Annotated in this window: 52 protein-coding genes, 1 riboswitch and 1 other annotated feature (2 of these 54 cut by a window edge); of the genes, 25 read left to right on the top strand and 27 right to left on the bottom strand. The window is 33.6% G+C overall.

Translation table 11 applies throughout. The features are described from left to right. Window positions 1-463, bottom strand: partial view of a glutamate synthase-related protein gene (locus tag FYJ71_RS00475; protein ID WP_154536895.1) — the start only. The gene continues 968 nt to the left of window position 1, outside the view; only the first 463 of its 1,431 coding nucleotides appear in the window; it begins with the start codon at window positions 461-463; the stop codon falls past the left edge of the window. A gap of 507 nt (window positions 464-970) precedes the next feature. Between FYJ71_RS00475 and FYJ71_RS00470 the strand changes: the two genes are divergently transcribed. Then, entirely contained in the window at window positions 971-1,348 is a 378-nt protein-coding gene (locus FYJ71_RS00470) for a hypothetical protein (protein ID WP_154536894.1), read from the top strand. A 145-nt stretch (window positions 1,349-1,493) separates the two neighbouring features. On the opposite strand, the gene bcp is transcribed toward FYJ71_RS00470, so the two are convergent. The 4 genes from bcp to FYJ71_RS00450 all read right to left on the bottom strand — a co-directional run bounded on the left by bcp (window position 1,494) and on the right by FYJ71_RS00450 (window position 4,398). Continuing rightward, window positions 1,494-1,961, bottom strand: coding sequence for a thioredoxin-dependent thiol peroxidase (bcp, locus tag FYJ71_RS00465; RefSeq protein WP_154536893.1), 468 nt, complete (start codon window positions 1,959-1,961; stop codon window positions 1,494-1,496). A gap of 92 nt (window positions 1,962-2,053) precedes the next feature. After that, entirely contained in the window at window positions 2,054-3,226 is a 1,173-nt protein-coding gene (locus tag FYJ71_RS00460) for a M50 family metallopeptidase (protein WP_154536892.1), read from the bottom strand. A gap of 197 nt (window positions 3,227-3,423) precedes the next feature. After that, window positions 3,424-3,675: a hypothetical protein gene (locus tag FYJ71_RS00455; RefSeq protein WP_154536891.1), complete on the bottom strand. Its 252-nt coding sequence runs from the start codon at window positions 3,673-3,675 to the stop codon at window positions 3,424-3,426. Window positions 3,676-3,684: 9 nt separating this feature from the next. Next, on the bottom strand, window positions 3,685-4,398 hold the full coding sequence (locus FYJ71_RS00450) for a YebC/PmpR family DNA-binding transcriptional regulator (RefSeq protein ID WP_091994925.1): 714 nt from the start codon (window positions 4,396-4,398) through the stop codon (window positions 3,685-3,687). 378 nt (window positions 4,399-4,776) lie between these two features. Between FYJ71_RS00450 and FYJ71_RS00445 the strand changes: the two genes are divergently transcribed. The 9 genes from FYJ71_RS00445 to FYJ71_RS00405 all read left to right on the top strand — a co-directional run bounded on the left by FYJ71_RS00445 (window position 4,777) and on the right by FYJ71_RS00405 (window position 13,213). Next, window positions 4,777-6,273: a 2-isopropylmalate synthase gene (locus tag FYJ71_RS00445; RefSeq protein ID WP_154536890.1), complete on the top strand. Its 1,497-nt coding sequence runs from the start codon at window positions 4,777-4,779 to the stop codon at window positions 6,271-6,273. Window positions 6,274-6,283: 10 nt separating this feature from the next. After that, a complete protein-coding gene (gene leuB / locus FYJ71_RS00440) occupies window positions 6,284-7,342 on the top strand; it encodes a 3-isopropylmalate dehydrogenase (protein ID WP_154536889.1) in 1,059 nt (352 codons plus the stop codon). A 3-nt stretch (window positions 7,343-7,345) separates the two neighbouring features. Beyond that, window positions 7,346-8,746 (top strand): 3-isopropylmalate dehydratase large subunit, encoded by a 1,401-nt coding sequence (leuC, locus tag FYJ71_RS00435; protein ID WP_154536888.1) that lies wholly within the window; start codon window positions 7,346-7,348, stop codon window positions 8,744-8,746. Beyond that, on the top strand, window positions 8,747-9,322 hold the full coding sequence (gene leuD, locus FYJ71_RS00430; RefSeq protein ID WP_154536887.1) for a 3-isopropylmalate dehydratase small subunit: 576 nt from the start codon (window positions 8,747-8,749) through the stop codon (window positions 9,320-9,322). A gap of 75 nt (window positions 9,323-9,397) precedes the next feature. Then, window positions 9,398-9,505, top strand: a riboswitch (TPP riboswitch). Window positions 9,506-9,561: 56 nt separating this feature from the next. Beyond that, window positions 9,562-9,756: a sulfur carrier protein ThiS gene (gene thiS, locus FYJ71_RS00425; RefSeq protein WP_154536886.1), complete on the top strand. Its 195-nt coding sequence runs from the start codon at window positions 9,562-9,564 to the stop codon at window positions 9,754-9,756. Beyond that, window positions 9,757-10,392, top strand: coding sequence for a thiamine biosynthesis protein ThiF (thiF, locus tag FYJ71_RS00420; RefSeq protein ID WP_154536885.1), 636 nt, complete (start codon window positions 9,757-9,759; stop codon window positions 10,390-10,392). Between the two features lie 63 nt (window positions 10,393-10,455). After that, window positions 10,456-11,226, top strand: a complete 771-nt coding sequence (locus tag FYJ71_RS00415) for a thiazole synthase (protein ID WP_154536884.1) — start codon at window positions 10,456-10,458, stop codon at window positions 11,224-11,226. A gap of 12 nt (window positions 11,227-11,238) precedes the next feature. Further along, on the top strand, window positions 11,239-12,504 hold the full coding sequence (gene thiH / locus FYJ71_RS00410; protein ID WP_154536883.1) for a 2-iminoacetate synthase ThiH: 1,266 nt from the start codon (window positions 11,239-11,241) through the stop codon (window positions 12,502-12,504). Between the two features lie 85 nt (window positions 12,505-12,589). Next, window positions 12,590-13,213: a thiamine phosphate synthase gene (locus FYJ71_RS00405; protein ID WP_154536882.1), complete on the top strand. Its 624-nt coding sequence runs from the start codon at window positions 12,590-12,592 to the stop codon at window positions 13,211-13,213. Window positions 13,214-13,387: 174 nt separating this feature from the next. On the opposite strand, the gene nadE is transcribed toward FYJ71_RS00405, so the two are convergent. From nadE to FYJ71_RS00375, 6 genes are all read right to left on the bottom strand, one after another. Beyond that, window positions 13,388-14,143 carry an NAD(+) synthase gene (gene nadE, locus FYJ71_RS00400; protein WP_154536881.1) on the bottom strand — a complete coding sequence of 252 codons (756 nt, stop codon included), beginning with the start codon at window positions 14,141-14,143 and terminating at the stop codon, window positions 13,388-13,390. Between the two features lie 12 nt (window positions 14,144-14,155). Beyond that, window positions 14,156-14,797, bottom strand: a complete 642-nt coding sequence (locus tag FYJ71_RS00395) for a YigZ family protein (RefSeq protein WP_154536880.1) — start codon at window positions 14,795-14,797, stop codon at window positions 14,156-14,158. Window positions 14,798-15,106: 309 nt separating this feature from the next. Continuing rightward, entirely contained in the window at window positions 15,107-16,180 is a 1,074-nt protein-coding gene (locus FYJ71_RS00390) for a CPBP family intramembrane glutamic endopeptidase (protein ID WP_154536879.1), read from the bottom strand. 60 nt (window positions 16,181-16,240) lie between these two features. Then, complete coding sequence (locus tag FYJ71_RS00385) at window positions 16,241-16,456, bottom strand: hypothetical protein (protein ID WP_091994506.1); 216 nt, start codon at window positions 16,454-16,456, stop codon at window positions 16,241-16,243. Next, entirely contained in the window at window positions 16,456-17,466 is a 1,011-nt protein-coding gene (locus FYJ71_RS00380) for an SPFH domain-containing protein (protein ID WP_154536878.1), read from the bottom strand. The genes FYJ71_RS00385 and FYJ71_RS00380 overlap by 1 nt, the downstream gene beginning before the upstream one ends. A 112-nt stretch (window positions 17,467-17,578) precedes the next feature. After that, window positions 17,579-19,612 carry a cell wall-binding repeat-containing protein gene (locus FYJ71_RS00375; RefSeq protein ID WP_195836864.1) on the bottom strand — a complete coding sequence of 678 codons (2,034 nt, stop codon included), beginning with the start codon at window positions 19,610-19,612 and terminating at the stop codon, window positions 17,579-17,581. Window positions 19,613-19,923: 311 nt separating this feature from the next. Between FYJ71_RS00375 and FYJ71_RS00370 the strand changes: the two genes are divergently transcribed. Together FYJ71_RS00370 and FYJ71_RS00365 are read left to right on the top strand one after the other, a co-directional pair. Continuing rightward, the gene (locus tag FYJ71_RS00370) at window positions 19,924-20,601 is read left to right on the top strand and encodes a HEAT repeat domain-containing protein (RefSeq protein ID WP_154536876.1); all 678 of its coding nucleotides are present in this window, start codon (window positions 19,924-19,926) and stop codon (window positions 20,599-20,601) included. A 52-nt stretch (window positions 20,602-20,653) separates the two neighbouring features. Next, complete coding sequence (locus tag FYJ71_RS00365) at window positions 20,654-21,070, top strand: NUDIX domain-containing protein (RefSeq protein ID WP_154536875.1); 417 nt, start codon at window positions 20,654-20,656, stop codon at window positions 21,068-21,070. A 218-nt stretch (window positions 21,071-21,288) separates the two neighbouring features. Here FYJ71_RS00365 and rpsD read toward each other — a convergent pair whose 3' ends face one another. From rpsD to FYJ71_RS00350, 3 genes are all read right to left on the bottom strand, one after another. Further along, window positions 21,289-21,894: a 30S ribosomal protein S4 gene (rpsD, locus tag FYJ71_RS00360; RefSeq protein WP_091994514.1), complete on the bottom strand. Its 606-nt coding sequence runs from the start codon at window positions 21,892-21,894 to the stop codon at window positions 21,289-21,291. A gap of 236 nt (window positions 21,895-22,130) precedes the next feature. Then, window positions 22,131-23,666, bottom strand: coding sequence for a cardiolipin synthase (gene cls, locus FYJ71_RS00355; protein ID WP_320641311.1), 1,536 nt, complete (start codon window positions 23,664-23,666; stop codon window positions 22,131-22,133). Between the two features lie 3 nt (window positions 23,667-23,669). After that, complete coding sequence (locus FYJ71_RS00350) at window positions 23,670-23,957, bottom strand: cysteine-rich small domain-containing protein (protein ID WP_154536874.1); 288 nt, start codon at window positions 23,955-23,957, stop codon at window positions 23,670-23,672. Between the two features lie 297 nt (window positions 23,958-24,254). Here FYJ71_RS00350 and hflX (FYJ71_RS00345) point away from each other — a divergent pair, with 297 nt between their 5' ends. Together hflX (FYJ71_RS00345) and hflX (FYJ71_RS00340) are read left to right on the top strand one after the other, a co-directional pair. Beyond that, on the top strand, window positions 24,255-25,562 hold the full coding sequence (hflX, locus tag FYJ71_RS00345) for a GTPase HflX (RefSeq protein WP_331467978.1): 1,308 nt from the start codon (window positions 24,255-24,257) through the stop codon (window positions 25,560-25,562). 13 nt (window positions 25,563-25,575) lie between these two features. Beyond that, entirely contained in the window at window positions 25,576-26,871 is a 1,296-nt protein-coding gene (hflX, locus tag FYJ71_RS00340; RefSeq protein WP_154536873.1) for a GTPase HflX, read from the top strand. A gap of 135 nt (window positions 26,872-27,006) precedes the next feature. Here the strand turns inward: hflX (FYJ71_RS00340) and FYJ71_RS00335 are convergent, their stop codons facing one another. Then, window positions 27,007-28,275, bottom strand: coding sequence for a D-alanyl-D-alanine carboxypeptidase family protein (locus FYJ71_RS00335; RefSeq protein ID WP_154536872.1), 1,269 nt, complete (start codon window positions 28,273-28,275; stop codon window positions 27,007-27,009). Between the two features lie 220 nt (window positions 28,276-28,495). Here FYJ71_RS00335 and FYJ71_RS00330 point away from each other — a divergent pair, with 220 nt between their 5' ends. Then, window positions 28,496-29,029, top strand: a complete 534-nt coding sequence (locus FYJ71_RS00330; protein ID WP_195836863.1) for a DUF4364 family protein — start codon at window positions 28,496-28,498, stop codon at window positions 29,027-29,029. Between the two features lie 66 nt (window positions 29,030-29,095). Here FYJ71_RS00330 and FYJ71_RS00325 read toward each other — a convergent pair whose 3' ends face one another. Continuing rightward, entirely contained in the window at window positions 29,096-29,713 is a 618-nt protein-coding gene (locus FYJ71_RS00325; RefSeq protein ID WP_154536870.1) for a hypothetical protein, read from the bottom strand. 197 nt (window positions 29,714-29,910) lie between these two features. Next, window positions 29,911-31,248, bottom strand: a complete 1,338-nt coding sequence (locus FYJ71_RS00320; RefSeq protein WP_154536869.1) for a bifunctional folylpolyglutamate synthase/dihydrofolate synthase — start codon at window positions 31,246-31,248, stop codon at window positions 29,911-29,913. A gap of 407 nt (window positions 31,249-31,655) precedes the next feature. Between FYJ71_RS00320 and FYJ71_RS00315 the strand changes: the two genes are divergently transcribed. The 4 genes from FYJ71_RS00315 (at window position 31,656) to FYJ71_RS00300 (ending at window position 35,713) form a co-directional block, all read left to right on the top strand. Further along, window positions 31,656-32,282 (top strand): GntR family transcriptional regulator, encoded by a 627-nt coding sequence (locus tag FYJ71_RS00315; RefSeq protein ID WP_154536868.1) that lies wholly within the window; start codon window positions 31,656-31,658, stop codon window positions 32,280-32,282. A 40-nt stretch (window positions 32,283-32,322) separates the two neighbouring features. Beyond that, complete coding sequence (locus FYJ71_RS00310; RefSeq protein WP_154536867.1) at window positions 32,323-33,753, top strand: aminoacyl-histidine dipeptidase; 1,431 nt, start codon at window positions 32,323-32,325, stop codon at window positions 33,751-33,753. Window positions 33,754-33,957: 204 nt separating this feature from the next. Beyond that, window positions 33,958-35,100, top strand: coding sequence for a pyridoxal-phosphate-dependent aminotransferase family protein (locus FYJ71_RS00305; protein WP_154536866.1), 1,143 nt, complete (start codon window positions 33,958-33,960; stop codon window positions 35,098-35,100). A 73-nt stretch (window positions 35,101-35,173) separates the two neighbouring features. Then, entirely contained in the window at window positions 35,174-35,713 is a 540-nt protein-coding gene (locus FYJ71_RS00300) for an ECF transporter S component (protein WP_154536865.1), read from the top strand. Between the two features lie 128 nt (window positions 35,714-35,841). On the opposite strand, the gene FYJ71_RS00295 is transcribed toward FYJ71_RS00300, so the two are convergent. Together FYJ71_RS00295 and FYJ71_RS00290 are read right to left on the bottom strand one after the other, a co-directional pair. After that, window positions 35,842-36,747: a CPBP family intramembrane glutamic endopeptidase gene (locus FYJ71_RS00295; protein ID WP_154536864.1), complete on the bottom strand. Its 906-nt coding sequence runs from the start codon at window positions 36,745-36,747 to the stop codon at window positions 35,842-35,844. 311 nt (window positions 36,748-37,058) lie between these two features. Next, window positions 37,059-39,710, bottom strand: a complete 2,652-nt coding sequence (locus FYJ71_RS00290) for a valine--tRNA ligase (RefSeq protein WP_154536863.1) — start codon at window positions 39,708-39,710, stop codon at window positions 37,059-37,061. A gap of 115 nt (window positions 39,711-39,825) precedes the next feature. Beyond that, window positions 39,826-40,053: a binding site (T-box leader), on the bottom strand. A gap of 339 nt (window positions 40,054-40,392) precedes the next feature. Here FYJ71_RS00290 and FYJ71_RS00285 point away from each other — a divergent pair. Then, window positions 40,393-41,940, top strand: coding sequence for a 4Fe-4S dicluster domain-containing protein (locus tag FYJ71_RS00285; RefSeq protein WP_154536862.1), 1,548 nt, complete (start codon window positions 40,393-40,395; stop codon window positions 41,938-41,940). A 148-nt stretch (window positions 41,941-42,088) separates the two neighbouring features. On the opposite strand, the gene FYJ71_RS00280 is transcribed toward FYJ71_RS00285, so the two are convergent. Then, window positions 42,089-43,639 (bottom strand): ABC-F family ATP-binding cassette domain-containing protein, encoded by a 1,551-nt coding sequence (locus FYJ71_RS00280; protein WP_154536861.1) that lies wholly within the window; start codon window positions 43,637-43,639, stop codon window positions 42,089-42,091. Window positions 43,640-43,780: 141 nt separating this feature from the next. On the opposite strand from FYJ71_RS00280, the gene FYJ71_RS00275 reads away from it, so the two are divergent. Continuing rightward, the gene (locus FYJ71_RS00275; protein ID WP_154536860.1) at window positions 43,781-46,591 is read left to right on the top strand and encodes a transglycosylase domain-containing protein; all 2,811 of its coding nucleotides are present in this window, start codon (window positions 43,781-43,783) and stop codon (window positions 46,589-46,591) included. 54 nt (window positions 46,592-46,645) lie between these two features. Here the strand turns inward: FYJ71_RS00275 and FYJ71_RS00270 are convergent, their stop codons facing one another. From FYJ71_RS00270 to FYJ71_RS00245, 6 genes are all read right to left on the bottom strand, one after another. Then, window positions 46,646-47,062, bottom strand: coding sequence for a hypothetical protein (locus FYJ71_RS00270; RefSeq protein WP_154536859.1), 417 nt, complete (start codon window positions 47,060-47,062; stop codon window positions 46,646-46,648). Next, window positions 47,037-48,101 (bottom strand): sulfurtransferase, encoded by a 1,065-nt coding sequence (locus tag FYJ71_RS00265; protein ID WP_154536858.1) that lies wholly within the window; start codon window positions 48,099-48,101, stop codon window positions 47,037-47,039. The genes FYJ71_RS00270 and FYJ71_RS00265 overlap by 26 nt, the downstream gene beginning before the upstream one ends. Window positions 48,102-48,271: 170 nt before the next feature. Then, window positions 48,272-49,909, bottom strand: coding sequence for a DEAD/DEAH box helicase (locus FYJ71_RS00260; protein ID WP_154536857.1), 1,638 nt, complete (start codon window positions 49,907-49,909; stop codon window positions 48,272-48,274). A gap of 232 nt (window positions 49,910-50,141) precedes the next feature. Continuing rightward, on the bottom strand, window positions 50,142-51,017 hold the full coding sequence (locus tag FYJ71_RS00255) for a patatin-like phospholipase family protein (protein WP_154536856.1): 876 nt from the start codon (window positions 51,015-51,017) through the stop codon (window positions 50,142-50,144). A 118-nt stretch (window positions 51,018-51,135) separates the two neighbouring features. Beyond that, window positions 51,136-52,329: a tRNA uracil 4-sulfurtransferase ThiI gene (gene thiI / locus FYJ71_RS00250; RefSeq protein ID WP_154536855.1), complete on the bottom strand. Its 1,194-nt coding sequence runs from the start codon at window positions 52,327-52,329 to the stop codon at window positions 51,136-51,138. A 7-nt stretch (window positions 52,330-52,336) separates the two neighbouring features. Then, entirely contained in the window at window positions 52,337-53,500 is a 1,164-nt protein-coding gene (locus FYJ71_RS00245; RefSeq protein WP_154536854.1) for a cysteine desulfurase family protein, read from the bottom strand. 190 nt (window positions 53,501-53,690) lie between these two features. Here FYJ71_RS00245 and FYJ71_RS00240 point away from each other — a divergent pair, with 190 nt between their 5' ends. The 4 genes from FYJ71_RS00240 to trhA all read left to right on the top strand — a co-directional run bounded on the left by FYJ71_RS00240 (window position 53,691) and on the right by trhA (window position 57,530). Continuing rightward, window positions 53,691-54,641 carry an AEC family transporter gene (locus tag FYJ71_RS00240; protein ID WP_154536853.1) on the top strand — a complete coding sequence of 317 codons (951 nt, stop codon included), beginning with the start codon at window positions 53,691-53,693 and terminating at the stop codon, window positions 54,639-54,641. Window positions 54,642-54,687: 46 nt separating this feature from the next. Then, entirely contained in the window at window positions 54,688-55,197 is a 510-nt protein-coding gene (locus FYJ71_RS00235; RefSeq protein ID WP_154536852.1) for a PH domain-containing protein, read from the top strand. Beyond that, window positions 55,190-56,743: a PH domain-containing protein gene (locus FYJ71_RS00230; RefSeq protein WP_154536851.1), complete on the top strand. Its 1,554-nt coding sequence runs from the start codon at window positions 55,190-55,192 to the stop codon at window positions 56,741-56,743. The genes FYJ71_RS00235 and FYJ71_RS00230 overlap by 8 nt, the downstream gene beginning before the upstream one ends. 139 nt (window positions 56,744-56,882) lie before the next feature. Continuing rightward, window positions 56,883-57,530, top strand: coding sequence for a PAQR family membrane homeostasis protein TrhA (gene trhA, locus FYJ71_RS00225; RefSeq protein ID WP_154536850.1), 648 nt, complete (start codon window positions 56,883-56,885; stop codon window positions 57,528-57,530). A gap of 61 nt (window positions 57,531-57,591) precedes the next feature. Here trhA and FYJ71_RS00220 read toward each other — a convergent pair whose 3' ends face one another. Next, on the bottom strand, window positions 57,592-57,671 hold the final stretch of the coding sequence (locus FYJ71_RS00220; RefSeq protein ID WP_154536849.1) for a hypothetical protein. It continues 754 nt past the right edge of the window; 80 of the gene's 834 nt are visible here — the last part of the coding sequence; the start codon falls outside the window, past its right edge; it ends in the stop codon at window positions 57,592-57,594.

Here is a 57,671-nt window from a genome sequence, read left to right as displayed (position 1 = left end):
ATGCACCAAATGACATATGAGAAATATACACTGGAGTCTCTATTACCATTGGTTTTTTTGCATTTTTACCTATCACTGTTTTTGTTTCAACAAAATCCTCGTCATTCATTGGTGGTGGGTTTAACTGCGCACCCATAAATAGTATGTCATCCCAGCTTGGCAGCTTCATTTGAGTCCCCATCGCACCATCGATCGATTTTCCAGAAATAGCCATCTGATGAATTTCTGCCATATATCTGTCATTTTTATCAACTCTGACGTACTTAGGATCATATGATAACTCATGATCATACGAGTAAACATTTTCCTGAATATCAGATGCTTCCATATTGGATTCTTCCACAAGCTCAAATTTGGAAATATCCTGCTTACAGACTGGACATTTATCTAGGTCCGATAATTTTTTACCTTCTTTTTCCTCGTCAAAAACCATATTGCAAACTCTACATTTATATATTGCCATAAAATTACCTCCCATACCAAATATAGATTATTATCTAATTATATATTAATTTTTAATATTCTGATATATCTTAGTATATCATTTCATAAGTCTAAAGTATGCATATACACAAACAAGCAATAAAGCAATGATTTTTATAGCGATATTAATCATATTATTTATCTTCTTTTCTTTCGGAATAATCTTATTAACAATTAATATCACAATATTAAGAAATATTACTATTAAAAAGAGTTCTTTTAAAAATGCTTTATCCATATGCATTCACCCCTTATCTAATATTTAAAACTATTTAAGTCCGATAAAACCAGTGGTAGTATCTACATATTTATCTTAATTAAAAGTATATCATATGTTCCTTATAAAATATATGAGTATGTAATAAATTACCGAATAAATGTAATAACTTACCATCTTGACCAATTGTGATATTTCAAATAAAATTAATTAGTAGGGGGAAATCGATTCTTACAATAAGTATTTTAGATTTTTTATGAGGGGGATAATATGAGGAATGGTAAAATATTCATATCAGTGACTACATTTTTGTATCTATTTTTAAACATACTGATTAACTATGTGGCGTTTAACAAATTGGTACTTATACTTATAATAATATCAAATATAGTCATTTCTTGTTTTTTTACAGTTGAGTATTTGGGTTATAAAAAAAGAATTTTCACATTTATAGTTTCTATGTTGATAATAATAGGAATTCATTTCCTATCCGCATTTTTATTTGAATCTGGTATGACTTTTGCTGCTAGAAAACCGATTGATGATGGAAGGTACTCTTTAATCAAACTATATTCATATATTGGATTTTTTATTGTGCAAAATACATTAAACTATCTTTTATATGCTCAAAAAACTGATACAAATTAACAAAAAAACTAAAATACCCTCTAGTAATAGACTATTTTTCTAATACTAGAGGGTTATATTTTTATATTTCAGTGATGTAAAAAAAGTGGATAATAAAAAATTTCCAGCTGTATCAATCTACCCCGATAGTTGATATCTTAAAAATCTACTTCAAAAAGTCACCGTTCAATATATCTTCTGCATTGGTTGAAGCCTTTAGCCTTTTTCCATCCATAATATCTACTATAGTTCCTTCTTCATCTATCAAAAACGTAGTTCTAACTACTCCAAGGAAAGTTTTTCCGTACATCTTTTTCTCTTTCCAAATACCGTATTTTTGGATAACTTCTATATCTGGGTCTGACAATAAAATAAATGGCAGCTCATGCTTAGCCGCAAAATTAGTATGCGACTTCAAACCATCCTTGCTAATTCCTATTACTACTGCCCCTTTCTCCACAAAATGCGGATAGTTGTCTCTAAAATTGCAAGCCTGTTTTGTGCATCCAGGAGTATTGTCCTTTGGATAAAAATACAATACTACCTTTTTACCTCTAAAATCAGAAAGACTTACCTTATTTCCATCCTTGTCTTCCAATGTAAAGTCTATTGCTTTATCTCCTATATTCATCATTTTCCTCCTTTTAATAATCAATGAATTTTTATAAATAATTTTATTGTATCAATACATATCATATTTTTGTATTAATATGTACTTACAATAACTTAATATATGTCATTATGCTCTCGGATATTATTAATAGATGTTTCTTCATATTTATTTTTTGCAATTTCTAAAAGCTCAGTTTCCGATTTTATTTCTCCTGCATAAGGATATTTGCTCTTTATTTTATTAAAATTAGAAATAGCAAGCTTTGCCTTCTCTATATTCTCATTATAAAGTAGTTCAACTGCATAGTTAAATCTTGGCGTTGAGATATTGTTTTTTAATGCCTTCATCATTTTCTTCAAATCTTTATCATATAACTCTTTCACCAGCTCCATTGAAGGATTTTCCGATATCAGCTCCAAGTAAATCCTGTCAGCTTTAATTACTTCTCTATGAACATTTATGATATTGAAATCTGATTCCAGCAAATAATCAATTTTTTCTTTTGCTTCATCAAACCTTTGTTCATCCATCAATTTTCCACAATACAATACTGCATTCGCAGCACCCATAACATTATTCAGCTCACTATCTGATGGCATTTCAATCAATTCATTCGGTATATCTCTAACTCTCTTATCCAACGTCAAATACTCCATCAGCTTTAACTGCATAAAAAAACATTTTCTCGATTTCTTATTCCTAATCATCGTCATTATATTGTATCCATCATTTGATATACCAAAATTTAGAGGGAATAAATTTATTATAGCAAAAAACACTCCCAAAAAAATTGTTTCACTCAAAAATATCGTTAAAAGTACGTGCATATTCGGAAATAAATTCAAAAATAATAACGATATTGCTGCAGCAAATAAATTAATTAAACCTCCACCCAAATTATACAGAACAAAAGGCATATCGTCATCTAGTCTTTCAGGAGACATTATGCATTGACCAGCCGTTCCCGGAAAAGAAAAACTAGCCAACTTATATCCATTTTCCTTTCTAATAAGCGTAATATTTCCTACTCTAAACGAAAGAAATTTATATCCTGTAAACAAACCAAATATCCTATGACCTAGCTCATGAATAATAATCTGCGAATAAACCACTATTATCGTAACTATTGCAAATATTGCAATATCTAATCCGAAACTATTTGTCAGGCTTGTTGAAGCTATCATTTTTCCCAAGTATTTTCCTGCAAATAAGCCTACAAACCCTCCTATTAACATAAGTATCAGTGTAGCAAAAGCTGAATTTTTCTTTTTCCTATTTCTCCCCATAAAACACCTCTTTTAGAACAATATTTTTACATTAATTTTAAGTATTATAAAAAAGAATTAAGAACAGTACCTATATATCAAAATAGCTATTATTCTTAATTCCATATTCATATATTACTTTATAGATTAACCAAATTGCTAGATTGACCTTCTAGACTTCCCCTATATACATTCCATTCAGCCTTTTCTGAATCTTATTAGTCTTCACTTTCCAAATAAAATTCTTCGTACAAAGCCTCACACATCTCAACTGCAGATGCTTCTGGAATATACGGCGCTCTATATGTTTTTATATAAAGTATTACAGTATCGCTCACTTTATAAACATCAACCTCGATTACTTTTTCTCCATTTTCCTCTAACTCCCTATAGTTAAAGAAAAATGTACCTATTTCGTAACCCTCTACGGATTTTTTTCTAACTTCAAATTCAACTCCGATATTTTCCATATTGTTCACCTAAAATTCCCAATTGTGATGAACATTTTGAACATCGTCGTCTGCTTCCAGTACATCTAGAAGTTTTTCCATAGACTTTATCTGACCCTCTTCCTCCAAAACAGAAGTAGTTTGTGGTATTAGCTTCACATCTGCAAATATAAACTTGTATCCCTTTTCTTCCAATCCGTCTCTAACTGTATTAAAGTCTTCTGGAGCAGTAATTATCTCAAAACCGTCTTCATCTGGAATAAAATCCTCTGCTCCTAATTCCAATGAATCTTCCATCAATTTATCTTCCTCAGCATCTTCATTTGAGATAAATATCTGACCCTTTCTATCAAACATAAAAGATACACAGCCTTGAGTTCCCAAATTACCATTATTTTTATCAAAGTAATATCTAACATTTCCAGCTGTTCTGTTCTTATTATCAGTCAATGTTTCCACGATTACAGCCACTCCACCTGGTCCGTAGCCTTCATATACAATCGGCTCGAAGTTATCTCCTTCGCCACCACCAATACCTTTTTTTATTGCTCTGTCAATATTGTCATTCGGCATATTGTCTGCTTTTGCCTTAACAATTGCAGTTTTCAGTGCTGCATTATACTCTGGATCTCCTCCACCTTGTCTGGCAGCAACAGAAATCGCCCTTGCGTGTTTTGTAAACACATTTGATCTCGCAGCATCTTGTTTTCCTTTTCTAGCTTCTATATTATGAATACGTCCCATAAAATAACACTCCTTAATACTATTTTTTATTAAATAACCTATATATAATTATAATCACTTGATTTGATTTTTTCCCATACTATTTTAACATATTGACAATAATAAGTAAATATGTGTAATTTACCATTAAAACGAAAAGCTTGTCTCAAACACATGATACCTTTTTAATATTCTAAAAATTCCATCTATTTATCCGTATATAAAATGGACAAATAAAATTATTGAAATAATTTTCTGATTTTTCCTAATTTTCTATTGACTTTATTTTAATAACATGTTACTATACTTTTCATACCTCATTAATAATATGTTTTTTCGTTATATTATTATGTAGTTCATGGTTTTTGTATTAAATATATGCACAAAGGAGGATTAAATATGAAAACAATTAAAATTTTTGACACAACGCTAAGAGATGGAGAACAAACGCCAAAAGTTAGTATGAATATAGATGATAAAGTGAAAATAGCAAAACAGCTCGAAAAGTTAGGAGTAGATATCATCGAAGCTGGATTTGCATTTGCTTCTGAGGGAGACTTCGAAGCAGTCAAAAAAGTGGCTGAATCAGTTACAAAACCAATAGTGTGTTCTTTGGCAAGAGCAAAAAAATCTGATATTGAAAGAGCTGCTGAGGCCTTAAAAAATGCCAAGCATCCAAGAATTCACACTTTTATAGCAACAAGTGACATACATCTTGAAAACAAACTAAACATGACCCAAGATGAATGCTTGAATCACGCTGTTGAAATGGTAAAATATGCAAAAACATTTATAGATGATATTCAGTTTTCTGCTGAAGACGCTACTCGTACTGATAAGGAATTTTTGGTACGAATTTTTTCTGCCGTAATTGAGGCTGGCGCAACAGTAATCAACATACCTGATACCGTCGGTTTTTCCCAACCTCATGAGTATTTTGAGTTGATCGAGTACATAAAAGAAAACACGAAGGGTATTGAAAACGTCGATATTTCCCTACATTGTCATGATGATTTGGGATTGGCAGTATCGAACGCATTGACTGGAGTTTTTGCAGGGGCTACACAAGTTGAATGTACTATTAATGGATTGGGGGAAAGAGCTGGTAATTCAGCACTTGAAGAAGTCGTTATGGCAATTGATTCAAGAAGCGATTACTACAATGCCAAAACAAATATTGTAACTGAAGAAATCTACCCGACATCGAAATTAGTTTCTTCAATTTCGAATGTAGATATATCTCCAACAAAATCAATAATAGGAACAAACTGCTTTTTGCACGAATCCGGAATACATCAAGATGGTGTAATAAAAAATAGGGCAACATACGAAATTATGGACCCATCAAGAATTGGTATTCCTCAGCACGATAATCTTGTATTGGGAAAACATTCTGGAAGGCACGCATTTAAAAAATTCCTTGAGTCAAACAAAATTAACGTTCCTGAAGAAAATATTAATGATTATTTTAAAAAGTTTAAAAAATTAACAGATACTAAGAAATATGTAACAGTTGAAGATATTATAAATATTGTGAACGAAATAGAAGTAAACAATGACAACTATCATTTAAAAAGCTATCATGCCAATAACGTTGACAATAAGAATGTTGTTACAGTTACATTGACTAGAAATGGACAAGACTATGTTGAAAGCGCTGAAGGAAATGGTCCTGTAGACGCATCGTACAAGGCTATAAATAAAATTATTAATAAGACAATAACGTTGTTAGATTTTAATGTTTCTGCAATTTCTGACAAGAGCGATGCAAAGGGCGAGGCAAAGGTTAAAATGAAATATGACAACAAATCTATAAGCACTTATGGATTGTCAAATGACATAATTCAGGCATCAATAGAAGCATATGTACAAGGCATCAATAAGCTAGGTTTATAAGGAGTGTATTATGAAAAAAATAATTTGTCTACCGGGAGATGGAATTGGTCCAGAAATCATAAAATCTGCAGTAGATGTATTGGAATTTGTTGGAAAAAAATATGATTTTGATTATGAAATAGAGTACTTTCCCTTTGGAGGAAGTGCTATTGATGAAATGGGGCATCCATTCCCAGAAGAATTGAAAACAAAAATATCAAATTGTGACGCTGTGCTACTTGGCGCCGTCGGTGGTCCTAAATGGGATAATGAAAAAGTAAGACCGGAGCAAGGACTTCTCCAACTGAGAAAGCATCTTGAGGTATTCGCAAATGTGAGACCACTTTCTGTAAACAAGTCGCTTAGTACCCACTCTCCAATAAAAGAAGAAATAATAAGTGGTACGGATTTAGTAATAGTTAGAGAGCTGACTGGTGGCGCATACTTTGGAGAACCAAGACGCCTTTTAGAAGAATCAGCCCTAGACAGTATAACATATACAAAAAATGAAATCGAAAAAATAGTCAGATACGCTTTTGAGTTGGCAAAGACTAGAAACAATAAGCTTACTTCAGTCGATAAGGCAAATGTTCTAGCAACTTCAAAGCTTTGGAGAAAAATTGTAATTGAAATATCTAATGAATATCCTGAGGTAGAAGTCGATCATATGTACGTCGATGCCATGTCTATGGCACTGATAACAAACCCAAATAGATTCGATGTCATAGTTACAGAGAACCTATTTGGAGATATTCTTAGCGATGAAGCGAGTGTATTAGGTGGATCACTTGGTGTACTCGCATCCGCCAGCTTTAGTTTAGATGGTCCAAATCTGTACGAACCTGCTCATGGCTCTGCACCTGATATCGCAAACAAAAATATTGCAAACCCAATCGCAACAATACTATCTCTGTCAATGATGATAAGACATTCTTTCGGACTTGATTACATTGCCAAAGATATTGAAAATTGTGTAGATGAAATGATCTCTGACGGTCTTGTTACTTGTGACCTAAAAAAAGAAAATTACTTAACTACAACGGAATTTACGGAAAAACTTATCGAGAAATTAGGCTATGAAAAGAGGTAAAAAATGAGTAATACTTTATATGATAAATTATGGAAAAAACACGTAATAGCTGGTGATGCTGGCGAATTGCAGCTATTATACATAGATATGCACTATATCCATGAGGTAACTTCTCCACAGGCATTTTATGGGCTTGAAACATCAAATAGAACGGTAAGATGCCCCCAGAGAACTTTCGCAACTATGGATCACAACACCCCTACAATAAAGGAAGATAGATTTAATGTAACTGATGAATTATCTAAAATTCAGCTTACCACACTTGAAGATAATTGCAATAAATATGGAATTGATTTGGCAAATATGTTTGATGATAGAAATGGAATTGTCCATGTAATAGGACCAGAGTTAGGAATTACTCAGCCTGGCATGACAATTGTTTGTGGTGACTCACATACTGCAACACATGGTGCTTTTGGCGCACTAGCCTTCGGTATCGGAACATCTGAAGTAGAACACGTCTTTGCTACACAGACTCTTTGGCAAAAAAAATTAAAAAACTTGGGCATTAAGGTTACAGGAGAATTGTCACATAGAGTTTATGCAAAGGATATAATTCTATATATACTTTCAAAGTATGGTGTTTCAGTAGGAAGTGGATATGCAATTGAATTTTTTGGAGAAACTATCGAAAAAATGTCGATGGATGAGAGAATGACTCTTTGTAATATGTCGATCGAGGCTGGTGCAAAAGTTGGTTTGGTAAAACCTGACGAAGTAACATTCGAATATGTAAAAGAACAACTTAAAAAGAATAATAAAGATATTTCCACTGCTAGAATATCAGATTGGTGCTCACTTTATACAGACGATGAATCAGCATTTGACAAGATTATTCATATTGATGCAACAAAAATAAAACCTCAGATAACATGGGGTACAAATCCTGGTATGGGAATAGCAATAGATGAAAATCTACCCCATATTATAGATGACAACTATAAAAAGGCATATGACTATATGGGACTTGCACCAAATGACAAAATAACAAAAATACCTATTAAACACGTATTTATAGGATCTTGTACAAATTCCAGATATTCTGATTTGGAAATAGTGGCAGAAATAGTCAAGGGCAAAAAAGTAAATGAAAATGTGTCAGCAGTAATAGTTCCCGGATCTAAAATGGCAATGAAAGAGGCTGAAGCAAACGGATTGGACAAAATATTTTTAGATGCCGGCTTTGAGTGGAGAGAACCTGGATGTTCCTCATGTCTAGGAATGAATCCAGACCTGATTCCTGAATATGAGCATTGTGCGTCGACTTCCAACAGAAATTTTGAAGGCAGACAAGGAAAAAACTCCAGAACTCACCTTGCAAGTCCAGCAATGGCTGCAGCTGCTGCAATAGTCGGTCATTTTGTCGATATTAGAAATGAAAACTGGCATGAGGAGGCAAAATAAATGAAAAAGTTCACAACCTATACAGGTACTACCGTTCCAATCATGAACGACAACATAGACACAGATATAATAATACCAAAGAATTATTTAAAAAGTGTTTCGAAAACTGGCTTTGGAGATTACGCTTTTGATCCATGGAGATATAATGAAGACAGAACTATAAACACCGACTTCAGCATCAACAAAGACCAATATAAAAATGCTACAATACTGATAACTGGCGATAATTTTGGATGTGGTTCAAGTAGAGAACATGCAGCTTGGGCTTTGCAGGACTACGGATTTCATGTAATAATCGCAGGCGGATACTCTGATATTTTCTATAATAATTGGCTAAATAACGGACATTTGCCAATTATTCTGTCAGAAGAATATAGAAAAGAATTATCAAGCCTTTCTCCAGAAATCGAGGTAACTATTGATCTGGAAAACCAAATCATAAAATATAATGGTAAATCAGTTCCTTTTAAAATTTCCGATATGTGGAAAGAAAGACTGATAAATGGGCAAGACAGCATTGATGTTACACTAAAAAATATTGATAAAATTGAAGAATATGAAAAAAAATTCTTTTAATATCACTCCATTCTATCCAATGAATTAACTATTGGTATTGAATTGTGTCGACAATTAATGTATAATGGACATGACAAATAAATACAGGGGAGCTTGTGCTTGCAGGCTGAGAGGAAGTAATCCAACTTCGACCCTTTACCTGATGCGGATAATGCCGCCGTAGGAAGTCATACTATTGAGATTTAATAATACGGGGAATTTCCAAATTGGAGATTCCCTTTTTTGTTGGGAGGTAGAACATGGTAAAAATCAACGGAATAGAAATGGAAGCTTCCGGTCAAACTATTTCTGAGTACCTTTCTTCAACTGAATACAATCCAAAGCGAATAGCCATTGAAAGAAACGGAGAAATAGTAATTAAATCAATGTATGGAGAAATCGTTTTACAGGATGGCGATAGTTTGGAAATCGTAAATTTTGTTGGAGGTGGTTAAATGATTCCATCTAGATCAGATTGGACAAAAGCTCTTGAAATAAGGCATGGAAAATCATTAAACGAAAAATTTTCAAAATCGACGGTCGCAATATGTGGACTTGGCGGTCTAGGCTCTAATATCGCAATTTCACTTGCAAGAGCTGGCATTGGAAAATTGATTCTAATAGACTTCGATATTGTAGATATAACAAATCTTCACAGACAACAGTACAAAGCCAATCAGGTTGGAGAGCAAAAAACGACTGCACTTTCTAATAACCTGCGTGAAATAGCACCATATATATCATTGGAAATAAAAAACACAAAAATTGATGAGGATAATCTAGAAGAGCTCTTGCTTGGTGCCGACATAGTATGTGAAGCCGTTGATGTTGCAGAAACAAAAGCGATGATAGCAAATGAGGTACTCACTCATATGCCGGATAAATATTTGGTTGCAGCTTCTGGGATGGCAGGTATTGGAAGTCCAAACGAAATCATCACAAGAAAAATCACAAAGAAATTATATATTTCTGGCGATGGAGTCAGTGATGTCAAAAATTCCATTGGGCTTGTATCACCAAGAGTTATGATATGTGCCGCACATCAAGCTCTCACAGTTTTAAGAATAATTGCCGAAGAATTTGATTTGTAGGCATATATAGCCAAAGTACAAGAAAATATTCGATTTATTTTATATGAAAGAAGGTATCAATTTATGAAAGAAGACAAGTTAGTAATAGGTGGGCACGAGTTTAACTCAAGATTCATTCTAGGCTCTGGAAAATATTCTATGAAATTAATAGAATCAGCCATAAGAGATGCCTGTGCTGAAATGATAACATTGGCAGTTAGACGTGCAAATTCAAAGGAACAAGAAAATATACTGGATTATATACCGAAAAATATCACGCTTCTTCCCAACACTTCTGGAGCTAGAAATGCAGATGAAGCCGTCAGAATTGCTAGATTAGCAAGAGAACTCGGATGTGGAGATTTCGTAAAGGTCGAAATAATGAGAGATACAAAATATCTACTTCCAGATAATTATGAAACAGCAAAGGCGACAGAGATACTTGCAAGGGAAGGCTTTGTGGTAATGCCGTATATGTACCCTGATTTAAATTCTGCCCGAGATATGCTAAATGCCGGAGCAGCTTCAATAATGCCATTGGCATCCCCTATTGGTTCAAACAAAGGACTTTCAACAAGAGAGTTCATTCAAATTTTAATTGATGAAATCGATCTTCCAATAATAGTTGACGCTGGTATTGGAAAGCCATCACAGGCCTGTGAAGCAATGGAAATGGGAGCTGCAGCAATCATGGCAAACACAGCACTGGCTACTGCCGGAAACCTACCACTGATGGCTTCGGCATTTAAGCAAGCTATAGAAGCAGGAAGAATGGCATATTTATCAGGACTGGGAAGAGTATTATCTCGTGGTAGTTCGTCATCGGATCCTCTGACAGGGTTTCTTAGAGATTAGGGGGGTTTAAAAATGGAAAATAATTATTTTATCGATTCAGAAAAGCTTTCAAAATCAGCTTTAGAAAAAAAGCATAAACTGGAATCTGATCCTTCTAGTAGAAGAAATCATATGGAGTACCTAGACGATATGGAAATTATTGAATCGGATATTTGTAAAAATGTCATCAATCACATGGAAAACTATGACTACAGTAAGTATACTGCAAAGGATGTAAGAATTGCACTTGATAGCAATACCTGTACTATTGAAAATTTCAAAGCCCTAATATCACCGGCTGCAGAACCATTTATCGAGAAGATGGCTCATAAAGCAAAGCTTGAAACTAGCAAGCATTTCGGCAACACCGTTTATTTATTTACACCTTTGTATATCGCTAATTATTGTGAAAATTACTGCGTATACTGCGGATTCAACTGCTACAATCAGATCAAAAGAATGAAGCTTGATCTAAATCAAATCGAACACGAGATGCAGATCATTTCTCAATCTGGAATGGAAGAAATATTGATATTAACTGGAGAAAGTCGTTCACACAGTGATGTAGTATACATTGGAGAAGCCTGCAAGCTAGCCAGAAAATACTTTAAAATGGTAGGTCTTGAAATATATCCTGTAAACACCGACGAATATAAATATCTACACGAATGCGGTGCTGACTATGTTACAGTATTCCAAGAGACATATGATGATAAAAACTATGAAAAGCTTCACCTTTTCGGACACAAAAGAGTTTGGCCTTATAGGTTCGATTCACAGGAACGAGCACTTATGGGAGGTATGAGAGGTGTTGGTTTTTCTGCTCTTCTTGGATTGTCAGATTTCAGAAAGGATGCATTGGCGACTGCCCTACACGTTTATTATCTCCAGAGAAAATATCCCCATGCCGAAATGTCACTTTCATGCCCTAGGCTTAGACCGATCATCAATAATGACAAAATAAATCCTCTGGACGTTGGAGAAAGACAATTATGCCAAATTATCTGTGCATATAGAATTTTTCTGCCTTTCGTCGGAATAACAGTATCATCAAGAGAAAGTGCAGAATTTAGAGATGGAATAGTAAAAATTGCCGCCACAAAAGTATCTGCCGGAGTTTCAACTGGAATAGGAGATCATGAATCTAAATATAGCAATAATAAAGAAAATACTTGCAACGAACAAGAATGTGGAGATGAGCAATTTGAAATAAACGATTCAAGAAGCTTTGAATCCATGTATAATGATATGTCAGAAAAAGGTCTCCAGCCTGTATTGAATGACTATGTTTATGTATAAAAATATGAAATATATAATATACAGGGTGTTAAGTATTTATAAATAGTCATAAGGTTAAATATCTATAAGCATTAGGGGGCATCAAATGATAAAAGAGATTTTCAACAATACAACTAATAATAAATCTGACGAAAAGCTAAAATTTAATTATGAAATAATTTGTGTAACAAACAGAAAGCTATGTGGTAATGATTTTTTGACGCAAATTGAAAAAATAGCATCCAAAAAGCCATCTGCCATAATTCTTCGAGAAAAAGATCTTACCAAAGAAGAATATAAAATGCTTGCAATTGATGTAATGAAAATATGTAAAAAAAATGAAGTCAGATGTATACTCCATTCATTTATAGATATTGCAATTGAAATAAATAGCAACGCAATACACCTACCACTACATATATTAAAAAAACTATCAATCGAAGGCAAAGATAAATTTTCAATTATTGGAGCCTCCTGTCATAGTGTTGAAGAAGCCCTAGAAGCTCAAAAGCTAGGGTGTACATATATAATTGCAGGCCATATTTTTGATACTGATTGCAAAAAAGGACTACCCGGAAAAGGCTTGAAGTTTTTGAGTGAAATTTGTGACACTATAGATATACCAGTTTATGCAATAGGTGGAATAACACATGAAAATACAAATCAGATACTAAAAACAGGAGCAGATGGTGTATGTATGATGAGTGAGTTTATGAAAAATTTACCATAAACACAAAATGCTATATATCCGTAATTTTCAATAAATAAAATATGCTACAGCTCATATCAATATATTATAGTGCCCCCAAAAAGTTGGATTTAAAAATCAACTTTAAGGAAGTCCATTCAGTCATAGATTTGATGCTGTAGCATAAATTTTTTAAATACAAATTTCAGACTATATCTAAAATACTGGCGGCTTTGGCGCTGGAACTCTCTTATGTTCACTAATTCTATTTAGTCTGTCGATTATCTCCAAGTCTTTTTTAGGAACTTCATCTCTTCTTCCTTCAACAACCATGTCTATATAGTTGTAGGTAGTTCCCATTTCATTTTCATCGGTCTGACCTTCCCATAGTCCCGCAGAAGGAGCCTTTTTAATTACATCTTCATGTACTCCAAGCTCTTTTGCCCATTCATATACCTCCGCCTTTGTAAGATTGGCAATCGGTAAAAAATCTACACCACCATCTCCATATTTTGTAAAGTAACCCGTTAATATTTCAGCGGCATTGTCAGTACCGGCAACCAAATAACCTTGATTGTTGGCAACAGCATACACAGTCGACATTCTAACTCTTGCTCTCAAATTTGCATCAGTTATCTTCTCGTTCCCCTCTATGAATAGCCCCTTTTCCTTCAATTGCCCACACACAGCATCAAGAATAATTCCTTGTGGCTCATCCAAAGTCAATTCGATATGTTCGATTCCACAGCCTTCAATAACCTTTAGAGCATCTAACCTATCTTGAGGATTTGACTTAATATTCATTATTACGCCCAAAGAATTATCTGGAAATGCCATCTTTAGCAAATATGCCACTACAGCTGAGTCAATACCTCCTGATACACCAACTACAGCCCCCTTACAATTGGCTTCCCTTACCTTTTCTCTTATCCAATCAACAGTTTTTTCGATTTTTTCTCTTCTAGTCAACATATCTACTCTCCTTTAAATAATTCTTCCATCTACAACAGACAAGTAAAACTCATCCCCAAATGATACCTTCGCATTTGCATTTGTCAATTCTAATATCATTTTATTTAAGCCCTCTGTTTTTTCCGATTCACAGAAAACATTAATCTTTACCTTATCAGCATACTCTATCTCTTTCACAAAATAATTATTATTAGATAACTCATTTTGTATTTTACCCAATAACGTATATTCAATCTCTATTTCAACGCTTACAAAAGGTCTTTTTTCAACGATTTTAGCAGCATCCAAACCAAGTTTTGCACCTTTTGTATATGCCCTTACAAGCCCTCCTGCACCTAGTTTAATACCACCAAAATATCTAGTAACAACAACTACTACATTTCGTAAATCTTCCTTTTTTATCAACTCCAAAGTCGGTATTCCCGCAGTACCCTGAGGCTCGCCATCGTCACTATATCGTTGAATATTCATGTTTTGACCGATTGTATATGCCCAAACATTGTGCGTAGCATCTTTATATTTTTGCTTTATTTCTTCCACAAACATCCTCGCTTCTTCCTCTGTTTGAACTGGCTTCGCATGACCGATAAACTTTGATTTTTCCACAATATACTCGTCACTGCCATAAGAATGTAGCGTTCTAAAAAAATCCATAAACCGCTCCTTTCAGTCTATTCTCTGAGATTTATTATACCACAAACATATACTTTTTTATACCAACCTAAATAACAAAAACGCCACATAACATAATTAATAAAATCACAAAAATTGACATAACAATAATTACTACCATAAATGTCGCTTTATGATATTTTATTGTCGTCAATTGTTCTTCATATTAATATTTTTTATGATATGGATAATATAAAAATAAGAATAGATAAATTTTGCTCAATCACTTTTGTTTATACAAAAATATCGACCTCAGTTATGATTTCTGAGGTCGATACACTTATTTTTAAATTAACTATTAAATCTTTCGTATATTGTTGGCATCCTGAAGTTTTCATTTCTCACATATTTACTAAATACAAACCAAAGCTGAGTCAAAACAACTACTACTATAGTGGCAATTATTCTCTCTACGTCATATGACTGATTTTCTATTGAGTTTGAAAAAACACCTACAAGACTATTATTTAGAAAATGCATAATTACTACAGACCATATTGATTTGGTGTATCCATATGCAAATGAAAATAATACAGACATTCCAATGCAAAAAATAATCTGAATACAAACACTAAACATCCAAGTCTTACCATCCGAGTAAAACAATATATTAAGTGGAAGATGCCATAGTCCCCAAATTACGCCTAAAAGGATTACCCCTTTTACCATCCCAAATTTTTTCTGTAATACTGGTTGAAGATAGTATCTCCATCCGTACTCCTCACCAAAGAATGGCATATATACTAGGAAAAATGATGGTATTAACGATAATAAAGCAAATATTTTGCCAACACCAAATTCTGATATGATTTCTTTAATAGAATTTTTTTCTATTAAGAATGCTATCAAAAATCTAGAAAAAAACAGTGTTATAAATATCAAAGAGACAATCAATACTTTTTTTCTTGAATCTAATGAAATCCCTGCTTTTTCTTTCAGATGTTTATCCATCACCCAAATATATGATATTCCAACTATAGATGACAATATCATCACTATATTTGTAATAAACGATATACTCTCTCCTACAAATGGATACAATATTGCAGTTATACATAGTATTACAACACATATTATATATAAAATCATAAAACTGAACATATTGCTATCTTTTTTTATATATTTATTTTTGAATAATATATACATAACTGCAAATGCTGGTATAAACATCTGTAAAGATGGATATATACTTGTATCTAGCCCTTTTTCTTTTGCAAGATAAAGTGGTATTGCCATTATAAATGGTATTAAAAATGATATTAACATAAAAAGCATTAAATCATTGTTTTCGGTATTTTTTGATTTTTCCTTAATATCATTACTATTATCCTCAATATTAACTCCATTCAACATACTATCCTTCATAACCCCCTCTGAAATAACCACATTATTCAACAATGTTATTTCATTTCATTTAATAAATAGCTATAAATCACTTTCTTCTAAATTTATTTCCATTTCTTCATCAATTTCTTCTGACACATATTTTCCGTCTTTTTTTCTTTGCTTTACACACAAGGTCAATAGATATTCAATTTGACCATTTATAGATCTAAAATCATCCTCTGCCCATGATGATAGCTGGCTATAAAGCTTGGAAGAAATTCTTAGTGGAACCTGTTTTTTTGTATCCTTTTCCATTAGTAAAGACTTCCTGAATTTACAATTGGTTGTGCATCTTTATTGCCGCAAAGAACAACCAATAAGTTAGATACCATTGCAGCTTTTCGCTCTTCGTCAAGCTCTACTTTGCCTCCTTCACTAAGCTTATCAATTGCCATTTCAACCATACTTACAGCACCGTCAACTATCATTTTTCTAGCATCTATTATTGCAGAAGCTTGCTGTCTTTGTAGCATAACAGCTGCTATTTCCTGTGCATATGCCAAATAAGTTATTCTAGCTTCAATTATTTCTATACCTGCTTGATTTACTTTGTTTTGTATCTCGTCTTTAATTCTCTTTGCCACTATTTCACTTGAGCCTCTCAATGAACCTTCATCTGGCTCTCCATCACCCGTAGTGTCAACATTAGATGCCACGTCATACGGATAAATTCTAACGATATTCCTCAATGCAACATCACATTGAAGTGATAGGAACTCCATGTAGTTATCTACTTCAAATACCGCCTTTGCAGTATCTGTCACTTTCCAAACGACTGCTATTCCTATTTCTACCGGATTTCCCAAACAGTCATTTATCTTTTGCCTATTATTGTTTAATGTCATATGCTTTAAGGATATCTTTTTGCTTGACGGAGAACTGACTTCAACGCCTTCAATACTCACGTCTGATTTTTTTCTCTTCACATCGCCACTTTGTCTCAAGGATGTAGATGCAGCAGGATTAACCGAAACAGAAAATGGATTTACAAAATATATTCCCTCTTTTCTAATTGTACCAGTATACTTACCAAAAAGAGTCATTACCAATGCCTCTTGAGGTTTTATGACCTTGATTCCTGCAAAGCAAATCAATATAACTACCATAAGGCAGATCAGTAAAAAAATAAATATCGCTTTAGTAGCACCGAAAATACTTTCAGAGCCAATAACCTTTATGAATAATCCAAAGTCTGCTACCAATGCCAAAATAAGTAAAAATAACATTCCCAGTCCATTCATAGCCTTTAGTTCTTTTTCTTGCATAATAAAACACCTCCATTAATTATATTTGCTCAAAAATAAAGACAAAAAATATAAACTATCTATTTGATATCATTATGATATCATACAGATAGTTTATAGTCAATAGAATATTCTATCTGATTTTTGAAAAATCCTTTACCAAAAATACATTCTCTAGAAATGTTCTATTATTCTTATCCAAAATCGATGTAGGTGATATTTCATTTTTAAATACACCTATATTCTTTCCATTTTCTTTTCTATATCCATACTGGTGTACCATATATGTCCTTCCATTTTCGTCGACACCTAAATACAGCATTGTATGTCCAGATAAATACATTGCCGAAAAGCCTGGTTTTTGCTTCTTCAACAAATTATTTTTTGCATTATAGCCACCGGAAATGCTGAAATTTACAGTACTTCCAATAATATCTTTAGATTGTGTAGAGGTATCTCTAGAAATTATCACGCCGAAGCTCCTATATACATCTCTTATAAATCCAGAGCAGTCTCTGGCACTATTGCTATGTCCCCAGCCATACTTTTCACCGTTGAATTTCAGCATTTGCTTTATTACATTACTTTGAGTAAACGGCAAATAGCGTTCTGTCGCATCATTTTTATTTATCTCAATATTTCTAACCCTGTACCCATCTCCGGATATTGGCATAGACACAATGTAGTTTTCTCCACTTTTTTGCAATAATGGCAATTTCGTCCCCATATCCAAAAGATATCCTTGACTATCTCTGATTTGTCTGGAGATAACAGTTACAAAGCTTTGATTTTGTAATTCAATTAGCTTATTCTTCGGAACCTTCATTATATCTTTTGTCGGAATCCAACCACGATAATCTACAGAGGTTATATATGCCCACGATTTGTCGGAATTATATTTATTTATCGCAATAGGCTCCCAAGGGAAAAGTCCTGACAGTGATGAATAATCGTCAAAGGTGTTTGGATCGACATAGTTTCTACCCATAGGCTTTTCTTTTATAATTGTTCTCCTAGCAATCACACCAAACTCAGAAGCACGCTCTCCATATATATTATATAAATAGCTTGAACGCTGAATATTCAACTGATTAATTCGCTCTATCTCATCCACTGAATACAGCACAGTATTATCGTATTTATTGTAGTAATCCCAATATTCATAGGTATTTCTATTCGTCGGCTTTAATTTACTTCTAGGTGTATTCATATCCTTATCTCCAATTGACGAATCTGAATTGCCATCGCTTGATGTCACCGAAAATAACTTACTAGAAACAGAGCTTTCTCCACCAACGACAAATATTCGCTCTTTATTTTTTAGATATTCCCTTATGTCCGAATCTAAATTTTTGTTATTTGTCAAAATTATGGAGCTACTGTGTCCAAACGAAAGAGTTCCAGATGCTAAAGCATCTATCAGAGTTCTTCCGTTCGAAATAATGGTGCTTGTATATCCAGTTTCCTTGGCAATATTTAACGATGTTCTATATCTGTCACTACCACTTATTCTTCTCGAAGCCTTTATCATATTGAATGTATTGCCAGAAATCGAGCTTTCTCCTCCCACTACGATCTTATTTTGGCTAGAATTAACCAGCTTTGAAGGTATATTTCTATCATCTATCAATATAATAGGCATTGTGTTTCTAGCCAAAGCAGTGGAAGACACAGAATCTGCTGGATTTGCTGCCACGATATAAGAGCTAACCTCTGTATTTTTCTCTATTTCATCCGCAATTAACACAGATGTTTCGTACCTACTCGCACCGCCAATCCTTTGAACTTGAAGGCCTTCTCCTTTTAAATCATCTTCTATATTCTTACTCACAGAGCTATAACCACCCAGTATTATGACCTTTTCAGGCTTTATCAAGTCGATTTCTCTCTTTGTATTATCATCCAAATTATTTTCTCTAGTCAATAATATTACACCCTCGCAGGAATTTGCCAAAACTGTTCCCGGCAATGCATCTATAAATTTCTTTGAATTTACAAGGATCACAGCCTTTTTATTTTCAATTTTTCTAGAGATATTTATGGCAGTCAAATATCTATTGCCACCTGATATCCTTTCAAAATTAATACCATCTGCCTTTACTTCTATTCCAGCTATAGCTAGAATAGACAACGATATTGTCATTGCTTTTATTATTCGTTTTTTCATATTACACCTCATTTCAAAATAATATTTATTTGAATCCCTCTTGCTATCAGGCATCACTACCTGTACATACAATTATATCATAATCGTAATCGATAGTTCCCTATCAATTGGAGCGATTATTGTTACCAGCATTAAGCTTACCATAAAAATGGGTAAGAATTTTTTAAAATTTTATCTTGAAAACGTTGTTTAAAGTTTTCTATGATGATATAATAAAGGAAAGAAAATAGTTTTCTAAATTTTTAAAAAGTTATATTGAATAAAAGAATTTGTTATTCGATAGATAAAATTTACTATTAGGAGGAATAGAATTGGTAATAAGATGGGAAAATGTCGACGACCTAGAGGATTACTTTATTACTTATCTTCTTTATGCAGATTCTTTTACAGTTCCACAAATATCCAGAATAAGAAATATGACAGAAGAATCTGTCAATAATGACCTTATATTGGCAAAGACACGTTTGAGAGAAATTAGAAAATCCTCCGATACACAGAAAAGTGATGTCATTGAAAAGTATTTGTCATTATCAAAAGAGGAAAGATTGGATTTTATAAGAAAAGTGCCAAAAAACGAATTGGAGTCATTTAAAATGAAGATATATAAATCCATTCTAAAAACTGATAACGCTGAAGACTTGATGGTATTGGTATGGACTGTTGGAGAACTAAAGGATGATAGATTTCTTAACATTATCTATCCACTTCTTGAAAAGAGTCATTCTAATTTAAGGCGTATAGCTTACTCTGCATTAGGAAAAATTGGTAATTCTGATAGTTGTAGGTATATTGAGATGGGATTGTCAGATTCCAATCCACAAATCAGACAGTACTGTGCAAAGTATCTTGGAAAAATTGGAACAAAAAACAGTTTGAGAATTTTAGAAAATGTAATCAAAAATAAGTCTGATTTTGAAAAAGAGTACGTGCTACGTGCTTGCGATGAATCAATTATAAAATTGAGGCAGAAATTCACAATCAGCAAATAAACTGCGTAGGTGCGTGGTATAGTAATATTACTAGAAAATGGAGGGATTCAAGATGATAGTTAGACGTTGTTCTGGTGGAGTTGTTTTTTATGCAAATAAGGTATTGTTGGTTAAAAATGACAAGGGTGAGTGGACGTTGCCAAAGGGAAAGATAGTTGGCGAAGGTCTGCCTCATGAAAGTGCTGTTCATAGAGTAAAGCTGGAAACGGGAGTAGACCCTAAGATATTGGATATCGCAGGAGACACCATTTATGAATTCTTCTCAAGAAGTAGAAATCAAAGAGTTTGTAACGCTATAATGTGGTATGTTATGGAAGCTGAAAATATTGAGACTGAAATTTCTAAAGAATTTTTAGAAGGTGGCTTCTATAAGGTTTCAGATGCGTTAGAAATGCTTACACATAGTAAGGAAAAATCATTGGTTGATGTATCATATAAGAAATATAAAAACTATAAAAAAGAAAAATAACAATATAAAACAAAATAACAATAATAAATAAGCTACAGTTACCATCATAAGCTACCGTTATCATCATCGTTTATGGACACTGTAGTTTATTTTTGTATATAAAAAACAGTCTCTGCTTATATCTATTTGTGATTTCACAAAAACATCACAAGAACTTATTATTTCAATAAAAAATGCAGTAGACGCCATAATGGCGAATACTGCAAAATATTTTTATCTTATAGTGATGACTTAGAGTAGAATTCGACTACTAGTGCGTCATTGATTTCAATTGGCACTTCATCTCTCTCTGGCATTCTTGAAAGAACTGCTGAGAAATTAGCTTGATCCTTAGTTAAATAAGGATATTCGCTTAGTGAAGCAGCCTCAAAGTTAGCCTTGAATAGAGGATTAGTTCTATATTTTTCTCTTAGTGATATTTCATCTCCAACACTTACAATGAATGAAGGTATATCAACTTTTCTTCCATTTACATGGATGTTTCCATGACCTACCATCTGTCTTGCCTGTCTGATTGAGTTAGCTAGACCCATTCTATATACCAGGTTATCTAGTCTACATTCCAAAGTCTTTATAACTGCATTACCAGTTGTTTCCTTAGAATTCTGAGCCTTCTTCATGTAAATTCTCATCTGCTTTTCAGAAATTCCGTAGTAAGCTCTTAATCTCTGCTTTTCTAGTAACTGCTGTCCATATGGTGAAAGCTTCTTGTCGCTTCTAGCAGTTCCCTTTCCAGCTCTGTTCATTGCTTTTGGATGACCACAAACGTTAAGTCCTAGTCTTCTTGACAATTTGAACTTAGGTCCTTTTGTAATTGATGACATAATTTTTTCTCCTTTTTAAAATAATAATTTGGATGCACACTTTGTGCATTGTCCACAAAAATGGATGTGTAAACATATTATTTCAGCCGCTAAGACGAGCTGTCTTAAATATATTTGCTACATTGTCCATTTAAAGGCTATGCCTCTATGCTGTAATTCACAACATTAATACTATACCATTTTTCACGGTAGTTGTAAATACTTTTAGTTAATTATGTGTTTTGATTGCATAATTTCTACAACAATGGTGAGAATAACCTCAAAATACACTGCCTAATTCTCAGTACAGTCGATCTATCTGATGAGTAATTATGCGTAACCTCCTCACTTTGCTCAAAAACATTCTCAAAATCCTTTTTCATTTCCAAAATCACAGGGTTGTCAGCAATGAAAACACCATTTTCAAAATGTAGATACAGACTTCTATAGTCCAAATTTATTGTTCCAATAATTGCGTATTTATCATCGACAATGTGTTGCTTTGCATGCATAAATCCTGGAGTATACTCAAAAATTCTTACACCTTCTCTCGCCAGTGCAGCGTAATATGATCTAGTTGTGCTGTATATTATTTTTTTGTCCGGAATACCAGGTGTAATAATCCTTACATCCACACCTCTTTTGGCAGCCATTGTCAATTCATCATTTAATAAATCATCAATTATCAAGTACGGAGTCATAATATACAGGTAGTCATTGGCACTCTTTGCCAAATTAATATATGCATTTCTCGATACTTTTTCCTCATATAGTGGATTTTCTGAGAATGGCTGAATAATTCCCTCTTCACCCTCAAAATAATCTGCTTGATTCAACAGCCTATCAATATGCTCTTTTTTATTTATGTCAAATCTAATAGAGTTCCACATTTCCAAAAACATTATTGTAAAATTATCTACTGCCTTACCTTCTATTCTCACTCCAGTATCTTTCCAATATCCATATGGATTTACAATATTAAAATACTCGTCGGCAATATTATATCCACCAGTATATGCAATCTTGCCGTCTATGACAGTTATTTTTCTATGATCTCTATTATTCATAAATATGTTTAAAATAGGTATTACCGGATTGAAAACTCTACAATTAATCCCCTTCTTTTTGAGCTTTTTCGTAAATGAAGTATTTACAAAGCCAATGCTTCCCATATCGTCATATAGTATTCTGACATCGACACCTTCTTTGACCTTTTGTACCAAAATATCTTCAATCTCTCTAAATGACTCGGAATCTTCAATTGCGTGATACTCCATAAATATGAAATTTTTCGCATTTTTCATATCTTCCTTCTGAGCAGCTATCCCTTCATATGCCTCACTAAAATACCTAATTTTATTTCCCTTATATGGAGGCATTTTTCCATGCTTGCTTATATAATAGGACTGTCCAAAACCAACCTTATCCCTTTCTCTAAGCTCGTTTAAAACTGTTCTGTCGGATATTAATATACTGTCAAATATTCCATAAATCGATTTATACCTTCTTTTTGTAAAAAAACGTGAAAATCTACTTCCAAATAATGTATAAAAAATAACACCAGCCAATGGCAAAACTAAAAGAAAAAACATCCAAGGCATCTTAATATTTGCATTTGTGTGTTTTCCATATACCTTAAGAGCTAGGACAACTGATAGAAACTGTGTTATTACAGTCACTAGCTGATAATAACTGCTAAGTCTGTAAAACATAAAATAAATCCATGATACTTGAACAACTAAGGCTATCCCAGCCACCGTAGCTCTTCTAATTCCATTACGTCTATCTTCCACTTATTACTCATCCCCCATTCTTTCAACTATTTTTGTAACTTCAACAATTTCTCTAAATTTTGAAATAATATACTCGTAGTTATCTTTTCTATGTGGTAATAAACAGTTTGTACAGTCCTTCACTCCAGATTCACTAACAGAAAAGTTTCCACCACAGTTCTTACCCAGTGCATAAAGAGGACAATAGCAGAATAGACAATTAAAGTCTTCTTTTTTCAAACCACTTCCTTCCAGTTTATGACATGGAAAAAATTCACATTCAACATGACTAAAAAATTTATATTTTTTCATATGATATTCCTTTATTTAGATTCAATCTAAATCAAATCCTTTCCTGTAATCGTATTCAACTATATCAATAGTATAAATTCTTTTCGTAACTTTTTAATTTGTTTTTCAGTACATATATTATACACCAAACAAATCAACTTTTGTTTAAATTACTGTTTATTTTATCAATTATATGGCTATATATCAATAAAATTATGGTATAATTATGGTAAATTTATCAACATCATCTAAGAATGGATACTCTTGGTAAATTTTTTAAACTCAAAAACAGGAGGATACTACATAGTATATAATAATATGAACGATTTAAGTATAAATAATGAAGACATGATAAACCAGAGAGAGAAAGCCCTCTGCGTAGGTCTTAATCTCACGTCAAACAGCCTGCGAAAATCAGAAATAGATATTGAGGATTCTATGAAGGAGCTTATAGAACTAGTCAAGGCTGCTGGTGGCGAGGTTGTCGGTGATTTAGTTCAAAACAGACATACAATTGATGCTGCCACATATCTGGGAAGCGGAAAAATAGAAGAAATAAAAAACTACGCCGAAAGTCTAGATGCTACAATGGTAGTTTTTAATGACGAACTGTCTGGTGCTCAAATAAGGAATATTGAAAACATTGTTGGAAAAAAAATAATCGACAGAACAACTTTGATATTGGATATTTTCGCCCAAAGAGCACACAGTAAAGAGGGAAAACTACAAGTAGAGCTGGCACAGTTGAAATATAGATTGCCTAGACTATACGGCATGGGTGGACATATGAGTAGAACCGGAGCGGGTATTGGTACAAGAGGTCCGGGTGAACAAAAATTAGAAAAAGATAAAAGACATATTCTAAATAGGGCTGCAAGCATTAGGGAAGAATTAAGAGAGGTCTCAAAAAATAGAGAAACTCAAAGAGTTCAAAGAGCAAAGAATAATATTCCAATAGTGGCTCTAGTCGGATATACAAATGCCGGAAAATCGACATTACTCAACGAAATAATAAAAAAACACCCAGAATACGAGAAGGAAAAGAACGTATTTGTGAAAGATATGCTATTTGCAACTCTTGACGTATCTTTGAGAAAAGCTGTTCTTCCAAACAAAAAGGAATTTCTAATAGTAGATACTGTTGGTTTTGTGAGTAAGCTTCCACATGATTTAATTGAAGCATTTAAGGCTACATTAGAAGAGGTAAAATATGCCGACTTAATTCTTCATGTTATCGATGCCACTAACAAAAGCTCAGATATTCAAAAGTTGACTACAGAAAGTGTGTTAAAAGACTTGGGTGCCAATGACAAAGAAACTATAACAGTCTACAATAAAATAGATCAGTTGGAATTGGATATTTATCCGAAAAACCAAAAAGATATCGTCTATATTTCTGCAAAAAATGGCATAAACATAGACAAGCTGATGAATCTAATTCAAGAGTCGATTATGGAGAAAACATACAATGTAAATCTGCTGTTGCCTTTTGAAAGAGGTGATATCTTCAGCTCAATCAAGGACAAATACGTATTAGATAAGTTTGAATATACTGCTGAGGGTATTGATCTAATAGTATCCTTGGATGAAATGGACTACAATAACTATAAAAAATATATAAAATAATTAGGAGGCCCCTATGGAAAAATTAATCATTTCGCAAAAAGATTTAAGCAAATTCGATGAAATTGGTATAACTATCGCCGTAGCTGAGGACATAATAATCCATGCTACATCAGTTGAAGAATCGATGGTGGAATTGAAGGAACTTGTTCAAGCAGCCGGAGGAGATGTAAGAGCTGAATTGATACTTCACCAAAAAATCGATCCCGACTACTATTTGGATAAGGAAACTTTGGACTATGTAATCAGACAGTTAAAGGATTTAGATGCAAATATGCTCGTATTTATAGACGAATTAACTGGAACACAGATCAAAAATATCGAGGAATTATCAGGTGTAAAGGTTGTAGATAGAACGATGCTTCTATTAGACATACTTGCAAATAGAGCCAATAGAAGAGAGGGAAAACTTGAAATAGAAAAAGCACAGCTTTCATATAGACTAGATAAGCTAGAAGGTTTTCAAGGAATATATAAATATGGCTCTGGAATGTGCGTAAATAACCCTTTTGGAAGCAGAATTCTTACTGATGAGGAATCTATAAATGAAAAAATTCAGTCAATCAAAATTGATTTGAGTGTCATTGTAAAAAACAGATTTGTCCAGAGATCAAAAAAACTAGGCAAAAATCTTCCGCTCGTTGCATTTACTGGATATACAAATTCAGGAAAATCTGCTATTATCAATGAACTAATGAAATTGGATTCAGATTATACAAAAGAAAGTGAAATAGTGGTAAAGGACAAGATGTTGTCAACAATGGACGTTTCCTTGAGGAAATCTGTTCTACCAAATGGACAAGACTTTTTGATTGTCGACACAATAGGATTTGTAAGCGATGTTCCAAAACCAATGCTAACTGCCTTTAGATCGACTTTTGAAGAAATAAGCTATGCCGATCTTATCATCAATGTTTTCGATGCAAGCTCTAATGGACAAGATATCCAGAAAAATATCATGGATTACACTTTTGAAAAAATTGGAGTAACAAACAAGAAAAAAATCTCCGTTTACAATAAGGCGGATAAGCTTGATGCAATTCCGGAAAGCACAGATGAAAAAATATACATTTCAGCAAAAAGTGGTTACAATATGGATAAATTGCTAGATGTTATTCAGTCAAATTTATTCCAAAAATCTTACGAAGAGATTCTCTTGTTACCATATTCAAAATATGAAACTTTCAATGAAATAAGATCTAATAGAGTAATTGAAATGGAAGACTTTGAAATGACGGATAATGGAATAAAGCTTAGACTTGTTATGAATCAGTCAGAGCTTGATAAATATAAAGAATTTATAACTAAATAATAGTTACACCCAAAATGTGAATTTAACTTAAAAAGCTCGCACATTCCGACAATTACTGTATTCTCCAAAACAAACTATAAATATACTAGTCTTGGAAACAAACACGTCACAAGGAATGTTGCGAGCTTTCAATTTTTAAAATAATTTAAAAACTGGATATTCACCATTGCTATCTATGCCAAATAAAGTCGAATATATTGCAGAAAATGAAATTTTCAGCTTGTCAAAATAAGGCAGTTTTTCAAGTGGCTTTTCCGTATATATATTATTCTCGGAAATGATGTTGTCATATTTATCTTTTATAACAATTTTTCCAATCGGACTGTCGTTATTATCCATCAATTTAACAGTGTTGTACCTAATGCTATGCTTTATTTTTTCAGTATCTTTTTTCATTACTTTTATTTCATTTCTTGAAGAAACATCGATATCGAAAATTGACAACCCTGCTATATTCGTATTCGAAATTTTCGAATTTTCACTATACAAAATCTTTGTTTTGTAGTGTTTTGCAATGTAAGTCAACGCATTAAATGTCGTGCTTTTTCTAGCGTCTTTACTTGGTGCGCCAAGTGATACACCTACCAACCTATTTTTAGAATCATTGCCATTTCCCTTATCAGTAATCATCGAATATGCAAGACAATACCCAGCACTATCTGTGAAGCCTGTCTTTAATCCATCTACACTGCTTATCATCGGAATCAAAGGATTGGTATTTTCTTTATTTATTTTTTTTGCAACACCAGTAAAATAAGATCTATTGGTTATTTTAATTAATTTATTTGGATATTTTTTATATATCCAAAAAGATAATTTCAATACATCTCTTGCCGTTGTTTTATTCTCAACAGACATTATCCTACCATCATAGTTTATCTGCTCAGGAAGTCCGTTTGGATTGTAAAATTTTGTATTTGTCATTCCCAACTCGACAGCCTTTTTATTCATTAATTTCGCAAAATTTTCATAGCTTCCACCTATATGTCTTGCAATTGCAAGAGCAGCATCGTTGGCTGAAATAAGCATCATGCCCTCCATAAGCTCTCTCAGAGTTACCTTATCACCTACAACCAATTCCATGTGAGTACCATATCGGTTTACATCCGATTGCGCAATTGTAACTACGTCATCCTCTGAAGCTTTTTTTGAATCTATTGCATCAAATGCTACTAGCAATGTCATTACCTTTGAAATACTTGCCATCGACTGTACATTATCAGCATTTTTTTCATATATAATCCTACCAGTATCTATATCTGAAATTATTGCAGATCTTGAAAACGAGTCGTTATATCTAGTAGATTCAGCATATGAAGCCATTGCAAATTGACATGATAACGCCAATGACATCACAGAAGCTATTACCATCTTCCTAAAGAATATAATCCTATTTTGATTCACATCCAAACACCTCTCAATTTAATATCAAATATATCTTACAATATAAAATTCAATAATACAATATAAAATAAGTAACAATTACAATAATTTCAACAGCATCAAAAGTAACAATTTGAAAAGAATATTGATAATTTTTGAAGTTGTTACTTTTGTTGTTTGACATAAAGTGTCTCTTAACTTAAAATTATATTATATGATTATGATTTTAGGAGGGTACGCCATGTTTGATAAGAATTTTGATGAACTAATAACGGAAAAACTCACAATACTATATACATTAAAGAAAATAAAAAAAGATATGACAGATGCTCAACTCGCAAATGTAATCCTTAGTACCGAAATACTGGATTATTTTACGCTTATGTCACTCCTACAAAATATGGTAGAAACAAAAATAGTAACAACCTATAAAAAAAATGGCACTATTTTATATTCGGTAACGCAAAATGGACTCGAAGTGTTGACATCATTTATTGATAGAATACCCGACTATTTTATAAAAAAAATAGACAAGTATATAGATGAAAATTACGATGAAATTTTCGCAGAGAAGGTTTTGCTTAAGGCAGACTATGGTAAAAACGATGATTTTAGCTACACTGTTGTAGCTTCAGTTACAAAGGGTTCCTTGGAGATTTTTAAAACTAGTTTTTTAGTTGAAAATGAAGAAGACGCAAAAAGAATTGCTAGTAAATGGACAAAATCCGGAAATGAAGAATATCTAAAAATTTTGGATATATTCGGTCTTATATAACACAAAAGGAGAATACAGCAACATACCACATATGGCATGTATCACTGTACTCTCCTTTTTTAGAAGCTACCTTCTAGCTAAAGATATCACATTTTCTTCTATAACAACAAATTCAATATCAGTTTTTTCCAATATTCCTTTGATAAATGCCCTTCTTAGCTCTGTATAGTATTTATGGAAATCTAAATCCCAATATGTCCAGTACTTCATCGTAGTAGGTCTCGTTCTCGTCCACACAACTTCATCGTACGTGTCATCCACTATTTTATTGAACTCTTCAGATTTTCCACCGTCCAACAATAGGTTTCTAATCACCCAGTATATCTCGATGACGGGTTTACCTTCATATTCCGGATTAACCTCTGCTCCCATTTTATAGAATGCGTCTTTCAAGTGCATCATCTGGCTTTCATCAGCATCGATTATTTTCTTTACAGAGTAGGCAAATCTATTTTCTATTATCGCCAAATTTTTTTCAAGCCACTTTACGTCGTCTTCATATTTATCTACAATATTGTCGACATCATCTATCTCAATTTGACCACAAGTATCATTTATATCTTTTCCCAAATCGTCATAAAGTCCATACTCATCAGATATCTCAACACTAGCTTGAACAAACCTTTCCTGTTGTAACATTCTAATATATGTTTTTTTCAAATTTTCCCTTTTTTGATTGTCCATTCAATTCACCTCTTATACTTAATTATCACAATACGTTTTCCCAAAGTAGACGTATTGCAAGTGATACAATAAAGCTAGTAGTTTTATTATATCACTTTTTATTAATATTTAACAATCTTTTTTATTAATTATTAAAAATGATTTTAATTTTTTTATTTATTCAGTTACAAATTACTTCAGATATAAATAACCATTCATCATACACTTTTTTTTGCCATTTTATTTGCCATCCTTATTTTTCCTATCAAGTATAATGAACCCGCACTCACTATGGCAAATTTGCCTTTCTTATTACTATTTTTAATCTTATTAACATTTTCTATGGCAAACCTTATTGCCTTCTCAGGGTCTTCAATACAAACAATATCTTCTGAATACACACCTACTCTAATCGATAAATCCTCAACTAACATAGATCTTGAACTATCAGGCAATGTCACGACAACCCTATCGAATTTCGGTACTAGCGCCTTTACTATTCCGTCGACATCCTTGTCTTCCAGTACGCCTATAACAAGAGTCTTGTCATAACCATCGAGTAATCTATCAATTTCATTTGACAACATTTTTGCTGAGTCAAGGTTATGGGCACCATCGACTATTTGAAGAGGCTTTTCAGAAATAATCTCAAACCTTCCCGCCCATTTTGTATTCAATATCCCGTTTCTTATATTTTCCTCAGAAATTTTTACAAGCCTGGAATTATTCATTAGAAAAAACGCAATATTGCAAGCCAAAATACAATTCTTAATCTGATGCTCTCCTAAAAGCCTTATTTTGTAGCATTTTCGCTCATTACCCAGATAATCGCTGAATGAAAATACCTGATTGTTTAGGTTATATTTCTCTACCACTACATCTGAGAAATCAGACACAATTAGTTTATTTTCCTTTTCATTGCAGATATCTCCAATAACTTTCTTCACATTCTCGCATTGGTCGTATAAAAATGTAACACCACTTTGCTTTACGATTCCAGCCTTTTCATATGCTATTTTTTCTATCGTATCTCCCAATACCTGTGTATGATCCATGCTAATCGATGTAATAACGCTCACGAGTGATTTTTCAATCACATTTGTAGCATCATATCTTCCACCCAGACCTACTTCTAAGACAACCACATCTACATTTTTCATGCAAAAATAGCAAAATGCAATGGCAGTGACAATTTCAAATTCAGTTGGATGTGGTAGTCCATCATCGATCATACTGTCACACACAAACTTTACTTTTGTAGTAACCTCTGCCAAATCATCATCCGGTATATTATCAAAATTTATCCTTATTCTTTCATTGAATACCTCCAAAAACGGTGATGTATATAGACCTGTACAGTATCCACTTTCTTGCAAAATTTTGGCGATAAAAGCTGCTGTCGAACCTTTACCGTTAGTCCCAGCAATATGGATAAATTCCAGTCGTCGTTGGGGATTCCCAAGCCTATTCAAAAGCTCTGATATGCTTTCCAACCCTAGAACCATGCCAAATTTATTTGAGCTATGTATATAACATACTGACTCTTCATAATTCATAACTTATTCTCCCTTTTATTCTTAAATCTCTATTACCCTCTCAAATGCTTGATCATATTTTCAAACAAAGCTATACTACTTTATTTTTTAATAAATCTATACAAAAAAAATATCTCACACCATAAATTTAATAACCAATATAAAAAAATACTAAATCTTATATTCTATCATACCATAAATAATGAAATATTTGAAATTTTTTGTAAAAAGATTTTCTAAATTGTACTCGATGTTTTTTAATAAAATAAAACATTTAATAAAAATTAATAATTCTGAGTTTTTAAAAGATTTTTTTGTATATTCAAAACTATAACGGTTGTTTTTTACTAACATACATTATATAATATATTTATTGAATAAGTTTCTCATAAACTACAAATAAATTATAAAAATGAGGGGTGTTTATTATGAAAAAAATTGATATATACGAAGAACTTAAGTCGAGAATTGTAAAAAATGAGTACAAACCCGGACATGTGCTAAACGAAATAGAGATATCAAAAGAATTCGATATAAGTAGAACTCCAGTCAGAAATGCATTCCAAAGACTTGAATTGGATATGTTGCTGAACATCGTTCCAAGATATGGAGTTCAAGTTGCATTTATTGATTTCACAACTATGAAATCCTTATTTGAGCTGACTTCTGTTTTAGATCCTCTTGCTACAAGAAATGCTGTGAACTATATTACAAAGGAACAGCTAAATAGATTGAAGGAAATAACTGCAGAACTTGATAGATTATCTTTAAACGACGACTATCAGAAAGCTATAGATTATGATGAAGAGTTTCACTCTATAATATTGGAAGCTTGTAATAACCCTTGGCTGACTTCAACGCTGAAATCACTTCATCTACATACTGAAAGATTGTGGCACTACTGTAAGGAGTACTTTACAGATATGACAATATTTACTAGAACGTTTAAATTGATTATTGAAGCAATCGAAGAAAATGACGAAATAAAAGCTGAAAAATACTCTAGAGAACATATCAACGATTTCGTATCAAGAGTAAAAGAGGCTTTATTTTAATAAAATTTTCATTTATAATTTTTTGTGGAGGTTTAGTATAATGAATAATTTAAGCAATCTTGAACCAAAGGAAGTATTCAAATGGTTCTATGAAATCAATCAACATCCAAGAAGTTCTGGAAACGAAAAAGAAATCAGTGATTTTTTAGTTGATTTCGCAAAGGAAAGAAATCTTGAAGTCTATCAGGATGAAATCCTAAACGTAATAATCAAGAAGCCTGGAACACCAGGATATGAAAATTCTGAAACAGTCATTATCCAGGGACATATGGATATGGTTTGCGTAAAAACTGATGACTCATGCCACAACTTCGACATCGATCCTATTGAAATGATCGTTGATGGAGATATTCTTAGAGCCAACAAAACAACTTTGGGCGGAGATGACGGAATAGCAGTAGCTTACGGATTGGCTATATTGGATGCGGACGACATTCCACACCCACCAATAGAATTATTGGTTACAACTAATGAAGAAACTGGTATGGATGGTGCAATGGCATTGACTAGCGAACATCTTACAGGAACAAGACTATTGAACCTTGATACTGAAGAGGAAGGATGCTTTTTGGTAAGCTGTTCTGGTGGCTCAAACATCGACTCTATTTTTGAGGTTGAAAGAGAAAGCACAAGATCAAAAGCTTACGAGCTTGTTGTATCTGGATTAAAGGGTGGGCATTCAGGTGCTGAAATCCATATGCAAAGAGGTAACTCAATAAAGCTTGCTGCGAGAATTCTTCACTCCATCAAAAAGGATATCGTTTTGGCATCTATTGATGGCGGAATTAAACATAATGCTGTACCTAGCTTCACAAAAGCCGTATTCACTTGCGATAACTATGCTGAATTAAAAGATTCAGTAGAAAAATTAATAGACGACATCAAAGAGGAATATAGAGTTGAGGAACCTGGTTTAAATATTTCAATTCAGGATTCAAATACAACAGAAACATACACAAAAGACTTGAGCAGTAGACTTATCAACTTCTTGATGGTATTGCCAGATGGAGTTCAATATATGAGCAAGGACATCGACGGTCTGGTTCAGACATCACTTAACAACGCTATAATTGGTGAGAAAGATGGAAAGCTTGTACTTGTCACATCAGTTCGCTCTGCTTCTACAAGCTCCTTGAGAGAAATATTAAACAGAATCGCATCACTTTGTGAGGCATTTGGTGCAAATAGCAAGGAATATGCCTCTTACCCAGCTTGGCAATATGAAGCCGAATCAAAATTGAGAGATATAAGCGTCGAAACTTACGAAGAATTGTTTGGCAAAGCTCCAGAGATATCTTCTATTCACGCCGGATTAGAATGTGGATTATTGAAAGGTATACTTCCAGATACAGAGATGATTAGTTTCGGGCCAGATATCAAAGACGCACATACACCACTAGAACATATGAGTATATCATCTGTTGAAAGAATGTGGAAATTCACTAAGAAATTATTGGAAAATCTTAAATAGCAAAGGCTATAATCAATAACAAATAATTTATTATTATGATTTATCAGAGCGATTCTCTACAATCGTTCTAAACCATAATTTTACCATTGTAACGATACATTTTGGATATTTTTCCCAAATGTATCGTTTTTCTTTTAATTAAATACTTTTGCAAGTATAATATAATACGTAAGAAATAATATTGTGTCAAACGGAGGTATTATAATGTATAAATATAATTATTCACCTGGGCCTACATATGTTAGAGAAAATGTAAGAGCTGCAAGATCATTGGAAACTACAAATCCAGATATTGATAGAGATTTTGTTAAGTATTATAAGGATACCTGCGATATTATTAATAAAATCATAGATTCCAATAACAATACCTATATGCTATCTGGGGAAGCTATTTTAGGTCTTGAGGCAGCCTGTGCATCTCTCACGGAATCTGGAGACAGAATTCTTGTCATCGACAACGGACTCTACGGAAATGGATTTAAGGATTTTGTTTCAATGTATGGTGGTCTACCAGTAATGTTTAAGCAAGACTACAAAAGAGGTGTTTCATGCGAGGAGCTGGAGGAATTTCTAAAAAGAGATTCTGACTTTAAATATGCCACAATAGTTCATTGTGATACACCGACGGGAGTTTTAAACGATATTCACAAAATATGTCCACTGTTAAAAAAATATGGAATAATGAGTGTTGTCGATTCTGTTTCAGGCATGGTCGGAGAGTTTTTATCCGTAAATAAATCAGGCGCTGATATTGTGATTGGCGGATCTCAAAAAGCAATTTCTGCCCAACCTGGCATAACAATCGTCTCTGTCAGCGACATGGCATCAGAAAGCATGAGAAAAAGAGAAAAGCCCATTATAGGCTTTTATGCCAATCTTAGAATTTGGGAGAACTACTTGTCCGAGCAGTATTTTCCATACACCCTACCTTCAAGCGATATAATTTCTCTTAGAGTTGCACTTGAGAATATTGTAAGCGAGGGAATAGATAATGTGCTAGACAGACATAAAAAAATAGCGACTTGCGTTAGAAGTTCAATTGAAAAATCTGGATTAAGACTGTTCTTGGAATCTGATTTCTCAAATACTGTCACAGCAATAGAGCTACCTGATAATATTAGAGCAACGGATATCACCAGATTTATATATGAAAAGCATGGCGTAATAATAGCCACATCTCTGGCAGAATATAAAGACAAAATCATCAGAATTGGACATATGGGAGAAAATGCAACCTTTGATAGAACCTCATATATCTTATCATTATTGGACGAAGCATTTGCACACTATGGTGTTCATTTGGACGAAACTCTATTTGACGGATTTGTAAAAAACTATAAAAAATAAATTTCAGTGATTATTTGTCATAATAGACTTAGAAAATATAACTACAACTATATTATACGAGGAGGCGTTTCAGTTGATTGAAAGTAATGCAGTAAAACAAAGTAACTCGAAGTTTACAACTAAGGATTTGGTCGAATGTGCCTTATTGACAGCCCTTGTGTTTATTGCCACAAGGTTTATCAATATCACTCTTCCGATTTCTATGAAGGGTGGTCTAATACATCTTGGCACAGGTATGTTATTTATTTCTGCCATTGTTTTTGGAGAGAAGAAGGGTGCTATTTCAGGTGCTTTCGGTATGGCAATTTTCGATATTTTATCAGGCTGGGCGGTTTGGGCCCCATTTACATTTGTTATAAGAGGTATTATGGGATATATGTTGGGAAAAATATCTCACATAAACGGAAAAAATGGAAATAGCATAATCACAAATATAATTGCGATGCTAATTTCAACGATTTGGATGATAATTGGATACTACTTCACAGAAGTTATTCTTTATGGAAACTGGATTACACCATTTACATCAATGCCGGGAGATCTCGCTCAGGGAATTGTCGGTGCAATAATCGCCCTTCCAATCATAAAGGGCTTAAAAAGAGTATATAAATAATAAAACAAAAAAGGCTCAAAAAATTCATCTAGTATGAATATACGAGCCTTTTTTACATAAATATATAATCCCTTTTTTAACTAAATATACTTTTTATATCTTTTTTAAATATGCTTTTTATATCTTTTTTACACCTTTTTTTGATATCTGTTCCACATAAACATTACTAGCAATGTAATCGCAACATTTAATCCTATTACCACTAGCGTTCCAGTCAAATCTCCACCACTAGAATCCGAGCTCGCATTAAAATCTACTCCTATATTCGAAAAATCTGTCAATAAATTTAAAAACAGATTGTTCGCTGAATGAAGTACTATGCTCGCCTCTATCCCACCAGTGTAATAAACCAACGCAAACATAAGCAAGCTTGTAGCAAATAAGTCCAATGTAGCTGGAAAACTATTAGGATTATGCATCAATGCAAATATTATTGAGATTAAAACACAAAGCAGAATCCAAGCCCATTTGTTTGATTTTATAACAGTTGAAAATATCTGTAGGCTACCTGCTCTAAAAACAAACTCCTCTCCTGCCGATTGTAAAAAAGACATCACCACTGTCATCAAAACAGCTCCTATTGTAAAATTCGAAAATACTAACTCAGATTGCATTTCTAGAGCTGATTGGCCTATTATCAATATTCCAGATATTGGAACAACCACCACCAAACACCTGATGAACCATCCCCATCTAAAACCAGGCTTTATAGAAATAAGCAGCTTAGGTGAAACCTTATACACGATACAGTACACTGACATGATTGAAGGAACAAACATAAAAATCAACCAGTCGGTAAGTCTTGACTCATAAATCGGATTCACGTCTGTGGCTCCTGACATAAAATTGGTCATAAATAAATCGAACAACATAGAACTAGCCTCGCGAAGGAAATAGTAAATCCCTACAAATAGAAAGCACGCCAATATTAACCTAGACCATGAGTCGATTGGATTACCCAGTGCTCTCAAAAAAATATTTCCATGTGTACATTTACTACATTCTAATTTGACTTCATCATTCTTATTTTTCATATAACTCCCCCTTTATTATTTTGAAAACATCTTCATTTGAATTATACAGGTTTTATTTTCTTAATTCAATGACTTTAACTTATTCTTAAGACAAATTTTAGAATATTTAAAGAATTTCAATACAATAAACAGGCAGTATTTCAAATTTTTTTAATAAAATAAAAAAGTCACAATATATTATAGCAGCATCCAAAAATCATATCAGTAGCCTGACCGACTTAAAACTTGAAAACTTACATATATATAATGTGACTTTTTGTATTATTGTATTATTTGTAAATTAATCTCACAAGAGTGAACATAAATCACTTTTATAATTTTGACAATCTCTCTTCAATTGTTTTTAATATTTCTTCATATTTTTCTTTTTTTGCTTTTTCTTCTTCTATTAGTTTTTCAGGCGCTTTACCCATAAATCCAGGATTACTTAGCTTACCTTCGACTCTCTTTATTTCAGAAATCGCCTTTTCTTTTTCCTTAGTTAATCTTTCTCTCTCTTTTTCAAAATCAACCAATTCATCAAGAGGGATAAATATCTCCACACCATCAATAACTATCGCTACTGCATCTTCAGGTATACCATCCTTACTATCTCTTATCTCTACATCTGAAGCAAATGCCAGTGCCTTAAAGTAATCCTGACCATCTTCCATTGCAGATTTTTTATCTAAAGAAGGAACAATAATTATCTTTGCTTTCTTTGAAGGTGGAACGTCCATTTCTGTCCTTACATTTCTAACATTTCTAATGGCTTCCATTATCAGATTCATTTTTTCTTCTTCGATTTCCATATTGTCGTCTTTACTGTATCTAGGGTATTCAGCAGTTATTATTAATCCATCAACAGTTGGAAGATAAGAGTATATTTCTTCTGTAATAAACGGAATAAATGGATGCAACAGCTTCAATACCTTTTCAAGCACATATGTCAATGTATAAAGTGCTGCTCTCTTGGCATCTCTATCTTCGCCATACAGTCTTGGTTTAACAATTTCAATATACCAATCGCAGTATTCAGACCACGTAAACTCGTATGCCTTTTGAAGCGCAATACCCAGTTCGAATTTATCCATATTGTCAGTTACTTCTCCAACTATTCTATTGGCTCTGGAGATTATCCATTTATCAGCCAAAGTTAGATCCTTTGAAACTGCATTTCTATCAAAATTTTCTAGTAGAGTCTCGTCTTCCAAATTCATAAATACAAATCTAGATGCATTCCACAATTTATTGTTGAAGTTACGAGCGAACTCAACTCTTTCCATATAGAATCTCATATCGTTACCAGGTGAATTTCCTGTTGCAAGAGTAAATCTCAAAGCATCCGCTCCGAATTCATCTATTATATCAAGAGGATTTATACCATTTCCAAGTGATTTCGACATCTTTCTACCTTGCGAATCTCTAACCAATCCATGAACCAATACATGATCAAATGGCTTTTCATTCATGCAGAACATACCACTAAACGCCATTCTAACAACCCAGAAAAAGATTATGTCATATCCAGTAACAAGCACTGAGGTTGGATAGTAGTAATCCAATTCTGGAGTTTTTTCAGGCCAACCTAATACTTCAAAAGGCCATAATCCTGATGAAAACCAAGTATCAAGAACATCATCATCCTGCTTGAAATTTGAAGAATTACACTTTGGACAAGATGTAGGTGCATCTTCTGAAACCACTACTTCCCCACAGTCTTGACAATAGTATGCCGGAATTTGGTGTCCCCACCACAGCTGCCTAGATACGCACCAGTCTCTGATATTCTCTAACCACTGAAGATAAGTCTTGTCAAATTTTTCAGGTACAAATTTTAGATCTTGATTCTTTAGTATTTCTATCGCTGGCTTCGAAAGCTCATCCATCTTTACAAACCATTGTAGAGATAGTCTAGGCTCTATTACAGTATGACATCTATAGCAAGTTCCAACAGCGTGGTCATGCTTTTCAACCTTCAACAGATATCCGGCTTCATCAAGGTCATTTACCAGCGCTTTTCTACATTCATATCTATCCATACCTTCATATTTTCCAGAAAGCTCGTTCATAGTCGCATTGTCATGCATTACGTTGATTTCTTCAAGTCCATGTCTTTTACCTACTTCAAAATCATTTGGATCATGAGCCGGAGTCATTTTTACTGCTCCAGTTCCAAATTCTTTGTCTACATATTCATCTGCAACTATTGGAAGCTCTCTTCCTACCAATGGCAATATTGCAACCTTTCCAACAAGATGTGCATATCTCTCGTCATCTGGATGAACAGCAATACCAGAGTCCCCCAACATTGTTTCAGGTCTAGTAGTCGCTATTTCAAGATACTCATCACTATCCTTTATTGGATATTTGATATGCCAGAAAAAACCTTCCATATCTTCATGTTCTACTTCGGCATCCGAAAGTGTCGTCAAGCAGTCTGGACACCAGTTTATTATTCTGTTTCCCCTATATATGTGACCTTCTTCATACAATTTAACGAAAAACTTCGTAACGGCTTTATTGCATCCAGCATCCATTGTAAATCTTTCCTTGTCCCAATCACAAGATGCACCAAGCTTCTTCACCTGATTTACTATTTTTCCACCGAATTCATCCTTCCATTCCCATGCCTTTTTCAAAAATTCTTCTCTACCAACCTCATACTTTGTTTTTCCTGTTTCCTGTTTAATTCTGTCTACAACCTTTACTTCTGTGGCTATTGATGCGTGATCCGTTCCTGGAATCCATAGTGACTCAGAGCCGTCCATTCTCTTCCATCTGATAAGTATATCTTGAAGCGTATCGTCAAGTGCATGTCCCATATGTAATTGTCCTGTAATATTTGGTGGTGGCATCACTATCGTAAACGGCTTTTTATCCTTATTGACACTCGATTTAAAGCATCCTTTTTCTTCCCAATCTCTATAAATCCTTTCTTCAAAATCTTTAGGATTGTAGTTTTTTGCTAAATTCTTACTCATAATATACCTCCTACTGTTATAATTTCACAAATAAATAATGGTTGATCTATCTGACAGTTTTGTATTTTCTTATATTTCATAAAAATACAAATCTATAAAAAAAGAACACTCCATCCAAAAGGACGAAATGTTCGCGTTACCACCTTAATTTCGGAAAAATTTCCGACACTCAAAATTTTTAACGTAATTACACGTATCGTACTACACAGCTAAACTATAGAGTTTAATCTTCATACGATCTGCTCAAAAGCTACCTTCAATGTACCCTCGATAAAAACCTCTCACCTATGGTCTTCTCTCTGAAATCTACTGCACACCTACTCCTCTTCATCAAAGCATTTTACAAATATATTTGCTATAGTGTAAATGATTATATAACAAAAAGTAATAAAATGCAACATAAAATTTATATTTTTATAATATTACGAATATTCACGATAAATTTTCCCAATAAACTGCGATACATTTAATATATATAATCTATAAAATGACCTATTTTATTCGTAATTCAATGTTTATTTTGACGGTCATATATGTTATACTTGTTAGGAAATGGTTTATATATAGAGTAAAATTCACATCGTTCTTTACTTGGTTTTTATAGACCTATTTTATGTATTTTATTTTGTGTGAGTTAAATATATAATGTTAAGTATAAATTGTGATATTTTGGGAGGTATTTATGAGCTTAAAAGGTATTTTTACTGTAATAGCAAAAGTTCGAAGAGATGTATTTACAGAAGTTGCAAAATTTGCATATGAAGGAGATAATGACTACAATAAATTGGAAGAAATTCCATACAAAATAATCCCTGGAGAAATAGCAACCGTTAGAGAAAGTATATTCTTGGAAAGAGCCATCGTGGGCGAAAGAGTCAGATTGGCGATGGGTATGCCACTTAGAAAAATAAATGAACATGCACCTTTGTCTACTGGTATCGATGAAAAATCAGTGAGCAATATTATCCACAAGCCACCATTTGTAAATATTATAAAATTTGCGTGTAATTCATGTCCAGACAATGTGTACAAAACATCTGATATGTGTCGAGGATGCTTGGCAAGACCTTGCATTGAGGTATGTCCAAAAGATGCAGTATCAATGGTAAATGGCAAATCTTTTATAGATCAAGAAAAATGTATAAAATGTGGCAGATGTAAATCTGTTTGCCCTTACTCAGCCATTATAAAAATGGAAAGACCATGTGCAGTTTCCTGTGGTATGGATGCGATAAAGTCCGATGATTTTGGAAGAGCTACCATAGATTATGAAAAATGCGTTTCTTGTGGAGTGTGTATCTCATCCTGTCCATTTGGTGCAATAGCTGATAAAACTCAGATTTATCAATTGATTCAAGAAATAAAATCTGGAAGCAAGGTAATTGCAGAAATAGCACCTGCTTTCGTAGGTCAGTTTGGACCAAAGGTAACTCCGGAAAAATTAAAAGCAGCTCTTATTAAGTTAGGATTTTTTGATGTTGTCGAGGTCGCAATAGGAGCAGATCTATGTACAATAGAAGAAGCTGAGGATTACCTATCAAAAGTACCTGACAAGCTTGAATTTATGGCAACATCTTGTTGTCCTTCTTGGTCAGTAATGGCGAAAAAACAATTCCCTGAATTCAAAGACAACATATCGATGGCGATGACTCCGATGGTATTTACTGCAAGGTTTATCAAGCAAAAACACGAAGACGCAAAGGTTGCCTTTATAGGTCCATGTGTGTCAAAAAAATTGGAGGCAACTAGAAACTCTGTAAAGAGCCATGTTGATTATGTTTTAACATTTGAAGAAGTCATGGGAATGTTTGAAGCAAAAGACATACAGCTAGAAGAAATAGAACCTGCAAAAGATATGAACTATGGTACTGCTGCTGGTAGAGGCTTTGCAGTGTCTGGAGGAGTTGCAAATGCAGTTGTAGATGTAATCAAAAAAATAGATCCAGAAAGAGAGGTTCCTGTTGACAGTGCTGATGGACTAAAAGAATGTAGGAATATGTTATTGCTTGCCAAGGCTGGAAAAAGAAAGGGTTATTTGCTAGAAGGCATGGCTTGTCCTGGAGGATGTGTAGCCGGAACTGGTACTATTCAGCCAGTTAGCAAGAGTACCGCTACTGTAAACGTGTATAAAAAGAAAGCTCCTCTTCAGGTTGCAAACGAAAGCAAATTTTCTCATGTTCTGGCAAACCTTGACGACTCTTGGTATGATGACTGGAATATTGAAAAATAAATAAAATCATAAAATGACATTCACAAATTGCTGTTAAATATGAAAAAGCTCGTTACACATAGTTTTTATAACAAAACTGACTGTACGAGCTTTTTTGATTTATTTTTTACCTTAATTTTTTTTTTACGATTTTTTAATTGCTATAAAATTATATAACCTTTGTTGTAAAGTCTTCTATATTCCATACCTCGTCTACCACATCGTTATAAAATTCAGGCTCATGACTAACCAACAAGACAGTCCCTTTAAATTCCTTTATCGCCTTTTTCAACTCATCCTTTGCATCTACATCTAAATGATTGGTAGGCTCGTCAAGCACAAGAAAATTTATATCCTTTAGCATTATCTTACATAATCTAACTTTTGCAGCCTCTCCTCCAGACAAAACCTTCATCTGACTTGTAATATGCTCATTTGAAAGCCCACATTTTGCCAAAGCACGTCTGACATCTATATTATCCAAGCCTGGGTATTCATTCCAAACCTCTTCTAGAGCAGTGTTTGTATTTTCATGCGAGCTCTCTTGTTCGAAATATCCTACTTCTAAATAATCTCCCAATGATACAGAACCATCATAAGGCTTAACAATTCCCAGCAAAGTTTTAAGCAAAGTAGATTTCCCTATTCCATTCATTCCCTTTAATGCAATTCTATTTCCTCTTTCAAGCCTAAAATTAAGTGGCTTCGTAAGTGCTTCTCCGTATCCTAAAACAAGATCATTTGTTTCAAATACAACCTTTCCACTGGTTCTTGCATCTCTAAATGAAAAAGATGGCTTTATTTTTTCCCGTCTTTTTTCCAAAACTTCCATTTTATCTAGTTGTTTCTGTCTAGAATTTGCCATACCTCTCGTAGCAACCCTTGCTTTATTTCTAGCAATAAAATCTTCAAGCTTCCTTCTTTCTTCAACCTGTCTTTCGTAGGCCTGATCCTCCTGACGCTTTTTGATTTCATTCAGCCTTTCAAATTCGTCATAATTCCCCTTATATCTATTTAATTCACCATTTTCTAGATGATACACCACATTACAAGTATTATTGATAAAATCAATGTCATGAGAAACCAATACAAATGCATTCTCGTATTCCTGAAGATATTTTACCAACCAATTGATATGCTCTTCATCCAGAAAATTTGTCGGTTCATCTAAAACCAAAATAGTAGGATTTTCAAGAAGCAATTTCGTCAAAAGCACCTTTGTCCTCTGACCACCTGATAAATCAGAAACCTCCCTATCCAATCCAATTTCTCCAAGACCTAGACCATTCGCCACTTCCTGAATTTTTGCATCAATTGTATAAAATCCACTGTGTTCAAGTACTGTCTGAATATCAGCCGTATCCTCAAGATACTTTGCCATCTCCTCGTCTGAGGCTTCTGCCATTTTATCGTATATTTCAAGCATTTCCTTTTCAAGCTCAAACATGTTTTTAAATGCATCTCTCAATATGTCTCTTATGGTTTTTCCCTTTTCCAAAACAGTGTGCTGATCCAAATATCCAACTGTTACTCTATTTGACCATTTGATCATACCAGCATCCGGCATTAGCTTCATGGTAATAATATTTAGAAAGCTCGACTTTCCCTCACCATTTGGACCAACTAACGCTATATGCTCACCTTTTCTTATTCTAAATGAAACATCTTCTAAAATCGTTCTCGCACCATATCCGTGGCTAACATTTTCTACTACTAGCATCTTTGCCTCCCTTATATAAACTAGCGTCAAAAAAATACATACGCATATATAATATTATAAATTGCTAATTAGTTCAAGTATATATTGTATTCAACTTCGTTTTAATGATATAATATTTAAGAAGTAAGGAGGTTACAAATAATGAAAAAAGAAAATCCTGAAGATAATAAAATTAGAAGAAGAGTTGTGTCTTCCAATAAAAAAAATAACAACTCTTCAAATGATAATACATCTTTTGATAAAAATAATTTGAAGTTGCCTTCCGAAAGACAAAGAGAAAAGAATCAGAGAAAAGCAAAATCTCCAAGTCAAGGAAGCCCAACTAGAAAAAGCACGAAAAGTACGAATACCTCTTCAAAAACTAGAGCGGTCAATGCTTCTCAAAACGAAAGTAGCGGAGTAAAAAGCCTGCTAGGCTCTCGTAAAAATAATGATAATAAAAAAAATACAAAAACACCATCAAAAGCTGCAAGACGCAAAATGAGGAGCAAAAGAAAAAAGAAGATAATAGGAACGCTTATAGCACTACTTATAATCATTTTCGCAAGTGTTTTGGGATTCGTATTTGCATCGCTTAAGGATGTTAAGCCTGTAAATGAGGCATTGTTGGACAAACTCACTCATCAGACAACTACTATTAAGTATGCAAATGGTGAAACCATGTCTACTGCTCCAACACTTTACAAAAAATCACCTGTACCACTTAGTGATATTTCGCCATATCTTAGAAAGGCGATAGTTTCTATAGAGGATGAGCGTTTTTACTCACACGGTGGTGTCGACTACTGGGGTCTTGGACGTTCAATTGTAAAGACATTGTTGGGAAGAACTCAAGGTGGTAGTACTATTACCATGCAGGTATCCAAGGTGTTGTTGACAAGTAGTGATCAGACCTTTAGTAGAAAAATTAAAGATATTTACTATGCTCTCGAAATGAGTAAGACAATAAGTAAAGACAAGATACTTGAAATATATCTAAATAACTACTTCGTCGGCAAGGGACTTGTTGGCGCTGAATCCGGTGCTATGGGATATTTTGACAAGCATTCAAAAGATCTGACTCTTGGTGAAGCAGCGATGCTGGCAGGGGTAACAAGAAACCCATCAAAGTATGCACCATACATAACGGCGAGAATTACAGGAAATGAAACTAAGAATGATCTCGATCATAAATTATTATATTTCCAAGCGAGCGACGGATTACAGGCTGCAAATAAGGTCGAAAAAGATATGATAGAAAAGCTTTATGAATGGGATCTAGTGGACGACGATACATATAAGCAATTAAAAAGCGGAGACTTGGTTTTCAGAAAAGCAATCAACAACCCTGATGCAAAAACCCGTCAAGAAATTGTTTTGGCAAAAATGAAAGAGCTTAATGTTATTTCTGATAAGGAATATGTCACTGCACTAAAAGAAAATATTAACATTAGATTCCCAGATTCAAACGAAAAAATAGCAAACTCTGTTGAGAGTTTAATAGAGTACGATGTCATCGATGCATTGATGGAACAAGGCAAGACAGAAGAAGAAGCTAGAAATATGTATTACAACGGCGGATTGATAATCAACACGACAATAGATCCAAAGATTCAGCAGTCAATTGAAGAAGAATACGAAAAAAATTCTAACTTCCCTAACCACACGATTACTTCTAGCGGTCTAAGTCAACCTCAATCTGCATCAGTTATTATAGACTATAGAACTGGTAACATAAAGGGATTAATAGGTGGCCGAAACATCAAAGCAAGAAAGACATTAAATAGAGCTATTACACCTTATCAGCCTGGTTCTGCAATAAAACCTCTTTCCGTATATGCAGCTGCAATAGATACTCAGAAGGTTACCCAATCTACATTGATTTCCGATGTAAGAGGCGGATACAGGTTTAGTGAGAATAGAGCTGATAACCCAGAAACTACTACTCAAGGATATGGTTCAATGTCAATAAGACATGGTCTCGCATTATCATCAAATACAATAGCATACAAAGTAGGCGAATTGCTTGGACCTACCTATGATGATGCAATTGATGTGATGATGGATTATCTGAGAAACTTTGGATTAACTACTATCTTGGATTTCAAGGAAGAAAATAAGGCAGGCTTACAGAGATCTGACCGTCACTTCAACTCATTAGTACTTGGAGGTCTTACGAAGGGTGTTACGCCTTTACAAATGGCAGCAGCATTTGGAACGCTTGCAAATGGAGGAGTCTATGTTGAACCCGAAATATTCACCACAATAACTACTTACAATGGTGAAATGATAATAAAGAATACACCTCAAACTCATAAGGTAGTAGACCCAGAAGTGGCATATGTGCTTACTGATATGCTCAAAGCGGTAGTCACTGAGGGTATCGGTAAAAATGCATCACTTTACTCTGGAATACCTGTAGCGGGTAAGACTGGTTCTACAAATAGCTATTTAGACACTTGGTTTGTCGGATACACACCTTACTATGTAGGATCAACTTACATAGGTGATGATGCCGGTACAAAAAATGAAGATGGAACTATTATGAAAAGAAGAGCCATTGAAGGAGGAGGTTCCATGTCAGCAGCAAAGCTATGGGGAAAAATAATGAACAAGGTTCACCAAAACTTGGAATACAAGAATTTTGTCAAGCCTGACAAGGTTTATATGACTACTATTAACCCAATAGATGGTGGAAGATCATCCTATGGTGTGTTGGCAGCATTTATTGAAGGCACTTCTCCTGACAGATATAGCTATTATGTACAGCCTACAAGAAGAAGTACGACTCAAGGAACAACTGGTCAAACTGGCACTGGCTCTGGAACAGGCACAGGAACTGGTACCGGAACAGGTACAGGCACTGGTTCAAGAGGCTCAGGATCATATGGTCAAGGTTATAACACTCAACAAAATTACAACACTCAGAGAAATTACAATCAAGGATCATATAACCAAGGAGCAGGAAATTAATAATAAAATAAAGGGATTGATTCAAATTTGAGTCAGTCCCTTATTTTTCGATTATTAATTTCTATTTTTTTGAATAAAATAAAGCCATATATCTGTAAAAATAACTCCGATCAATACCAACATAGATGATATATAGTATCCCTTGTGCAACTGAGCATTGTACATAGCCATATAGTACAAGGATAATATGGAAAACACAAAACATGGTAAAACACATTTGCATCTCTTCTTAATCACTAAAAAGCTCATCCAAATAATACTTATCGCTATGACAATGATAATTGAGCTCCTAATAAAATTAATCGGATATTTCGATTCTATAACCGGATTCAAGTAGACCATATGTCTATACATTCCCAATCTAGCCCTAGTAAAATAATATATCAAATATGCACCTATAAATGGAATTATTGAAATAACAAATGAAATAGCAATGAGAAAAATATTAATTTTCCTTAACTGCTTTGTCATCAGATAATTCTCCCACTGTAGTATATTTTACATCTTTCTTTGGATCTCCAATCTGAACTGGAAGATTGTTGTTCATCTGCCATTCAAACCATCCACCATCATACATAGACATATTAGTATAGCCAGCATCATACATTACCAAGAAAGGAATAGCTGCTCTCCAACCAGTTCCACAGTAGAATGAAAGCTCATTATCTGTTGTAAAGTCAAGACCTTTCCATAATTCTTTTAGCTGATCTATGTTTTTATATGTTCCATCTTCGTTCATGTAATCTTCCATATGAGAGGCATCGCTACCAGCCTTACCCCAAACAGCACCTTTTGGTTCTCCTGCTTTTTTGATATAAGAATAACCACTTGTCTTACCTATAAACTCATCATAAGTTCTTATACTTACAAGCTTAAAGTTTTTGTCACTTTCCAATTTTTTCTGAACCTGTTCTATGGACATCTGATATTCTGGATGAACTGGAACATTTGCACCAAAATCAGCTACTGCTTTGGCTTTATTTGACTTAGTTTCTAAATCGTATCCTGCCTTTTTCCAAGCGTCAAGCCCACCATTCAATATTTTTACATTTTCTACACCTGCCCAAAGATATGCGTAGGCAACTCTTGCTGTTCCAGATGGATCTGGACCATATAGAATTACTGTAGTATCTTTTGTTATTCCAGCATCCTGTAATGCTTTCTTAACTTCATCAGGTGATCTTAAATTCCATTTTGGCTCAGCTTCTATTGAACCTGTATCGATGTGAATTGCACCGACAAGATGCCCTTCCTTATATGTTGGATCATCAGCTTCAGATCCCCAGGCAACTTCTCCAATTACGTACTTTTTAGACTCTTTTTGGTTTCCATCGATAACACTCTTAACCCACTCAGGCGAAACAAAGACCTTTTTCGTATCGACAGCAGCTACATTTTCTGTTGATTTTGTATCAGTTTTACTTTCTGATCCATCTTTACTCTGACACCCGGATAAGCCTGCTATCACAAGTGTTGAAACAAGAAGTAAAGACAATATTTTTTTCTTCATAATTACACTCCTTATTAATTAAATATTGTTGTTCATCTATAGAAAAAAACTATACTATCATTTTTAAATATAGTTTTTTTCTATATTAGCTTTATTTTATTAATTAATTATACCATACTCGTATATAAATAAAAATATCATTTTCTCACAATATTTAATAATTTTTATGGTTATCTTCCACTTCTGTTTGCAAATTCGATATTCAGCTTGTTTCCTTTTATTTTTCTATTTTTCATCTTCAATATTATTGTTTTTGCTTTGCTTCTATCTACATCGACGAAAGTGTATTTATCATAAACATCTATATTACCTATATGCTTTCCTCTTACACCCGTCTCACCTGCAATAGATCCAAGTATATCCTTGGCTTGAATTTTTTGGTTTCTACCTACATTCAAGAATAGCCTAGCCATATCCTTTGAGTTGTTGAAATTTCTGGATCTTCCATTTGAATCTCCTCTTCTTTCACCTCTGCGATCAAAGTATGAGCTTTCTTCCTTAATTTCTTGCTTTTCTTCGTCACCAATACTGTTTTTGACTATTGCTGCACATAAATCAATAATTGAGTAATCCTCTTCGTTTAAAAATTCTTCAACCCATTGTAATTGTTTTGAGAATTTCCCTTCTTCAAGAGTTTCTTTAACATCAGCGAAGAACTGGCTTACTTTCTTTTGCTCGACATCGTCAACAGTCGGAATCGAATGTTTCAATATCTTCGACTTTGTATATCTTTCTATATCCTTTAGTTTTCTCATTTCTCTTCCGAAAACAAAAGAAAACGCAATACCTTCTCTACCAGCTCTACCTGTTCTACCAATTCTATGAACATAGTACTCTTCATCCTGTGGTAGCTCATAATTGATGACACACTCTACATCATCTATATCAATCCCTCTTGCAGCAACATCTGTAGCCACGAGAATATCTATCGTAGAAGATCTGAATTTGTCCATGACTATATCCCTTTGGACCTGCTTCATGTCACCATGAAGAGAATCAGCTCCATAGCCTCTAGCCTGTAGATCTGAAACCAGCTCATCTGCACCTTTTTTTGTGTTAGTAAATATCACAGATAGCTTTGGATTGTATACATCTATTAATCTTGTTAGCACTTCTAATCGATTCGAATTTCTTGTCTCTATGTAGAATTGTTTGATATTAGATACTGTAAGCTCTTTTCTAACCACCTTTATATTGACAGGATCTTTCTGATATTTTGCAGTCAAATCCAAAATTGATTTGGGCATAGTAGCTGAGAATAAAACTGTCTGTCTGTCTTCTGGGATATTGCTCAGTATAGTTTCGATATCCTCTCTGAATCCCATGTCTAGCATCTCATCTGCCTCATCTAGAACTACTGTATTGACACATTGAACTTTTAGAGTTCTTCTATTGATATGATCTATTACTCTTCCTGGTGTACCAACTACAACCTGTACTCCACCTTTTAATGCTTTAATCTGTCTATCTATTGGTTGACCACCATATATTGGCAGTGTTTTTATTCCAGTAGAATACTTAGCCAGCTTCCTTATTTCCTCTGATACCTGAATTGCAAGCTCTCTTGTAGGGCAAAGTATTATCGCCTGCAAGCTCCTATCTGAAGGATCCACCTTGTTCAATAGAGGTATACCGAAAGCCGCAGTCTTACCTGTACCAGTTTGCGCCTGTCCTATTAAATCATGCCCCTCCAAAAACACAGGTATCGCCTTTCCTTGAATTGGAGAAGGTTGCTCATACCCCAAATCCTCTATTGCTCTTTTAATTCTTTCATTTATTTGTAACTCATTAAAACTTGTTATTTCCATAAATTTTCCTTTCTAAATATACATTCCCTTATTATACTTCTTATATACATAAATTGCAAGTAATATAAAAATCACATACAAAAAATAAAAAAACATACTCTACATTCATTTTCATACTGATATGACCCCAAAAGTTAGATTTTTAGTTCTAACTTTTGGATGTCAGTTCATACATATAGAATGTGGGTATGCCTTTTTATTTGTGGCTATTATGAGTCAGCCCCGTTTAGTTTTATAATAGAATATCCTTCCAATTTTCGACATTTTTCTTGGCTATTGATTCGCCTTGATTATACATCTGAATCAGCTTTATTTTGTCTTTTTCTCTGCTGTTAATCCTCATATCCTCAGGATACACTACAATTGCCTTACCAGCATCCTCTAATCTTTCTATCATATCGCATACTTCATTATATACAAATGGTCTTTGTATCATTCGCTCAGCAACCATTGGTGTATTTTTAAAATATCCTTTCAAGGCTCTCTGGTGCTTCATAGGCTCTTTTCTATAGTCTTTTTCTCTGGTTCTTACGATAAAAAACTTTTTATATCCATCTTTTATAGCGGCATCAAGAGCCACCCCACCGCCAAGACCTCCATCATAATACACTCCTGCATTATAAATTGTCGGTGGCATTAATATTGGCAACGATGACGACGCCCTTGCAATTTTCAATACATCTTCAAATGCATTGATATCTTCTTTCCCAAAATATCTCACTTTATCTGCTAAAACATCATAGCTACCAATTCTAAAAGTAGCTGGGTTTTTCATCAACGAATCATAGTCAAAGCTCAATAGCTGTCCTGGGTATGACATATTTTCATAGATGTACTCCGCATTAAAGAATCCCTTACCCTTTACAAAGGTAGACCACCCTCCAAAATTAGGATCATCCACTATATCGATAAAACTTTTCTTTCCTCTTTCTATATCACGTGTAAGATAATTCAACAATACACTCGTACCAGCCGATATACCTGCGACATAATTGAAGAATAGCCCATTTTCTATAAGGACATTGGCAACGCCTGAAGAAAATGATGCTCTCATTCCACCTCCCTCAAAAATCAAGGCTACATCTTTAATATTGTTTTCTAACTCCATAAAAATCACTCCTTAAATCACATTTGCAAAAATACGTTAAAAATCGATAATCTCAATAGAAATATACCAAGAATTGACAGTTTTCACATACTAAAAATCAACAACCCATATTAAAATGCTAAAATTCTATAACTTCCATAGTTGAATTCTCTATAGCCGATTTTACCAACTCTTCTACATCCAATTTCGACTCAGATTTTTCAAGTCGCTCCAATCTCGGCTTTGTTACCGGTTTTTTGGGCGAAAATAGTGCACAGCAGTCGGCTTCAGGAATTATCGAAGTTTCATAGGTTCCTATCTCTTCAGCTGTTTTGATAATATCGACCTTATCCATGGCTATTAATGGTCTAAATACCGGAATCTCTACTACGGCATTTGTGCAGTTAATACCTTGCATTGTTTGTGATGCAACCTGACCAATACTTTCTCCAGTAATCAATGCGTCACAATATCTCTTCTTACCTATCTCTTGAGCTATTCTCATCATAAATCGTCTTGACAGTATCGTCGATTCTTCTTCGTTGCATTTCTCCGCAATGGCTTTTTGAATATCAAGAATATTTACCATATGAAGCTTTATCGGTCCACAATATTTTGACAGAATCTTTGCCAGCTCCCTAACCTTTTCTTGAGATCTCTCATTTGTAAAAGGATATGAGTGAAAATGAACCGCCTCTATATCTACACCTCTTTTTGCAACCAACCATGACGCCACCGGACTGTCAATACCACCGGACAACAATGTCATCGCTTTTCCGTTAGTTCCCAAAGGTAATCCCCCAAAGCCAGAAACAGAATCTGCATATACCAAAATATGCTCATTTCTATATTCGCAAGTTATGACAACATCCGGATTTTTTACATCGACCTTTGCACTCGTATACATTTCCTCTTCCATTGCATTAATACCAGTTAAAACATATCCACCAATATCAATACTCATTTCCTGAGATGTAAGATGAAATGATTTATCTCCTCTTTTTGATGCAATTTTGAATGTTTTGTTTCCTGCCTCTATTTTGTTTTTCAGCAAAAATAGTGCCGTTTCCTTCAATAATTCATAGTCTTTCTCTCTTTTGATAGCAGGACAAACTCCAACAACACCAAAAACCTTTCTCACCTCTTCAATTGCAGTTTCATAGTTTGAATCATCTACATCTATATATATTCTACCGTACTCTTTATATACATTGAATTCGCCAACTGATTTCAACATATTTTTTATATTCCTTATCAGCTTATTTTCAAAAATATATCTATTTTTTCCCTTTACTCCAATTTCGCCATACTTGGCTATCAAAATATTATACATTTACAACCTATCTCCTCTTTTTATTTTTGGACAATAATCTAATTATCTCTACATAATTCTTTATTTTTTCTACAGCATAATCAATTTCTTTAGCTGTTGTAAATTCTGAAACACTAAATCTTATAGCACCATCAATCAGCTCTGGCGACAATCCTATTGCATTTAAAACATGGCTACCTTTCTTTTTTGAAGAACAAGCAGATCCAGTTGAAACACAAATACCATCACCCTCAAGATAATGCAACAATACCTCGCCTCTAATATCTTCAAAGGATACATTCAAAACATGACATACAGAATTATTCAAATCAGTATTTAGGTGTATTCCATCAATATTTTCTTTCAACTGATTATATAGATAATCTCTGACGCCTTTCATTTTACATATATTTTCATCCAAATCAGCAAATAAAATTTCCACTGCCTTGCCTATTCCAAAAATTCCAGGTACATTTTCTGTTCCCGGTCTTATATTGAACTCTTGTCCGCCTCCAGTTATCAAAGGACTAAACTTGTTTTCATCTCTTATATACATAAATCCAATGCCCTTTGGACCATGAATTTTATGACCACTCACACTCAGAAAATCCACCTTAAGCTTATCGACATCTATTTTTAGCTTTCCATATCCTTGAACAGCATCTACATGAAAAAATATTTCCTTATCATATTCTTTTATTATTTTACCTATATCTTCAATCGGCTCTACAATTCCAATTTCGTTGTTGACGAACATTATACTAACCAAACAGGTTCTTTCATTTAACGAGTTTTTTAGCTGTTTGATATCAACGCTTCCATTTTTGTCAACATCCAATACTGTTATTTCAAACCCATCCGATTCCAAGCTTTTCACAGTATTTAAGACTGCGGGATGCTCAATTGCAGAAGTGATTATATGGTTTCTTCTTTTTTTGTTCAAGCTGGCGACACTCCTAATTATCGCATTATTACTTTCAGTACCACCAGACGTAAAAATTATCGACTTCTCCTTTGCACCGATAGTTTTCGCAATATTTGTTCTTATCTTTTTTATCTTTAATTCCACTTCAAGCCCACGTCTATACGCAGCAGATGGATTTTCAAAATCCTTTGTTAAGGCAAGAACCATCTCATCTACAACTTCTTTATACGGCTTGGTAGTAGCGCTATTGTCTAAATATGCATTCATTTTTATCAACTCCTCTTAAACTTTAATTATATCATATTTATTCATAGTTATGTGATTTGTTATGCGATAATATGATATAATTAATCTATGTATAACACGATATCTTATCTATTCAATTCTAAAAATGTAGATTGCATAGATAAATAATATAAACTCGATAAGAAATATCATATGGAAAGAAAGAAGAACGATGGATAATTTTATTTTTGCACTCAATGCTACAATTCCTGTTTTCTTAGTTATAGTATTGGGAAATATTATGATGAAAAAAGGTATAATAACTAAAGAATGGACAAAAATATCGGACAGACTTGCTTTTAGAATAGCCCTGCCAATAACACTATTTATGGACATTGTATCCATGAAATCGGAAAACCACTCAAATATCAAATTCGTAGTTTTTTGTGCTTTGACCACTTCAGTTATTTTTTTGATATCTTGGATTGTGTCAAATATTTTCGTAAAAGACAAATATATGGTCGGTGCATTTGCACAAGGCTCCGTACGAGGAAGTGCCGCAATTCTAGGAATGCCGTTCGTAATAAATATCTATGGTAATTCTGGGCTAGTTCCATTGATGATTTTGGCTGCAGTCCCCTTATTTAATGCGTATTCAGTTATTATGCTAACTGTATCGGCAGCAAAAAACAGAAATTCGAAAAAAAGGATAAATTATATGGCAATTATTAAATCCATATTCACAAACCCTTTGATAATCGGAATACTGCTTGGATTTCCATTTTACTTTCTAAAAATAGAATTTCCACAGCTAATTTCCAAAAGTCTAAATACTATAGGGGCAATATCCGTTCCATTGATGCTTATTTCCATCGGAGGTGATTTCAAATTCGATGATATTTTCAAAAAGTTTAGACCATCGCTAGTAGCAACATTTATAAAATTGATACTACTTCCTGCTATCGTACTTCCAATAGCAATATATTTGGGGTTTAGAGAGAGTGCGCTTTTGGCAATACTGATAATGGTAGGTGCACCATCAGCAATGACGGGGTATATAATGGCAAAAAATATGGATAATGATTACGTACTTATGTCCAACATAGTTGTAATGACCACATTACTATCGTCAATCACTTTCACATTTTGGCTATTTTTGCTGAAAACATTAAATTTGCTATAGAAGATGGCCAATATCGCAAAAAAAATTAAAAGAGAGGTAAATTACAATGTACAACGATTTCAAGAGACTAGATCCAAAGGCAAGATATAGCATGATTATCTCATCTATTATTTTTTTGATGATTATTTCAGCTATATTATTTGCAATAAAATTTGTTTTATCACACTACAATGTGCCAAAGCCAATCGTATTTTGGTATGACGCTATAGCAATTATAGCAGTCCTTTTTCAAGTTTTATTTGTTTTTTTAAAACCTACAATCGGATACAAAAGGCACAGATACAGAATAAATGATGAAAGTATTGAAACAGTGACTGGTATTTTCAATATAAGCCATGAGATTGTACCAATTAGAAGAATGCAGCAAATAAATGTTGAGCAGGGGCCGATAAATAGAATTTTCAACCTTGCTACAATAGAAATTGTAACAGCCGGTTCATCTCAAACTATAGACTTTATTCCAGTACATTTGGCAGACGAAATATCTACAAAGTTAAAATCCGAGATAAACGATTTTGCAACAAAACAAAAAAAGGACGGAAGCGCCAATGAATAAAAGGAATAATTCATCATATGTTTATAGAAATAGTCCGGTAATAATTCTAAATGCATTTAATATTATTGCTTTGATAATGGTCAACGCCATCTATTTTATTACAAAATACGTTGAAAAATCGGCTTCAAAAAACCAGTCTAATTCATCAATAATTAAAAATATAGGTTATTGGATAAAACAAATACTGGAAAATAAATATGCAACTACCATTCTAATATTACTGATGCTTGTGACTATAGCTTTGCTGTTTAGATACTTTTTCTATTGGAAAAACTCCAATATTGTGGTAGATGAAGAAACTGTATATTCAAACAAAATTGGGCTATTTTTCAAAAATAGAAAGCAGGTCAACATAAAAAACATAGCAAACGTAAATTTAAAAAGCGGTATTTTTTATCGTTTTTTAGGTGTATATAACGTTACTATCGACATAAACTCTACCGAAACAGCGAACGAATTTGACTACTCTATTGTATTACCCAAACGTGAGGCTCACGAGCTGGCTGATATAATATCAAAGGCGATTCAATCGGATGTAAAATTTGAAAATGCTGAATTTGACAAAAAAGACGATTCATCTTGTGATAGTGAAAATTGCTCAAAGGAATACGCATTTACAAATAAGGAGTTCATCATTCACTTGATTTTGAATGTATCTTTGATAAATATCGTTATTTTCATATCCGGTATTATATCGTCATTTAGAAGCAACTACATTTTACTAATAATTGCATTTGCATACACCATCAAGTATATTATTGCCGAAATGAATAAATCATACAATCTACATATAAAAAGATTTGATGAAAAAATTACGATTACTTATGGGTTTCTAAGTACAAATAAGTTTGATATTCCAATCGATAAAATTATTTATGCGTATACGGATCAGTCATTTATGGCAAAAATATTTGGATATAAGTGTATACTCATCGATACTATCGGACTTTCCAATAACGAAAATGAAACTGGATTAATATCGTTATATTTAAAAAACGATAAATTAAAACACATTTCAAGCATTATTTTGCCTGAGTTTTATGATAATCTAATACTATCTTCATCAGTTAATAAAAACGACAAATTAGAAGAAGTAAGCGATACTTCAAATAAAGCATCAAAAAAGCTTTTGAGTAGACCCTTCGCCGCATTCTACTATTACCTAATATATTTGTCCACAATACTTATACCGATTGGAATTCTAATATACATTCCTTTTAGGTCACTGTGGATTTTGTTAGGCATAGTATGCATAATAATCCTGCTATCTACATTCTTCTATATAAACGGAAAGATGTGTATAGACAAATACAATATAACATCTGTTAAAGGTGTTTTCACTTCGAAAAAAAGTGTAATGCCTATTGAGCAAATTGAAGCACTTAAGCTTGAACAAAACCTATTTCAGAAAATTTTCAAGCTGAGGTCGCTTGTCATTTATTTTAGGGGTGGAGCGTTTGGAAAAACACTGGAGGTAATTCAAAATTTTGATGAAGACGTATTTAATGATATCGCCGAATACTATATAAATGGAGAAAAAAACTAGCTTGGTACTATTGATATTCCATTTAATACTTGATTTTTTATACCCAAAGCTCTATAATAATATTATAAGTAGTTTTCAAAACTACTTATTGATGTCACGATATCAATTAATCAATATTAATATACAAGGGAGGTATAAAATGAATAGAGTATTAAGAGATCCAATCAGTTCAATTACTCATCTGATCGGAGGCGGGCTATCTATAATAGCACTGATAATGTTGATTTCAAAGCAACTGATGACGGGAAATATCAATGTTTCACTTTTTGTTTCAAGCATAATTTTTGGAGTTTCGATGACTCTGCTATATTTTACAAGCGGAATCTATCATGCCATCAGTGCAACAAAAGAAAAAGCCGTCTTGATAATGAAAAAAGTCGATCATTCGATGATTTACGTACTAATAGCAGGATCATATTCTCCATTTTGCTTGTATGTACTGCCCAAAAAGATTGGAGTTCCAGTTTTTATCATACTTTGGATAATAGCCGTTTTGGGTATAATAATGAAAATCTTTTGGATAAATATGCCTAGAAAACTATCTTCAGCACTTTACATAGGAATGGGCTGGGTTGCCATATTTGTAATCAAGGATTTGTATGTTCATCTTGCCACAGGAGCATTTAACCTATTGGTATTGGGTGGTATACTCTACACTATCGGTGGTGTTATTTATGCAATAAAAAAACCAAACTTTAAAGTGTGGAACTTCCACGATGTCTTCCATATCTTTATAATGTTGGGCTCACTATCACACTTCCTACTAGTATTTTTATATCTAATTTAAAATAACAGAGCTCGCAGCATCTGATCGAATCTGCGAGCTCTGTTATTTTTGTTTCATTGTTTTATTCTAAATTTAGTTTTCTGCTAACTATAAACTGCGTAGCTGCATAACAAACAACTATTAATATAACCGACTGTAAAA

This window comes from Peptostreptococcus porci, assembly GCF_009695815.1.
Lineage (GTDB): Bacteria > Bacillota > Clostridia > Peptostreptococcales > Peptostreptococcaceae > Peptostreptococcus > Peptostreptococcus porci.
This window is presented reverse-complemented; position numbering and strand designations above follow the sequence as displayed.

What these genes read in the sequence shown, in the direction of transcription:
- FYJ71_RS00445 (WP_154536890.1), top strand. Translation starts at nt 4,777, where the DNA reads ATGAAAACAATTAAAATTTTTGACACAACGCTAAGAGATGGAGAACAA.
- FYJ71_RS00325 (WP_154536870.1), bottom strand. Translation starts at nt 29,713, where the DNA reads ATGGACAATCAAAAAAGGGAAAATTTGAAAAAAACATATATTAGAATG.
- hflX (WP_331467978.1), top strand. Translation starts at nt 24,255, where the DNA reads ATGAACGATTTAAGTATAAATAATGAAGACATGATAAACCAGAGAGAG.
- FYJ71_RS00260 (WP_154536857.1), bottom strand. Translation starts at nt 49,909, where the DNA reads ATGGAAATAACAAGTTTTAATGAGTTACAAATAAATGAAAGAATTAAA.
- thiF (WP_154536885.1), top strand. Translation starts at nt 9,757, where the DNA reads ATGATTCCATCTAGATCAGATTGGACAAAAGCTCTTGAAATAAGGCAT.
- leuD (WP_154536887.1), top strand. Translation starts at nt 8,747, where the DNA reads ATGAAAAAGTTCACAACCTATACAGGTACTACCGTTCCAATCATGAAC.
- FYJ71_RS00235 (WP_154536852.1), top strand. Translation starts at nt 54,688, where the DNA reads ATGTACAACGATTTCAAGAGACTAGATCCAAAGGCAAGATATAGCATG.
- FYJ71_RS00365 (WP_154536875.1), top strand. Translation starts at nt 20,654, where the DNA reads ATGATAGTTAGACGTTGTTCTGGTGGAGTTGTTTTTTATGCAAATAAG.
- FYJ71_RS00390 (WP_154536879.1), bottom strand. Translation starts at nt 16,180, where the DNA reads ATGAAGGATAGTATGTTGAATGGAGTTAATATTGAGGATAATAGTAAT.
- leuB (WP_154536889.1), top strand. Translation starts at nt 6,284, where the DNA reads ATGAAAAAAATAATTTGTCTACCGGGAGATGGAATTGGTCCAGAAATC.
- FYJ71_RS00285 (WP_154536862.1), top strand. Translation starts at nt 40,393, where the DNA reads ATGAGCTTAAAAGGTATTTTTACTGTAATAGCAAAAGTTCGAAGAGAT.
- leuC (WP_154536888.1), top strand. Translation starts at nt 7,346, where the DNA reads ATGAGTAATACTTTATATGATAAATTATGGAAAAAACACGTAATAGCT.
- FYJ71_RS00270 (WP_154536859.1), bottom strand. Translation starts at nt 47,062, where the DNA reads ATGACAAAGCAGTTAAGGAAAATTAATATTTTTCTCATTGCTATTTCA.
- FYJ71_RS00385 (WP_091994506.1), bottom strand. Translation starts at nt 16,456, where the DNA reads ATGGAAAAGGATACAAAAAAACAGGTTCCACTAAGAATTTCTTCCAAG.
- FYJ71_RS00230 (WP_154536851.1), top strand. Translation starts at nt 55,190, where the DNA reads ATGAATAAAAGGAATAATTCATCATATGTTTATAGAAATAGTCCGGTA.
- FYJ71_RS00395 (WP_154536880.1), bottom strand. Translation starts at nt 14,797, where the DNA reads ATGGATTTTTTTAGAACGCTACATTCTTATGGCAGTGACGAGTATATT.
- FYJ71_RS00265 (WP_154536858.1), bottom strand. Translation starts at nt 48,101, where the DNA reads ATGAAGAAAAAAATATTGTCTTTACTTCTTGTTTCAACACTTGTGATA.
- FYJ71_RS00280 (WP_154536861.1), bottom strand. Translation starts at nt 43,639, where the DNA reads ATGCTAGTAGTAGAAAATGTTAGCCACGGATATGGTGCGAGAACGATT.
- nadE (WP_154536881.1), bottom strand. Translation starts at nt 14,143, where the DNA reads ATGTTGACTAGAAGAGAAAAAATCGAAAAAACTGTTGATTGGATAAGA.
- FYJ71_RS00455 (WP_154536891.1), bottom strand. Translation starts at nt 3,675, where the DNA reads ATGGAAAATATCGGAGTTGAATTTGAAGTTAGAAAAAAATCCGTAGAG.
- FYJ71_RS00460 (WP_154536892.1), bottom strand. Translation starts at nt 3,226, where the DNA reads ATGGGGAGAAATAGGAAAAAGAAAAATTCAGCTTTTGCTACACTGATA.
- rpsD (WP_091994514.1), bottom strand. Translation starts at nt 21,894, where the DNA reads ATGTCATCAATTACAAAAGGACCTAAGTTCAAATTGTCAAGAAGACTA.
- FYJ71_RS00310 (WP_154536867.1), top strand. Translation starts at nt 32,323, where the DNA reads ATGAATAATTTAAGCAATCTTGAACCAAAGGAAGTATTCAAATGGTTC.
- FYJ71_RS00470 (WP_154536894.1), top strand. Translation starts at nt 971, where the DNA reads ATGAGGAATGGTAAAATATTCATATCAGTGACTACATTTTTGTATCTA.
- thiI (WP_154536855.1), bottom strand. Translation starts at nt 52,329, where the DNA reads ATGTATAATATTTTGATAGCCAAGTATGGCGAAATTGGAGTAAAGGGA.
- FYJ71_RS00350 (WP_154536874.1), bottom strand. Translation starts at nt 23,957, where the DNA reads ATGAAAAAATATAAATTTTTTAGTCATGTTGAATGTGAATTTTTTCCA.
- FYJ71_RS00305 (WP_154536866.1), top strand. Translation starts at nt 33,958, where the DNA reads ATGTATAAATATAATTATTCACCTGGGCCTACATATGTTAGAGAAAAT.
- FYJ71_RS00255 (WP_154536856.1), bottom strand. Translation starts at nt 51,017, where the DNA reads ATGGAGTTAGAAAACAATATTAAAGATGTAGCCTTGATTTTTGAGGGA.
- FYJ71_RS00330 (WP_195836863.1), top strand. Translation starts at nt 28,496, where the DNA reads ATGTTTGATAAGAATTTTGATGAACTAATAACGGAAAAACTCACAATA.
- FYJ71_RS00315 (WP_154536868.1), top strand. Translation starts at nt 31,656, where the DNA reads ATGAAAAAAATTGATATATACGAAGAACTTAAGTCGAGAATTGTAAAA.
- hflX (WP_154536873.1), top strand. Translation starts at nt 25,576, where the DNA reads ATGGAAAAATTAATCATTTCGCAAAAAGATTTAAGCAAATTCGATGAA.
- thiS (WP_154536886.1), top strand. Translation starts at nt 9,562, where the DNA reads ATGGTAAAAATCAACGGAATAGAAATGGAAGCTTCCGGTCAAACTATT.
- FYJ71_RS00320 (WP_154536869.1), bottom strand. Translation starts at nt 31,248, where the DNA reads ATGAATTATGAAGAGTCAGTATGTTATATACATAGCTCAAATAAATTT.
- FYJ71_RS00415 (WP_154536884.1), top strand. Translation starts at nt 10,456, where the DNA reads ATGAAAGAAGACAAGTTAGTAATAGGTGGGCACGAGTTTAACTCAAGA.
- FYJ71_RS00295 (WP_154536864.1), bottom strand. Translation starts at nt 36,747, where the DNA reads ATGAAAAATAAGAATGATGAAGTCAAATTAGAATGTAGTAAATGTACA.
- FYJ71_RS00380 (WP_154536878.1), bottom strand. Translation starts at nt 17,466, where the DNA reads ATGCAAGAAAAAGAACTAAAGGCTATGAATGGACTGGGAATGTTATTT.
- bcp (WP_154536893.1), bottom strand. Translation starts at nt 1,961, where the DNA reads ATGATGAATATAGGAGATAAAGCAATAGACTTTACATTGGAAGACAAG.
- FYJ71_RS00275 (WP_154536860.1), top strand. Translation starts at nt 43,781, where the DNA reads ATGAAAAAAGAAAATCCTGAAGATAATAAAATTAGAAGAAGAGTTGTG.
- FYJ71_RS00290 (WP_154536863.1), bottom strand. Translation starts at nt 39,710, where the DNA reads ATGAGTAAGAATTTAGCAAAAAACTACAATCCTAAAGATTTTGAAGAA.
- FYJ71_RS00245 (WP_154536854.1), bottom strand. Translation starts at nt 53,500, where the DNA reads ATGAATGCATATTTAGACAATAGCGCTACTACCAAGCCGTATAAAGAA.
- FYJ71_RS00240 (WP_154536853.1), top strand. Translation starts at nt 53,691, where the DNA reads ATGGATAATTTTATTTTTGCACTCAATGCTACAATTCCTGTTTTCTTA.
- thiH (WP_154536883.1), top strand. Translation starts at nt 11,239, where the DNA reads ATGGAAAATAATTATTTTATCGATTCAGAAAAGCTTTCAAAATCAGCT.
- FYJ71_RS00450 (WP_091994925.1), bottom strand. Translation starts at nt 4,398, where the DNA reads ATGGGACGTATTCATAATATAGAAGCTAGAAAAGGAAAACAAGATGCT.
- FYJ71_RS00375 (WP_195836864.1), bottom strand. Translation starts at nt 19,612, where the DNA reads ATGAAAAAACGAATAATAAAAGCAATGACAATATCGTTGTCTATTCTA.
- trhA (WP_154536850.1), top strand. Translation starts at nt 56,883, where the DNA reads ATGAATAGAGTATTAAGAGATCCAATCAGTTCAATTACTCATCTGATC.
- FYJ71_RS00405 (WP_154536882.1), top strand. Translation starts at nt 12,590, where the DNA reads ATGATAAAAGAGATTTTCAACAATACAACTAATAATAAATCTGACGAA.